General features: G+C 60.3%; 62 protein-coding genes and 1 tRNA gene (2 of these 63 only partly in view). 35 read left to right on the forward strand and 28 right to left on the reverse strand.

All coding sequences use genetic code 11. The features are described from left to right. A protein-coding gene (locus O9K64_RS02605; protein WP_275096519.1) for a ParA family protein crosses the window boundary here: on the forward strand, positions 1-4 show its final stretch. The gene continues 797 nt to the left of window position 1, outside the view; only the last 4 of its 801 coding nucleotides appear in the window; its start codon lies off the left edge, out of view; the stop codon is at positions 2-4. Further along, complete coding sequence (locus tag O9K64_RS02610) at positions 1-738, forward strand: chemotaxis protein CheW (RefSeq protein ID WP_275096520.1); 738 nt, start codon at positions 1-3, stop codon at positions 736-738. Before O9K64_RS02605 ends, O9K64_RS02610 begins: the two co-directional genes overlap by 4 nt. A 74-nt stretch (positions 739-812) precedes the next feature. Further along, positions 813-1,295 carry a chemotaxis protein CheW gene (locus tag O9K64_RS02615; protein WP_275096521.1) on the forward strand — a complete coding sequence of 161 codons (483 nt, stop codon included), beginning with the start codon at positions 813-815 and terminating at the stop codon, positions 1,293-1,295. A gap of 26 nt (positions 1,296-1,321) precedes the next feature. Continuing rightward, on the forward strand, positions 1,322-1,495 hold the full coding sequence (locus tag O9K64_RS02620; protein ID WP_275096522.1) for a hypothetical protein: 174 nt from the start codon (positions 1,322-1,324) through the stop codon (positions 1,493-1,495). Positions 1,496-1,505: 10 nt separating this feature from the next. Then, positions 1,506-1,880: a DUF2802 domain-containing protein gene (locus O9K64_RS02625; RefSeq protein WP_275096523.1), complete on the forward strand. Its 375-nt coding sequence runs from the start codon at positions 1,506-1,508 to the stop codon at positions 1,878-1,880. 523 nt (positions 1,881-2,403) lie between these two features. Next, positions 2,404-2,715 (forward strand): hypothetical protein, encoded by a 312-nt coding sequence (locus tag O9K64_RS02630; RefSeq protein WP_275096524.1) that lies wholly within the window; start codon positions 2,404-2,406, stop codon positions 2,713-2,715. 394 nt (positions 2,716-3,109) lie between these two features. Continuing rightward, positions 3,110-3,856, forward strand: coding sequence for a DUF4197 domain-containing protein (locus O9K64_RS02635; protein WP_275096526.1), 747 nt, complete (start codon positions 3,110-3,112; stop codon positions 3,854-3,856). Positions 3,857-3,858: 2 nt separating this feature from the next. After that, positions 3,859-4,380 (forward strand): molybdopterin-guanine dinucleotide biosynthesis protein MobB, encoded by a 522-nt coding sequence (gene mobB, locus O9K64_RS02640; RefSeq protein ID WP_275096527.1) that lies wholly within the window; start codon positions 3,859-3,861, stop codon positions 4,378-4,380. Here the strand turns inward: mobB and modC are convergent. Both modC and modB read right to left on the reverse strand, forming a co-directional pair. Then, the gene (modC, locus tag O9K64_RS02645) at positions 4,375-5,454 is read right to left on the reverse strand and encodes a molybdenum ABC transporter ATP-binding protein (protein ID WP_275096528.1); all 1,080 of its coding nucleotides are present in this window, start codon (positions 5,452-5,454) and stop codon (positions 4,375-4,377) included. The genes mobB and modC overlap by 6 nt on opposite strands. Then, entirely contained in the window at positions 5,451-6,134 is a 684-nt protein-coding gene (modB, locus tag O9K64_RS02650; RefSeq protein WP_275096529.1) for a molybdate ABC transporter permease subunit, read from the reverse strand. The genes modC and modB overlap by 4 nt, the downstream gene beginning before the upstream one ends. Positions 6,135-6,325: 191 nt before the next feature. On the opposite strand from modB, the gene O9K64_RS02655 reads away from it, so the two are divergent. From O9K64_RS02655 to O9K64_RS02670, 4 genes are all read left to right on the forward strand, one after another. After that, positions 6,326-6,883: a class II aldolase/adducin family protein gene (locus O9K64_RS02655; protein ID WP_275096530.1), complete on the forward strand. Its 558-nt coding sequence runs from the start codon at positions 6,326-6,328 to the stop codon at positions 6,881-6,883. A 25-nt stretch (positions 6,884-6,908) separates the two neighbouring features. Further along, the gene (locus O9K64_RS02660) at positions 6,909-7,685 is read left to right on the forward strand and encodes a class II glutamine amidotransferase (protein WP_275096531.1); all 777 of its coding nucleotides are present in this window, start codon (positions 6,909-6,911) and stop codon (positions 7,683-7,685) included. A 22-nt stretch (positions 7,686-7,707) separates the two neighbouring features. Then, on the forward strand, positions 7,708-8,247 hold the full coding sequence (locus tag O9K64_RS02665) for a DUF2058 domain-containing protein (protein WP_275096532.1): 540 nt from the start codon (positions 7,708-7,710) through the stop codon (positions 8,245-8,247). Between the two features lie 469 nt (positions 8,248-8,716). After that, a complete protein-coding gene (locus O9K64_RS02670; RefSeq protein WP_275096533.1) occupies positions 8,717-9,385 on the forward strand; it encodes an OmpA family protein in 669 nt (222 codons plus the stop codon). A gap of 58 nt (positions 9,386-9,443) precedes the next feature. On the opposite strand, the gene phaC is transcribed toward O9K64_RS02670, so the two are convergent. Beyond that, a complete protein-coding gene (gene phaC, locus O9K64_RS02675) occupies positions 9,444-11,528 on the reverse strand; it encodes a class I poly(R)-hydroxyalkanoic acid synthase (RefSeq protein WP_275096534.1) in 2,085 nt (694 codons plus the stop codon). A gap of 65 nt (positions 11,529-11,593) precedes the next feature. Next, positions 11,594-12,058: a phasin family protein gene (locus O9K64_RS02680; protein WP_275096535.1), complete on the reverse strand. Its 465-nt coding sequence runs from the start codon at positions 12,056-12,058 to the stop codon at positions 11,594-11,596. Positions 12,059-12,554: 496 nt separating this feature from the next. On the opposite strand from O9K64_RS02680, the gene O9K64_RS02685 reads away from it, so the two are divergent. From O9K64_RS02685 to O9K64_RS02695, 3 genes are read left to right on the forward strand one after another with little or no spacing between them, the layout of a single operon-like run. Beyond that, positions 12,555-12,923, forward strand: coding sequence for a phasin family protein (locus tag O9K64_RS02685; protein WP_275096536.1), 369 nt, complete (start codon positions 12,555-12,557; stop codon positions 12,921-12,923). Between the two features lie 36 nt (positions 12,924-12,959). Then, a complete protein-coding gene (phbB, locus tag O9K64_RS02690; protein ID WP_275096537.1) occupies positions 12,960-13,709 on the forward strand; it encodes an acetoacetyl-CoA reductase in 750 nt (249 codons plus the stop codon). A 45-nt stretch (positions 13,710-13,754) separates the two neighbouring features. After that, on the forward strand, positions 13,755-14,012 hold the full coding sequence (locus tag O9K64_RS02695) for a hypothetical protein (protein WP_275096538.1): 258 nt from the start codon (positions 13,755-13,757) through the stop codon (positions 14,010-14,012). A gap of 334 nt (positions 14,013-14,346) precedes the next feature. Here the strand turns inward: O9K64_RS02695 and O9K64_RS02700 are convergent, their stop codons facing one another. From O9K64_RS02700 to O9K64_RS02720, 5 genes are all read right to left on the reverse strand, one after another. Continuing rightward, positions 14,347-16,407, reverse strand: coding sequence for a nitrite/sulfite reductase (locus O9K64_RS02700; RefSeq protein WP_275096539.1), 2,061 nt, complete (start codon positions 16,405-16,407; stop codon positions 14,347-14,349). A gap of 26 nt (positions 16,408-16,433) precedes the next feature. After that, the gene (locus O9K64_RS02705; RefSeq protein WP_275096540.1) at positions 16,434-17,210 is read right to left on the reverse strand and encodes a sulfite exporter TauE/SafE family protein; all 777 of its coding nucleotides are present in this window, start codon (positions 17,208-17,210) and stop codon (positions 16,434-16,436) included. A 24-nt stretch (positions 17,211-17,234) separates the two neighbouring features. After that, a complete protein-coding gene (locus tag O9K64_RS02710; protein ID WP_275096541.1) occupies positions 17,235-17,573 on the reverse strand; it encodes a hypothetical protein in 339 nt (112 codons plus the stop codon). Between the two features lie 42 nt (positions 17,574-17,615). Continuing rightward, the gene (locus O9K64_RS02715) at positions 17,616-18,359 is read right to left on the reverse strand and encodes a phosphoadenylyl-sulfate reductase (protein WP_275096542.1); all 744 of its coding nucleotides are present in this window, start codon (positions 18,357-18,359) and stop codon (positions 17,616-17,618) included. 147 nt (positions 18,360-18,506) lie between these two features. Then, positions 18,507-19,343, reverse strand: coding sequence for a class I SAM-dependent methyltransferase (locus O9K64_RS02720; RefSeq protein WP_275096543.1), 837 nt, complete (start codon positions 19,341-19,343; stop codon positions 18,507-18,509). Positions 19,344-19,580: 237 nt separating this feature from the next. On the opposite strand from O9K64_RS02720, the gene O9K64_RS02725 reads away from it, so the two are divergent. The 9 genes from O9K64_RS02725 to pgl all read left to right on the forward strand — a co-directional run bounded on the left by O9K64_RS02725 (position 19,581) and on the right by pgl (position 27,286). Further along, positions 19,581-20,051, forward strand: a complete 471-nt coding sequence (locus tag O9K64_RS02725; RefSeq protein ID WP_275096544.1) for an aminoacyl-tRNA deacylase — start codon at positions 19,581-19,583, stop codon at positions 20,049-20,051. A gap of 192 nt (positions 20,052-20,243) precedes the next feature. Beyond that, a tRNA-Ser gene (locus O9K64_RS02730) sits at positions 20,244-20,334 on the forward strand. A gap of 746 nt (positions 20,335-21,080) precedes the next feature. Then, positions 21,081-21,449, forward strand: coding sequence for a heavy-metal-associated domain-containing protein (locus tag O9K64_RS02735; protein ID WP_275096545.1), 369 nt, complete (start codon positions 21,081-21,083; stop codon positions 21,447-21,449). Positions 21,450-21,947: 498 nt separating this feature from the next. Next, positions 21,948-22,469 (forward strand): hypothetical protein, encoded by a 522-nt coding sequence (locus O9K64_RS02740; protein ID WP_275096546.1) that lies wholly within the window; start codon positions 21,948-21,950, stop codon positions 22,467-22,469. Positions 22,470-22,675: 206 nt separating this feature from the next. Next, a complete protein-coding gene (gnd, locus tag O9K64_RS02745; protein WP_275096547.1) occupies positions 22,676-23,695 on the forward strand; it encodes a phosphogluconate dehydrogenase (NAD(+)-dependent, decarboxylating) in 1,020 nt (339 codons plus the stop codon). Positions 23,696-23,792: 97 nt separating this feature from the next. Continuing rightward, positions 23,793-24,473, forward strand: a complete 681-nt coding sequence (locus tag O9K64_RS02750; RefSeq protein WP_335342223.1) for a cbb3-type cytochrome c oxidase subunit I — start codon at positions 23,793-23,795, stop codon at positions 24,471-24,473. Positions 24,474-24,999: 526 nt separating this feature from the next. Next, positions 25,000-25,752, forward strand: a complete 753-nt coding sequence (locus O9K64_RS02755) for a peroxiredoxin family protein (RefSeq protein ID WP_275096548.1) — start codon at positions 25,000-25,002, stop codon at positions 25,750-25,752. Further along, positions 25,749-26,573, forward strand: a complete 825-nt coding sequence (locus tag O9K64_RS02760; protein WP_275096549.1) for an alpha/beta fold hydrolase — start codon at positions 25,749-25,751, stop codon at positions 26,571-26,573. Before O9K64_RS02755 ends, O9K64_RS02760 begins: the two co-directional genes overlap by 4 nt. Beyond that, a complete protein-coding gene (pgl, locus tag O9K64_RS02765) occupies positions 26,573-27,286 on the forward strand; it encodes a 6-phosphogluconolactonase (RefSeq protein WP_275096550.1) in 714 nt (237 codons plus the stop codon). The genes O9K64_RS02760 and pgl overlap by 1 nt, the downstream gene beginning before the upstream one ends. On the opposite strand, the gene tkt is transcribed toward pgl, so the two are convergent. The 13 genes from tkt to O9K64_RS02825 form a co-directional block, all read right to left on the reverse strand. Next, positions 27,279-29,327 carry a transketolase gene (gene tkt / locus O9K64_RS02770; protein WP_275096551.1) on the reverse strand — a complete coding sequence of 683 codons (2,049 nt, stop codon included), beginning with the start codon at positions 29,325-29,327 and terminating at the stop codon, positions 27,279-27,281. The two genes, pgl and tkt, sit on opposite strands and share 8 nt — an antisense overlap. Further along, positions 29,324-29,614, reverse strand: coding sequence for a hypothetical protein (locus O9K64_RS02775; RefSeq protein ID WP_275096552.1), 291 nt, complete (start codon positions 29,612-29,614; stop codon positions 29,324-29,326). Before O9K64_RS02775 ends, tkt begins: the two co-directional genes overlap by 4 nt. A gap of 180 nt (positions 29,615-29,794) precedes the next feature. Next, complete coding sequence (locus O9K64_RS23600; protein WP_335342219.1) at positions 29,795-29,965, reverse strand: hypothetical protein; 171 nt, start codon at positions 29,963-29,965, stop codon at positions 29,795-29,797. Beyond that, on the reverse strand, positions 29,959-31,350 hold the full coding sequence (zwf, locus tag O9K64_RS02785; protein ID WP_275096553.1) for a glucose-6-phosphate dehydrogenase: 1,392 nt from the start codon (positions 31,348-31,350) through the stop codon (positions 29,959-29,961). Before zwf ends, O9K64_RS23600 begins: the two co-directional genes overlap by 7 nt. A gap of 242 nt (positions 31,351-31,592) precedes the next feature. Next, entirely contained in the window at positions 31,593-32,051 is a 459-nt protein-coding gene (locus O9K64_RS23750) for a DUF3734 domain-containing protein (protein WP_420493147.1), read from the reverse strand. 438 nt (positions 32,052-32,489) lie between these two features. Continuing rightward, positions 32,490-33,011 carry a nitrous oxide reductase accessory protein NosL gene (locus O9K64_RS02790; protein WP_275096554.1) on the reverse strand — a complete coding sequence of 174 codons (522 nt, stop codon included), beginning with the start codon at positions 33,009-33,011 and terminating at the stop codon, positions 32,490-32,492. Next, positions 33,011-33,838, reverse strand: coding sequence for an ABC transporter permease (locus O9K64_RS02795; RefSeq protein ID WP_275096555.1), 828 nt, complete (start codon positions 33,836-33,838; stop codon positions 33,011-33,013). Before O9K64_RS02795 ends, O9K64_RS02790 begins: the two co-directional genes overlap by 1 nt. Next, positions 33,839-34,759, reverse strand: coding sequence for an ABC transporter ATP-binding protein (locus O9K64_RS02800; RefSeq protein ID WP_275096556.1), 921 nt, complete (start codon positions 34,757-34,759; stop codon positions 33,839-33,841). It abuts the gene before it with no gap. Next, positions 34,756-36,105, reverse strand: coding sequence for a nitrous oxide reductase family maturation protein NosD (locus O9K64_RS02805; protein ID WP_275096557.1), 1,350 nt, complete (start codon positions 36,103-36,105; stop codon positions 34,756-34,758). Before O9K64_RS02805 ends, O9K64_RS02800 begins: the two co-directional genes overlap by 4 nt. Before the next feature lie 160 nt (positions 36,106-36,265). Continuing rightward, the gene (nosZ, locus tag O9K64_RS02810; RefSeq protein ID WP_275096558.1) at positions 36,266-38,173 is read right to left on the reverse strand and encodes a TAT-dependent nitrous-oxide reductase; all 1,908 of its coding nucleotides are present in this window, start codon (positions 38,171-38,173) and stop codon (positions 36,266-36,268) included. Between the two features lie 75 nt (positions 38,174-38,248). Continuing rightward, positions 38,249-40,423 (reverse strand): transcriptional regulator NosR, encoded by a 2,175-nt coding sequence (gene nosR, locus O9K64_RS02815; RefSeq protein ID WP_275096559.1) that lies wholly within the window; start codon positions 40,421-40,423, stop codon positions 38,249-38,251. A gap of 316 nt (positions 40,424-40,739) precedes the next feature. Continuing rightward, positions 40,740-41,519, reverse strand: coding sequence for a Mut7-C RNAse domain-containing protein (locus tag O9K64_RS02820; RefSeq protein ID WP_275096560.1), 780 nt, complete (start codon positions 41,517-41,519; stop codon positions 40,740-40,742). A 4-nt stretch (positions 41,520-41,523) separates the two neighbouring features. Continuing rightward, positions 41,524-42,213, reverse strand: a complete 690-nt coding sequence (locus tag O9K64_RS02825) for a protein-L-isoaspartate(D-aspartate) O-methyltransferase (protein ID WP_275096561.1) — start codon at positions 42,211-42,213, stop codon at positions 41,524-41,526. Positions 42,214-42,495: 282 nt separating this feature from the next. Here O9K64_RS02825 and O9K64_RS02830 point away from each other — a divergent pair, with 282 nt between their 5' ends. The 3 genes from O9K64_RS02830 (at position 42,496) to O9K64_RS02840 (ending at position 44,403) form a co-directional block, all read left to right on the forward strand. Beyond that, complete coding sequence (locus tag O9K64_RS02830) at positions 42,496-43,074, forward strand: HPF/RaiA family ribosome-associated protein (protein ID WP_275096562.1); 579 nt, start codon at positions 42,496-42,498, stop codon at positions 43,072-43,074. 274 nt (positions 43,075-43,348) lie between these two features. Beyond that, positions 43,349-43,969: a phosphoribosyltransferase gene (locus tag O9K64_RS02835; protein WP_275096563.1), complete on the forward strand. Its 621-nt coding sequence runs from the start codon at positions 43,349-43,351 to the stop codon at positions 43,967-43,969. A gap of 41 nt (positions 43,970-44,010) precedes the next feature. Beyond that, positions 44,011-44,403 carry a DUF3775 domain-containing protein gene (locus O9K64_RS02840; protein WP_275096564.1) on the forward strand — a complete coding sequence of 131 codons (393 nt, stop codon included), beginning with the start codon at positions 44,011-44,013 and terminating at the stop codon, positions 44,401-44,403. A gap of 21 nt (positions 44,404-44,424) precedes the next feature. On the opposite strand, the gene O9K64_RS02845 is transcribed toward O9K64_RS02840, so the two are convergent. Continuing rightward, entirely contained in the window at positions 44,425-44,895 is a 471-nt protein-coding gene (locus O9K64_RS02845) for a YbhB/YbcL family Raf kinase inhibitor-like protein (protein ID WP_275096565.1), read from the reverse strand. A gap of 274 nt (positions 44,896-45,169) precedes the next feature. Here O9K64_RS02845 and O9K64_RS02850 point away from each other — a divergent pair, with 274 nt between their 5' ends. From O9K64_RS02850 to O9K64_RS02860, 3 genes are all read left to right on the forward strand, one after another. After that, positions 45,170-45,610 carry a YbaN family protein gene (locus tag O9K64_RS02850; protein ID WP_275096566.1) on the forward strand — a complete coding sequence of 147 codons (441 nt, stop codon included), beginning with the start codon at positions 45,170-45,172 and terminating at the stop codon, positions 45,608-45,610. A 101-nt stretch (positions 45,611-45,711) separates the two neighbouring features. Then, positions 45,712-46,173 (forward strand): OsmC family protein, encoded by a 462-nt coding sequence (locus tag O9K64_RS02855; RefSeq protein WP_275096567.1) that lies wholly within the window; start codon positions 45,712-45,714, stop codon positions 46,171-46,173. Positions 46,174-46,370: 197 nt separating this feature from the next. Further along, complete coding sequence (locus O9K64_RS02860) at positions 46,371-46,562, forward strand: CPXCG motif-containing cysteine-rich protein (RefSeq protein ID WP_335342220.1); 192 nt, start codon at positions 46,371-46,373, stop codon at positions 46,560-46,562. A gap of 25 nt (positions 46,563-46,587) precedes the next feature. On the opposite strand, the gene O9K64_RS02865 is transcribed toward O9K64_RS02860, so the two are convergent. Genes O9K64_RS02865 through O9K64_RS02875 form a run of 3 tightly spaced genes read right to left on the reverse strand, consistent with a single transcriptional unit; the run spans position 46,588 to position 48,865 of the window. Continuing rightward, the gene (locus O9K64_RS02865; RefSeq protein WP_275096568.1) at positions 46,588-47,250 is read right to left on the reverse strand and encodes a thiopurine S-methyltransferase; all 663 of its coding nucleotides are present in this window, start codon (positions 47,248-47,250) and stop codon (positions 46,588-46,590) included. A gap of 46 nt (positions 47,251-47,296) precedes the next feature. Further along, complete coding sequence (hemF, locus tag O9K64_RS02870) at positions 47,297-48,223, reverse strand: oxygen-dependent coproporphyrinogen oxidase (RefSeq protein WP_260293060.1); 927 nt, start codon at positions 48,221-48,223, stop codon at positions 47,297-47,299. A 27-nt stretch (positions 48,224-48,250) separates the two neighbouring features. Continuing rightward, positions 48,251-48,865: an NADPH-dependent FMN reductase gene (locus tag O9K64_RS02875; RefSeq protein WP_275096569.1), complete on the reverse strand. Its 615-nt coding sequence runs from the start codon at positions 48,863-48,865 to the stop codon at positions 48,251-48,253. A gap of 72 nt (positions 48,866-48,937) precedes the next feature. Between O9K64_RS02875 and O9K64_RS02880 the strand changes: the two genes are divergently transcribed. Then, entirely contained in the window at positions 48,938-49,420 is a 483-nt protein-coding gene (locus O9K64_RS02880; RefSeq protein WP_275096570.1) for a protein adenylyltransferase SelO family protein, read from the forward strand. 113 nt (positions 49,421-49,533) lie between these two features. Here the strand turns inward: O9K64_RS02880 and O9K64_RS02885 are convergent, their stop codons facing one another. Both O9K64_RS02885 and O9K64_RS02890 read right to left on the reverse strand, forming a co-directional pair. Then, a complete protein-coding gene (locus O9K64_RS02885; protein WP_275096571.1) occupies positions 49,534-49,812 on the reverse strand; it encodes a hypothetical protein in 279 nt (92 codons plus the stop codon). Between the two features lie 258 nt (positions 49,813-50,070). Continuing rightward, on the reverse strand, positions 50,071-50,673 hold the full coding sequence (locus tag O9K64_RS02890; protein WP_275096572.1) for a transglutaminase-like cysteine peptidase: 603 nt from the start codon (positions 50,671-50,673) through the stop codon (positions 50,071-50,073). 403 nt (positions 50,674-51,076) lie between these two features. Between O9K64_RS02890 and O9K64_RS02895 the strand changes: the two genes are divergently transcribed. From O9K64_RS02895 to O9K64_RS02910, 4 genes are all read left to right on the forward strand, one after another. Beyond that, positions 51,077-51,271: a hypothetical protein gene (locus O9K64_RS02895; RefSeq protein WP_275096573.1), complete on the forward strand. Its 195-nt coding sequence runs from the start codon at positions 51,077-51,079 to the stop codon at positions 51,269-51,271. Between the two features lie 34 nt (positions 51,272-51,305). Continuing rightward, the gene (locus O9K64_RS02900; RefSeq protein WP_275096574.1) at positions 51,306-51,743 is read left to right on the forward strand and encodes a GFA family protein; all 438 of its coding nucleotides are present in this window, start codon (positions 51,306-51,308) and stop codon (positions 51,741-51,743) included. Positions 51,744-52,218: 475 nt separating this feature from the next. Next, entirely contained in the window at positions 52,219-52,803 is a 585-nt protein-coding gene (locus O9K64_RS02905) for an ANTAR domain-containing response regulator (RefSeq protein WP_275096575.1), read from the forward strand. A 511-nt stretch (positions 52,804-53,314) separates the two neighbouring features. Then, positions 53,315-54,648, forward strand: partial view of a CmpA/NrtA family ABC transporter substrate-binding protein gene (locus O9K64_RS02910; protein ID WP_335342221.1) — the 5' portion only. 100 nt of this gene lie beyond the right edge of the window; the window shows 1,334 of its 1,434 coding nt (coding positions 1-1,334); the start codon lies at positions 53,315-53,317; its stop codon lies off the right edge, out of view.

A 54,648-nucleotide genomic window follows, 5' to 3' on the forward strand; every position in this document is an offset into this window, starting at 1 on the left:
ATGAGTATGGACCCGAAAAAGCCCAAGGCGGTACTGCATGCCCCGGAACAGGCGATCGACAGCTATCTGGCCGCGCTGCTGAGTGAGGTGGAGGCATTCCAGGAGGCGCCGCCGCAGACCGTGGCCGCCCCCGTTCTGGAACAGCCGAAGCTGGCCCAGGTGGTGGAAATCCGCCAGGGTGTGCATAGCGGGACGGCGGTTGAGGCGGCCGGGGCTGTAGAATTCGTTCCTTCGGTCGATACAGAAAATGAAGCGGTGGTCGAGGCGCCGGCGCGCGAAGCAGCCGAGATCGTCCCGGAGTGGGGTCGTTCGCGGTTCCAGTGCCTGCCCTTCAGGGTGCGCGGCATGAATCTGGTGGTGCCGCTCACGGTGCTCTGCAGCATCACCGAATGGGACCGCGATCTGACACAGATTCCGGGACAGCCCGATTGGCATATGGGGGTGTTGGTCCATCGGGAGCGGAATGTAGTGGTGATCGATACCGCCCAGCTGATCATGCCGGATCGCCTGGAGAAGAGGTCGGAGCAGCGACCACGCGGCAGCCATGTGCTGATGATCGGCGATGGTCGCTGGGGGCTGGCCTGCGACAGCCTGCAGAGCCCGCTGACCCTGGAGCAGGCGGATGTCCGCTGGCGCCGCGGGGAGGGTTACCGATCCTGGATGGCCGGTACCGTCATCGAACAGCTGAGTGTGCTGCTCAATGTGGACGCGCTGCTGGAGATGGCGGGGCATAGATAATGCATCTGATTGGGCATCACCCCGAGGGGTGCCATTATAATGACATATAATTTAGGTGAAACAGAGGTACGGCCATGACTACTCGCGCTGCCGAGGGTTCAGCAAATGATCCTGTTTATCAGCTGGTCACATTCCGTCTGGAAGATGAGACCTACGGCATCAACGTGATGCATGTACAGGAGGTGTTACGGGTCACCGAGATTGCCCCGGTACCCGGTGCACCGCCCTATGTCCTCGGCATCATCAACCTGCGGGGAAATGTGGTGACCGTTATCGATACCCGCAGCCGTTTCGGACTACCCCCCGGGGAGATCGGTGAAGCGAGCCGGATTGTAATTATCGAGTCCGAGATGCAGGTGGTCGGCATTCTGGTGGATAGTGTGGCCGAGGTGGTCGAACTGCGTGGCTCGGAAATCGATGCCGCGCCGAACGTGGGTAACGAGGACAGTTCCAAGTTTATCCAGGGCGTCGCCACACGGGAAAATGATCTGTTGATTGTGGTGGATCTGAACAAACTGCTGAGCGAAGAGGAGTGGGATCAGGTCGGTATGTTCTGATTTTTACCCGCAACCGGAGGTGAGCCATGTCGGAAATCAGCCAGCCAACACCGATCAAGCCAGCCTGGCCTGTGCGGCGCGATGAATCCCGGCGCCGGCGCCCCGAGACCGAGTCGCAGGAGAAAAAGGAACAGAAGCACCCTGCCGAGCCGGTAACCGAGAGGGGTGGCAAATACCCACAGATCGACGATTACGCCTGAATACACGGTTATGCAAATCCTTACGCTCGTCTCTCTTTTTCTGGCCATTGCGGCCATCGCGGCGCTGATCCTCACCGGCCTGCGTCTGCGCGCCTTTGCCGGGCGGCTACGGGAGGCGGAGGCGCAAATCCACTCCCTGACGGAAAATCTCAACGCGCTCTGCTCCGGAGCGGTGGGCGTCGATCAACGGGTCAGCGACCTGGAACGCAGCGGCCGCGATCTGGCCCATCGCCAGGAGTCGATGGAGTCCAGCCAGTCGGACCGTCCCTACGGGGAGGCGATCCAGTTGGTGCAAAGGGGCGCCAGCGCCAGCGACCTGGTGAAGGAGCTCGGCCTGAGCCGCAGCGAAGCCGATCTGGTGGTGATGCTGCACGGCTCGAAATAACCCTGTGGACTGCAAACCCTTATTCACCGCGAAAGGTATCTGCCTGTCGCTATCCCCAATCCTCACCACAGAGACACAGAGGTCACAGAGAGGTTTCATTGTCGGGTCCGTGCCCGGTGCATCCTGGAATTGAGAGGGCCTGCATCGAGCGACGTATTGCCGAAACTCGGTTGATCAATTCCGACTGGCTTGACTCCTGGATACAATCGTACGCCAATGATCCGCTCCGCTCCGCTCCGCTTCGTTACGTTGTCGTGTTTTACCTCCGTCTCCTCTGTGTCTCCGTGGTGATTTAACGGGTGCTTCGGTTGCGATGGGGGGTCCACCAGTGTGACCCAGTCGACACTTTGAATGCCAAGCGGTTCCGCCGGGTTTGGGAGCCGGTCGTTAAGGGAAATGGGAGTCGCGTAGCGCTTTGAAAATAAACCGTTCTTTTGGTCGACCAGACCCTTGTATCTCTATATGACCTTGTCCAGACTTGCACTCGGGAGGGCGATTACCGGGCAGATTTTGAGGTGGCGTCATGGGCAGAATATACGGGTCAGAACACACGGGTTCTAAAACACTGGTCGGTCTTGTCATGCTGGTGTCGGCTTCGACAACCGCCATGGGTACGACACAGGAGTATCGATCACTTGCGGCCGGAAACGGATTGCCTGCCATCACTTCACACCTGCAGGAACAGGCGGTCGTCGAGAATAAGGTAATCTCGACACGTCTGCCAAGTTGTACGCCGGGCTTCATCTGTAATGCGCCGGTGAGCCAGGCGGTACGCGTCAGCCGCCGGGAGGCACTGCAGTTCGCGCTGCTGCTCGGCACCAGCCCGTCGCGCTGATCCGGCGGCGGTCGAACGAAAGCGAGCCGCCATGCCAGGGTTTTTCTGTTACCGGCAAAACCCTGGCAATCGGGCTTGTACTTGCTGCAATTCCTCTTCAATAACCTGATATAAACTGACATCCCTCCACGATTTGCGCCCTGTTGGGAACCCGCTCCCGCGGATTGGTAGCAGATGGGTAGGATGCAGTGAGTAATACGAACCGCATCAAGCCTTGCAGTGAATGATGCGGCTCGCAAGCTCACCGGCATCCTACCCTCGTTGCTAATCCGGAACAGGGAATAACTGCAAATCTTACTCTTCTGTTACACTAAAGCGCATGGGTCTGGCAGAGTATCCATCCCTGCCTGATGTTGATTCACCGCACGGAAATCTGTGGGTTTGGAGCGTAATTATGCAGCGGAAACCGGGGCTGTTCGCCCTCTTGTTGGGCGCCGTGTTCATCGCCGGGGTGGCCCAGGCGGACTGGAAGTCCTGGCTCGAATCGGCCAAGGAGGCGGCCGGGCAGCGCGACATGCCGGCCGTTTCCACGACCCTGAGCAATGAACAGATCATCCAGGGGCTCAAGGAAGCCTTGCGCGTCGGTACCGAGAAGGCCATCGCCCTGCTCGGCCGCCAGGGCGGTTATCTGAACGATGCCCAGGTGAGGATCCCGCTGCCCGATCAGCTGACGGGTGTTGCCAAGGGACTCAGGGCCATCGGCCAGGGAGAGCGGGTGGATGAGTTTGTGACCACCCTGAACCGGGCGGCGGAACAGGCGGTCCCGGAGTCCCTGGCAATCTTCGTCGATAGCATCCGGCAGATGAGCCTGGAGGACGCACGGGGCATTCTCAATGGCGGTGACAGCGCGGCCACCGAATATTTTAAGGCCAAGGGGAGTGAGCGGCTGAGCGGGGCCATGCTGCCGATCGTGCAACAGGCGACCCGGCAGGCCGGTGTGACGGCTGCCTACAAGGACCTGATCGGCCAGGTGGGCTTTCTCGGCGCTTATGTGGATATGGACGCGCTGGATCTGGATAAATATGTAACCGCCCGGGCGCTGGACGGCCTGTTCCTGAAACTGGCGGAGCAGGAACGGCTGATCCGCAAAGACCCGGTTGCCCGAACCACGGACATCCTGAAGACGGTGTTTGGTGGCTAAAAATGATTAACGCCGAGATACCGGTCCTGGGATTCGCCGCCTATAGCGGCACCGGCAAGACCTCGCTGTTGAAGAAGCTGTTGCCCCTGTTGCGCGAGCGGGGGTTGCGTATCGGCATGGTGAAACACACCCATCACAATTTTGATATCGACCAACCGGGCAAGGACAGTTACGAGCTGCGCAAGGCGGGGGCGTCCCAGATGCTGGTTGCCTCGGGGCGGCGCTGGGCGCTGATGGTGGAGACGGATGGTACGGGGGATCCGCAGCTGCAGGAGATGATCGGGCAGCTGGATCAGGCAAGCCTGGACCTGATCCTGGTGGAGGGCTTCAAACATGTGGCGTTCCCGAAAATCGAGCTGCACCGCAGCGCCCTGGGGAAACCGCTGCTCTATCCGAACGACCCCGCCATTGTCGCCTTCGCCTGTGACGGCCCGCCACCGGATGGGCTGCCATTGCCGCTGCTGGATCTCAACGAGACGCGGCAGATCGCCGACTTTATCATCGCCTGGATGCGCGGATTATAGCGAGAGCGCGACACTCTTGATCTGGGCATAGACCCGCATCCCGGGCCGGAGGTCGAGATTGGCCTGGGATTTCTGCGTGATGCGGGCCAGCAGCGGTTGCCCGCCCAGATCAAGTTTCACGATCATCCGGCCGCGGCCGTGCGCCGCCATCTCCAACACGGTCACCGGCAGCACATTCAGGATGCTGGTTGGACCTGGCGGGTCCAGTGCCAGGCTCACATCCTTGGCGTGGATGCGGATTCGCACCATCGCCCCGACCGGTCGGTCGATCCAGCCCACGGTCAATTCACAACCGTCAAGTGCCAGCCGGCTCAGGTGGTAGGTCTGGTCATGATGGACGATCCGGGTATCGAACAGGGCGCCGGCCTCCTCATCCCGGGCGATTGGCAGGTCCACCCGGCCCAGCATCTCGTACAAGGGACCGGCGGCCAGGATGGTTCCCTGCTCAATCAGCACCAGGTGATCGGCAATCCGGGCCAGTTCATCCAGGTCATGGGTGACATAGATGATGGGGATATCGGACTCCCCATGGAGCCGCTCAAGGTACGGGAGGATCTCTTTTTTGTGTCCCCGGTCCAACGCCGCCATCGGTTCGTCCATCAGCAGCAGGCGAGGGTGGTTGAGCAGCGCCCTGCCGATGGCCACCCGCTGTTTCTCTCCCCCGGAGAGTTGGGCCGGACTGCGATCGATTAACGGTCCCAGCCCCAGCAGTTGCACCACCCGGTCAAAATCCTCGCTGCGCTGACCGACCGGTGTCCGGCGGTGACCAAACCTCAGGTTCTCCCCGACCCGCAGATGCGGAAACAGCATCCCCTCCTGGAATACGTAACCGATGGCGCGCTTGTGTGGCGGCAGGTAGAAGCCCTTGTCGCTGTCATGCCAGCATTCGCCGGCGATAGAGAGGTAGGCGTCGCCGGCCTGCTCCAGTCCGGCAATGCAGCGCAGCAGCGAAGTCTTGCCGCAGCCGGAGCGGCCAAACAGGGCGGTCACCCCGCGGCTGGGAATTTCACCCGCCGCATCGAGGGTAAAGGTGCCCAGCGGTAACTTGAAACGAAAGTTGATGCCGGTGCTCACCGGTTCTCCCGGCGCAGCAGGCTGGTGCCGTTCGTGCGGTAGACCAGGAACAGAATCAGGAATGAGAAGATCAACAGTCCGGCGGAGAGCAGGTGGGCCTGGGCATACTGCAGCGACTCCACGTGATCATAAATGGCGATGGAGAGTACCTGGGTCTTGCCCGGTATGTTGCCGCCGATCATCAATACCACGCCAAACTCGCCCAGGGTGTGGGCAAATCCCAGGGTTGCTGCGGTGATCAGTCCGGGACGTGCCAGGGGTATCACCACGGAAAAGAAGCGGTCCAGGGGTGATGCCCGCAGGGTGCCGGCGGCTTCCAGGGTACGCCGATCGATGGCGGCGAAGGCATTCTGCAACGGCTGCACCACAAACGGCATGGAGTAAAGTACCGAGCCGATCACCAGACCGCTGAAGGTGAAGGCCAGCCCGTTCCCGCCCAGGGCCATCCAGCCTGCGCCGATAATACCGTTTGGGGAGAGGGCGATCAGCAAATAGAAGCCGAGTACCGTCGGCGGCAGCACCAGGGGCAAGGCGATGATGGTCTCCACCAGGGTGCGTGCCCGGGAGTGGGACCTGGCCAGCCACCAGGCGACCGGTGTCCCCAGTAGCAGCAGCAGCAGGGTGGAGGTCAGGGCCAGCCGCAGGGTGACCCAGAGCGCCGCCAGATCGTTGGGTCCCATCACCTCGCAGCCTCGGCACGGCCGCTTGCCACGGGGCAGAGACCGTCAAAAGGCCGAACTGCCGGCAGGCCGTGGCCGCCTCTATTCTTGGTACAACGCATAGCGGATCCAGTATGGGGATTTCCGTTATTGTACTGATAAAGGGATAATTCGCCTATCATAGTCCAACAGGTGAACGCGAAGGAGCCGGGATGGAGATACGTGAACAGCTGGTACGGTACTACCGGTGGCTGCGGCAATACGGGAACAACGATTCGCACAGCGGCAACGCCTCGGTGCGGGATGGCGACCGCTTCTGGATAACGCCCACGGGTGCCTGTGCCGATACCCTGACCGTCAATGACCTGGTGGCCTGCTCGGTGGCCCGGGGCTGCGGCGGCGGGGCCTCGCTGGACGGCCCGCTGCATCAACAGGTTTACCAGCGGAATCCCGCCGTCACCGCGGTGCTGCACAGCCATGGCCCTTACACCGTGGCAGCGACCCTGAACGGGGAGACTTTCAGTCCGGTGGATTTTGAGGGGCAGCTCTATTTTCCCCAGGTGCCGGTGATCACCATTCCCTATGCCGACTATGTGGCGCAGGCCCCGGCGGCGGTGTCCGCTATGCTGCAATCGCACCGTATCACCGTGGTACGGGGGCACGGGGTCTATGCCGCGGGTGAGACGTTGAATCTGGCCTATAAGTGGACCTGCTCGCTGGAGCTGTCCACGAAAACCGCCTTTATCGCCCGGCAGATGGGCCGTATTTAACAGTAGCGGAAAGCGGATTTGAAATATGTGTCAACTACTGGGAATGAACTGCAACGTACCCACCGATATCTGCTTCTCCTTCGAGGGCTTTGCCCGGCGCGGTGGTGAAACCGATGAGCACAGGGACGGCTGGGGTATTGCGTTTTTTGAAGGCAAGGGGTGCCGTACCTTCATGGACGTGCAGCCCTCGGCGGATTCCGTGGTGTCGGACCTGGTCAAGCACTACCCGATCCGTTCGATGAATGTGATTGCCCATATCCGCAAGGCGAGCGTCGGCGCGGTGCGCCTGGAGAACACCCATCCGTTCATCCGCGAGCTGTGGGGTGAGTACTGGGTGTTTGCCCATAATGGCGATCTGCTGGAGTATGCGCCGGAACTCACGGGCTGTTATCAACCGGTGGGCACCACCGACAGTGAACGGGCCTTTTGCGTCATCCTCGAACACCTGCGGCAAAGCTTTGCCAAGCGCCCCCCGATCGCGGGGCTGTGCAAGGCGATCCGCGAGAAGGCGCGGCAGATTGCCCGGCTCGGTACCTTTAACTTTCTGCTCTCCAATGGCGAGATCCTGATCGCCCACTGCAGTACCGATCTGCACTACCTGATTCGCCGGTACCCCTTCGATAAGGCGGAGTTGAAGGATCTGGATGTGACGGTGGATTTCACCCAGGTCACCACCCCGAAGGACCGGGTGGCGGTGATTGCCACCGAACCGCTGACTGCCAACGAGGAGTGGACCCGGATAGCACCGGGGCAGTGCATGATTTTTCACAATGGCGGCGTGGTCGAATGTTACAAAGACTAACCAAACCGATGAGGATTTATTGATGGGTATCTCATTACAGGATCAGCTGCTCAAGGCGGGTCTGGTGGACAAGAAGAAGGCCAGTGAAGTGCGCAAGGAAAAACAGAAACAGGCCAAGCAGCAACGGAAGGGGCATGCCCAATCGACGGATGAGGTGAAACAGGCGGCCAGGGAGGCGCAGCGGGCCCAGGCGGAAAGGGACCGGCAACTCAATCTCCAGCGCAAGGCCGAAGCGGACAGACGCGCTGTGCAGGCACAGATCAGGCAGCTGATCGAGATGAACCGGGTGGCGCTGGATGAGGGCCAGCTGGCCTATAGCTTCACCGATGGCAGCAAGGTCAAGAAACTCTATGTCAGCGAGCAGATCCAGTCGCGCCTCAGTCGCGGGCAGTTGGCCATCGCCCGCTTTGACGACCACTATGCCGTGGTGCCCATCGGCGTGGCGGAGAAAATCGCCCAGCGCGATGGATCGACGATTGTGCTGCGAAATGATCCCGCCGGCGATGTGGACGAGGACGATCCCTACGCCGACTTCCAGGTGCCGGATGATCTGATGTGGTAACCGGTGGGTTTGCGGCCTCGTGTGGTTCAGGTTCATTGACGCTACCCATCCCGGCCCGCCCCGGTTCACGGAAGTGTGATTCGCTAGCTGTAACAAGGCATCGCGATATGCAAGCATAGGCCAATCGCCAGCCAGCTCCGGGGGTACCGGTGCCTAATGCTACTTTGTCAGATTGACGGACCGGCTTCCTCAGGGCTTTCGGGTGGGAGGATTCCAAGACCTTCGGCGGCAGGAGGAGTGGTACAGGGATGTACCGTTTACGGAGCCGAGGATGCCATGCCGCCGCCGAGCCCCCAGGAATGGGTTTAAGGCGTGTCGTGGAATCCTTTCACGCGGAAGCTATCCGCCCAATATCGGAAAAAGTGCCAAAATCTGACAAAGTAGAACCAAGGCTGGTGAATCGTATGTTTTTTGCATGGATGCCAATCGGTTTGGCTTCCTCTGATTGTTATATAGTTAGGAGTGTAATATGAATAAGAAAATCATCCTTTGTTGTCTGGTCGTTTCGGGCCTCCTGTTGCAGGCCTGTAGCACGGTGGACCCCTATACCCGCGAGGAGAAAACCTCCAGCGCCACCAAAGGGGCGGCAATCGGCGCGGCGGTCGGTGCGGTGCTGGGGATTGCCACTTCCGGGGACAAGAAGAAGCGCACGGAGCGGGCATTGAAAGGTGCCGGTATCGGCGCGATTGCCGGTGGCGGCGTCGGCTACTACATGGACGTCCAGGAGGCCAAACTGCGCCAGCAGCTGGAGCATACCGGGGTGAGCGTGACCCGCAGCGGGGACAATATCATCCTCAATATGCCGGCCAATATCACCTTTGCCGTCGATCGCGCCGAGGTGAATCCCAACTTTGTCGATACCCTGGGCTCCGTGGCGCTGGTGTTGAAGGAGTACAAGTCCACCATGATCGAGGTGGCGGGGCATACCGACAGCACCGGTTCGGACACCTATAATCAGCGCCTGTCGCAGCAGCGCGCCCAGTCGGTCAGCAGTGTCCTGATCGCCAACGGCGTTGAATCCATACGCATCGATAGCGTGGGCTATGGGGAGAGCCGCCCGATCGCCAGTAACGGCACCGCCTCGGGACGCCAGCAGAACCGCCGCGCGGAACTTACCTTGTTGCCTTATGTAGAGTAGGGGATAAAAAAGGCCAAGCCGGAACCGGCTTGGCCTTTTTAACTGCTCCACAATGGGGTTACGGCATCAGCATTCTGGCCTGTTCCGGCCAGTTGGTGGTGTCATAACGCGCATAGCGTTCATCCACACTCACCAGATGCTGTTTGATGCTGTCGCTGCCCATTTCCGCCAACTGGGCATAGCTGACGATGCCGGAGTTGGTCAAGACATTGGCAAGTTTGGGGCCGATGCCCTTGATGGCCGTCAGATCATCCGCTGGTGCCGGCTGTGAGCTGGCGGCGACCACCGGTTCGGGAGCGGGCGCGGCCGCTGCGTTCCGCTCATCCGCGGTCGGCGCCACGGTCTGGCTGATGTCATTCAGGGTCCGTTTCACGTAACTGCCGGGGGCCTCCTCGATGATGGGCATACCGTTGTCACCCGGCTGGCGGGCCGCCACCTGATCATCGGCCAGGGCCTTCACCCAGCGATCCCACTCCGGCCACCAGGAGCCTTCGACCACTTCCGCCTCGGCCGCCCAGGTTTCAACATCTGCCGGCAACCGGTCGGTCACCCGGTAGTTGTATTTCCCCGCCGCCGGCGGGTTGATGATACCGGCGATATGGCCGGATCCGCCGAGCATGAAGCGCACATCGCCGGAGAACAGCCGGGCGCCGGAACAGGTCGACTTCCAGGGGGCGATGTGATCCTCCACCGTGGAGACGAAGCAGACCGGAATATCCACCTTGGATATATCGATGGGGACGCCATTAATGGTTACGCCGCCCGGTTTACAGAGGTTGTTCTCCAGGTAGAGATTGCGCAGATACCAGGCGTGCATCCTGGCCGGCATCCGCGTGGAGTCCGAGTTCCAGTAGAGCAGGTCGAACGGACGTGGATCGTTGCCCAGCAGATAGTTGTTGATATAGAACGACCAGATCAGGTCATTGGCGCGCATCAGATTGAATGTGCCCGCCATCTGGGTACCATCCAGATAGCCGCTCTCGTTCATCTTTTTTTCCAGACCGCAGATCTGCTCTTCGTCGATGAACACCCCGAGTTCCCCCGGGCTGGCGAAGTCGAGCATGGTGGTCAGGAAGGTGGCGCTCTTCACCCGCTGGTCACCCTTGGCCTGCATGTAGGCAAGTGTGGTGGCCAGCAGCGTGCCGCCGATGCAGTAGCCGATCATGTTGATCTCCGACTCACCGGTCGCCTGTTCAACGGCGTCAACGGCGGCAATCACCCCCTCTGTAACATAGTCGGCAAAGCTGGTCTCGGCATAGGAGCTGTCCGGATTGACCCAGGAGACCACGAACACCGTGTGGCCCTGGTCCACCAGCCATTTCAGCAGTGAATTTTTCGGCTGCAGATCCATGACGTAATACTTGTTGATCCAGGGCGGAATCACCAGCAGGGGCCGTTTCAGCGCCGAGTCGGTGGCCGGGGTGTACTGGATCAGCTGGAACATGCGGTTCTGGAACACCACCTTGCCGGGGGTGGTGGCGACATTCCCGCCCAGCTCGAAGGCGGAGGTGTCGGTCATGCGAATGCGCAGTTCGCCCTTGCCGGCTTCCAGGTCCTCCAGCATGTTTTTCAGACCATGTACCAGATTGGCGCCCTTGGTCTCGATGACCTTCTCAATGACGGCCGGGTTGGTGGCGGCGAAGTTGGTGGGTGACATGGCATCGAGATAACGTTCCGTGAAGAACTCCACTTTCTCAGCGGTATGCTCATCCAGTCCCTCAACGCCCTGCACCTGGTCACGCAGCCACTTGGAGACCAGCAGATAGGACTGCTTGATGGCGTTGAATGCCGGCTGCTCTTCCCATCCTTCATGCTTGAAGCGACGATCACCCTTATCCTCGATGATCACCGGTTCGGCCGCGACGCCGCCGCCCAGCAGACTGGTCAGGGAGTGCTGATACAGCTCCATGGATTTCTGCAGAAAGGAGAGGTTGGCATTGATCGCATTCTGCGGATCTTTTGCCACAGCGGCGTACCATTCGGCAGAGGATTTCATCAGGTTGAATGGGTCCAGATCCATATGCTCATAGGATTTTGCAAAGTTCGCCATGATCTCTTCGACCTGTTTGAAATTCTTCTCCAGCTCCCTGGTTGTCGATGCAAAGCCCAATGAGTTGATCTCGGACTGCTGGGATTTCGACATTTTTCTCTCCTGTTCCTTAACTTATGCAGATTTATATTTAGTATAGGGAAGGCCGTTGGCCTGAACTACTTTACTTTAGAAATGGTTTCTTTCAGCTCCTGCAGGCTTTCGGAAATTCGGTTGTTAACCTGACCGGCAACCGACTCCTGGGTCTCGCGGATCATATTGCTGATCTCGTTGGAGTTAGCAAGTGCCTTCTGGAATCCACTCTGCAGCAGTTCAAGCTGGCGGGCCGAGACATCCTGCGGATTGCCGGACTCGGCCAGTTTCGTGGCGGCGGCGGTAACCTCGGCAATGCTCTCCTGCAGCATGCTGGCCTGACGCTGGATCAGGGCCTGGGAGCCGGCCAGCATCGCCTGATTGGTGGACATTAACAGCTCCATGTTCTTGCGCTGGGCCTGAATCAGGCTGTTGCTGTCGATACCGGGTATGGAGACCCCGCTGAGGCCTTCCTGGAATTGCTTGGCAATGGCTTGGGGATCGAAGCCGGCGAACAGGGCGGAGAAATCAAAAGGGTTCTGTGTGGCCATGGAATCTACCTCGAATAGGGTCAAAAAAGTTTGGCTTTAAGAGCTGGCTAAGATTCAGAAGCCTGCAGGGTGTGTTGGTGATGATCTGGCTGTTCCCTGCTCAACATGGTTCCAGCGTCTGGTGGTTTCGCTCTATGGAGGGCAATGTAGCATGTATTTGTGCAGTGCACAAATAATTGCTGTTTCTATACCCATCCGCAGCCGGAATCACTGCCAGGCCTGGCACCCTGGGGTATTGGAAATTGCCCCCGCGGTGTGCTGTGGTTTCCCGCCGCAAGCATACGCTTATCTCGCTAACCGTTTGTTACGGAAATATTAATTTAATAAAGTGGTGTTTTTGTTCCGGTCCGTTCTTGAGCTGTCGTGGTAGTGTTCCCTTGACGGATGGCGAATCTGAAATGCCGATTGTGCAGCGCACAAAAAAGGCTTGACATCCGGGCGGAATGGGCGATATGCTGCAACGCAACATATGGCAATTCACAAAAGGAACGATCACATGAAAACGTCTACTGTAAATCTGGAAATCCTGAAAGAGTTTGGAGTGGCCGGTTTTGAAGCGGCTCGCAACCTGGGTGAACTGAATCTCCGCACCTGGGAGAAACTGGTGGAAAAGCAGACCGAGACCTTTGGCCTCTTTATCGACGCCGGCATCGAAATGGTCAAGGCAACCACCGAGCTGAAAGATGTCAAAGAACTGGTCAATGTCGAAATGGAAGTGGCCAAGCAGTTTGGCGAGATTCTGGTGACAAAGGGTCGTGAGACCCTGCAGGTGACCACCGATGCGCGTGACGATTACCGCTCCTGGGTTGAGCAGGGCGTTGAGGTATTCACCCAGCAGGTCGAGAAGTCCGCAAAAGCCGCCTGAATAACACTTAAATTAATAAAAACAGAGAGTTATGTTATGAGTGAAAGCAAACGTCTGGCCATCGTGACCGGTGGTGTGGGTGGTATCGGAACCGCAATCTGTGAGCGTCTGGCAAAACAGGGCGTCCGGGTTGTCGCGACCTACCATCCTGCCGAAGGGGAAAAGCTGGTCGAGTGGAGCAAGGCGCGGGCGGATGCCGGTGTCGATGTGGCACTCGCGGTCTGCGATGTCGCTTCCGCCGAGGACAGTGCCCGCATGGTGGCGGAGGTCGAGCAGGAGTTCGGTCCGGTGGATATCATCGTCAACTGCGCCGGCATCACCCGCGACAAGACCATGAAACGGATGGATGCCGAGAGCTGGGATGCGGTGATCAACACCAACCTGAACAGCGCCTTCTACGTCACCAAGCCGGCCTGGGAAGGGATGCTGAACCGGGGTTTTGGCCGCATCATCAACATCTCCTCGGTGAATGGTCAACGGGGTCAGTTCGGTCAGACCAACTATTCGGCCGCCAAGGCGGGTATCCACGGTTTCACCATGGCGCTGGCCCACGAGGGCGCCGCCAAGGGTGTGACCGCCAATACGGTATCACCGGGCTATATCGAGACCGCCATGACCGCCGCCATGCGTGACGACGTGCGTCAGTCCATCATCTCCGGCATCCCCATGGGGCGCATGGGCACCCCGGAAGAGATCGCCTCGGCCGTTGCTTTCCTGGCGGACGATGATCAGGCCTACCTCACCGGGGCCAACATTCCGGTCAACGGCGCGCTCTTCGTGCATTGATTTTGTAGACAAATCCTCCTCCTCTCTTGTTGTTTATAGAGAGTTTTGCCCGGCACCCCCGCCGGGCATTTTTTTGTCCAGGAATGGACTTATGCCGCGGAGGCCAGGGATGGCCGGGAGCGGCTTTGGGTGCTGTGTTCAGCTTATTTCACGGCCCATCGTCAACGTTGGATGCAGCGGTTCGCGGCCATTTCGCCGAAGCAGACCCTGCTCTATCAACTCGGCACCTGGCTGCTGGATGAACCGGTTGAATCGGGATGTCCTGTTGGATCCCTGCTGGTTATATCCGGATTGTCCTGGTAAGCGGTCATGCATGGTTAAGGCAGGTTTTGCGGATTGTAAATACTCACCCGGTCTGTAAGTGATTGCCCTGCCTTGCCGGCCTCACATGATGGCTTGTTTCCTCGAATCCGGCCCCTTTTTCAGCGCCTGCCCAAACTCGCTTCGCTCAGACAAGGGCAGGCTTGAATCTGAAAAAGGGGCCGGATTCGAGGCGCCATCAAGATCGACCAACAAGGCAGGCCAATCACCCCGTGAGCAGTTACTGCGATTTATATCCAGGGTATGGGTTCAGGAGCCCCGCACGCATAAAAAAGCCCCCGCTGTCGGGGGCTTTGTCGGTCTCGCCACGGGGCGGTTAACCGTCCGTGCCCGAACGTGGCTGTTCGGCGGTATGCGGACGCTTGTTGTGCTCCTCGACCCGTGTCCCGGCCCAGGCGGTGAACTCCTTGGCCGCGGTGATCAGGCTCGCCAGCTGCAGCTCGTCCAGGGTCGACTGGAAGGAGCGCAGCTCGACGTAGAACTGCTCCAGCTTGTCCAGTTCGTCCTTATATACCCCGTAGGCCGAGCGCAGGGCCGGCAGCAACTGATCCTCGCCTTTCAGTGAGCGATCGAGTCCGGCAATCTCCAGCAGCGCCTGCCCGGAGTAGGTGATCTGGTTCTCCAGACTCTCGCCGGCGTCGGCCTGCTTGTTCTTGGCCGCGAAGGCGACGCTGAGATCCGACTCGTAGCGGGCATCCAGCAACAGCTTGTCGGCCGGGGCCGCCTGGGAACCGGCACATTCGCCGACCCCCATGGACTCCACCTTGAACACGCTGCTGTCGCCGTGGTCGCGGGTGAGGAAGGGCAGTTCCATCGCTCCCACGTTGCTCAGGTGGCCCAGCAGCTCGTCGAAGTATTCACGTCCTTCGCGGTGAGCCCAATCGCGGAAGCTCTCGTTTACCTGGCGGTCGGCATGATAACTGTCATGCAGCAGGCTCACGGCCGAGGGCACGCGTACGGCGGGAATGTCCGGGCCGGTGAGGCCGATACTACCGCCCTCGCTGCCGTTGCCCCCCAGTTGCAGGGTGTAGCTGGGCACCAGTCGGCCGTGATGGCGCCGGCCCTTGCCGTAGAGGCCGATATCCGAGATGGTGGCGTTGGCGCAGCCGTTCTGGCAGCCGTTGACCCGCACGCTCAGGTCGCCCACACCGCCGCTCAGGCGCGGAGCCATCTGCCGCGAGGCGGTGATACCGAGCGGGCAGGTGGCGGTGCCGGGGCAGGAGACCACCAGATCGCCGCAGCGCGGCAGTTTCAGCCCCAGCGCCTTGAGCGCCACGGTGAGGCTGCCGAGCCTGTCGGTGGGCACATTGAAGATGCTCAGGTTCTGGTCCGCCGTGGTGCGGATGTCGTGCAGACCCTCCTTGACCAACAGGTCGGCGAGACCGCGCAGGGTCTCGATCTCCAGTCGGCCGTCCGGTACGCTGACCGGCAGGATGTTCAGGTCTTCCTGGTGCTGGGCGGTGGGTGCCCGCAGGTCGGTCTTGACCTGGCTGCCGTCGACGCTGCGTTCGCGCCACACGCCGACGGGTACTGCCGCCGGGCTGTAGGCGTTGGAAGTACGGGCGTATTCGGCACGGTATTTCTCGATAAAGCCTTCGGCTCCAAAGCGGTCCAGCAGGAACTTGATACGCGAGCGCATCTTGCGCTTGCGATCGGAGTACTTGTCATGCACCGACAGCACCGCCTCGATGGCCGGGATCAGCTGATTCTCCTCGATGAAGGACTCCAGCACGATCGCCTCCTTGGGCTTGCCGCCCAGGCCGCCGGCCGCCAACAGGCGGAAACCGGGACGTCCGTCCTTACGGGTGGCGATGACCCCCAGGTCATGCACCAGGCCGTTGGCGCAGTCGGATTCGCAGGCGGAGAAGCTCAGCTTGAACTTGCGCGGCATGGACGCCGTCAGGGGATGGCGAATGAAATAGTTCGCCACCTTGTCGATATAGGCGTTGATGTCCACGTGCTCCGCCGGGCAGGCGCCGGAGAGGGCGCAGCCGGTGATATTGCGCACCGTATTGCCGCCGGCCTCGCGGGTGGCGATGCCGTACTCCGCCAGGGTGCGCTGCAGCTGCGGCGTGCGCTCCAGCGGCACAAAATGGAACTGGATATCCTGCCGGGTGGTGATGTGCACGTTGGTGGTGCCGGAGTGCTTCTCCGCCGCCTCGGCAAAGCCGAGCAGTTGCCGGGGGTTCATCCGGCCGCCCGGCAGTTTCGCCCTGACCATACACATGCCATCCTGACGCTGGGCATAGATACCGAGATTGAGGCGAATGGCCACAAACCGGTGTGGGTCCAGGTTGCCCTGCAGATAGTTTTGCAGGTGCTGCTCGTAGTCATCGAAATCCTTCGAGTCGATCAGCGGGTTGGCTGCAGTGATCATGGTTGACTCCAGTGGTCAGCTAAATACTAAAAAGCAAATTTGACGCCGGTCAGAAACAGCAGTCCGGCCAGTCCCCGGCGCAACATCCGCACCGGGAGGTGTATCCCCAGCTGGCTGCCGAGCGCCGTACCGGGAATGGAGCCCAGCAGCAGGCTGCCGAGCAGGGTCAGATCCACGTTACCCAGCTGCAGGTGGCCGAGACCACCGAGAGCGGCCAGCGGCACCGCGTGGGCCAGGTCGGTCCCCACGACGGCGATCGCCGGCATGCGGGGATAGAGCAGAAACAGGATGGCCGCCGTCAGTGCCCCGGCGCCCACCGAGGAGAGGGTGACCAGCACCCCCAGCAGCGCCCCGAGCAGGATCAGCGGCCGGGTTCTGTGCAGCCGGATCCAGGCGGCGGTGCGCGAGTTGCCATTCTCCAATCTCCTGGCAATGCGTTCCTTCAGCAGCAGCACCAGCGAGGTGAAAATCAGCGTCACACTCAGGGCTGCCGTAATCAGTCGTTCGTGATCGCCGCTCGGCTGCAGATAGTCGAGCAGCAGCACGGTAATGATCGTCGCCGGCAGGCTGCCGAGTGCCAGGTAACCCACCAGCCGCCAGCGGATACTGCCCTTTCGCCCATGGAACCAGACCCCGCTTGCCTTGGTGATGGCGGCGTAGATCAGGTCGGTGCCCACGGCCAGTGCCGTGGGTATGCCGAAGCCCATCACCAGGATCGGGGTCATCAGGGCGCCACCGCCGACACCGGTCAGTCCGACGCATATCCCCACCACAAAACCTGCCAGCGTGAACAGGGGATCCATGGTTGATCCTTTTCGTCCGGTGCGTTAGATAAAGTCGGCCGCCGGTGTCGGGTTGAGCAGTTCGGCCAGCGCGGGCCGCTTCTCCCTGGCCGGCTTCAGCACGTCACGTAACAGCTTGAAATAGACGGTATAGATGCGTACATCCCCGCTGTCGTCGGCCACCAGAAAAAACGGCGCCCGATCGACTTGATAGATCTCCGCCAGACGCATGCCTTCACTACTCAGGTCACCTTCCTGGGCGATCACCACCCGGTCGATCTGGTCGAACAGACCTTCACGCTGCATACGGGCTTCCACATCCCGGCACTTGGCGCAGGGTTGTCCGTCGCGGGTCAGTTTCTTTACCATGGTAATAAAGGCCATGACGCTCTCCTGGTTTGGCGGGCCTGATTTAGTCGGTCTGAATTAGCGGGCAGCCGCCTTGGCTGCGATATTGCCGGCGTGCAGACCGCACTCCTTGTCGGCCGCGTCTTCCCACCACCAGCGACCCTCACGCTCATGCTGGTTGGGCAGCACGGCGCGGGTGCAGGGCTCACAGCCGATGCTGACGAACCCCTGGGCGTGCAAGGGGTTGTAGGGCACCTCGTTGCTGCGGATGTACTCCCAGACCTGGGCGGAGGTCCAGTTGGCCAGCGGGTTGAACTTGAGCAGCTTGTTTTCCTCGGTGGAGAAGGAGGGGTCCTCCTGAATCACCGGGATCTCGGTGCGGGTGCCGACGCTCTGGTCCTTGCGCTGGCCGGTGATCCAGCCGCTCAGGGTGGCCAGCTTGCGGCGCAGCGGCGCCACCTTGCGTACCGTGCAGCACTCCTTGTGGCCATCCTGGTAGAAGCTGTAGAGCCCCTTTTCCCGCACCAGTTTCTCCACGTCGGCGCCGACCGGGGAGACCACGTCGAGCTCGATGCCGTAGTGATTGCGGACCTCTTCCAGATAGCGGTAGGTTTCCGGGTGCAGACGCCCGGTATCGAGGGAGAACACCTTGACATTGGGGTTGATCTGGACCGCCATGTCGATCAGCACCACATCTTCCGCGCCACTGAAGGAGATGGCGATGTTGTCGACTGTCTCCAGTGCCAGGCTGATGATCTCCTCGGGGGAGCGATCATCGTGGGTGGTCGCCAGACGTTGGACATCCAGAATGGAAATGCTCATGGGTTGCTCCTCGGTAAATAATGGGCGCGCCGCTGGATAGGCGGGCGGTAAGTTACTGAGGGCAACCTTAGCCTTACTGATACATCAATAAAAATATCAAATAGGCATATAAAAAGAATTGTGAGTTATATGGTTCTGCTGGACGGGCTATTTTTCCGCGGAAATATAGCAGATCCAGCCGGCATCGGCCTCCCCGGTGGTGGCGGGCACGAAAATGCCGTCGGGCTCGCCGTCCTCATCCCAGCCCTGCCAGTAGATGGTGACCTTGCTGAAACCCGCCTCCTCCAGCAGGTCCCTGATCTCCGGCAGAGTCCAGAGCCGCCAGTCGTAACTGAAGGCGCGCTCCAGTCTGGACCCGTCCGGGAAGGCGAAATGGATGTGGCAGATCAAGCCGCCGGTCACCGGATCGTAGCGCTCCTGCTCCCAGATATAGGTGAATTCACCGTCATTGATCTCCCGCTCCTCCTCCAGTTCCCTGAACGAGTCATAACCCCCGTAGGCGTCAAGAAAGAAAATACCCTGCTCGTCCAGCGTCTCCCTGACCCGACCGAAATAGCGCTTCAGCTCCTTGCGCTCCTTGAACAGCCAATAGCTGAAATTCATCGCGGAGACGATATCCGGGGCCTCGGTTTCGACCTGAAGGACATCCTCTTCGATCAGGGCGATCCGCTTGCGTTGGCCCTGGCTCAGCTCGGAGACCTTGTGCTCCTGGCCCCAGGCCAGCACCTCACGATCAAGATCGACGCCGATGGCGCGATTCCCCTTGCGATGGCGAACCCACTCGCAACAGACATTGGCGGTACCGCAGAAATCCTCCCGAAGCAGTTGCGCCTTGTTGCCGCGTATCGATTTGTACGTCTCATCAACGAACTCAATCTCCGATGCGGCGTACTGGACAGAGAGTTCATAGAGCCGGTGGCGGTCCGCCTGATCGGCTAAATACGGCCTTTTATGCTTTTTCTTCACTTTCTTCTTATTGGTCATCGAAAAAAATCCCGATATCAGCTACCCCAAGTGCCAGGGACTATACTTTAATCAGGCACAGGGGAAGGAGGAAATGTGTTGTGTGAGGTCTGTTAGCCTGCCACGTGATTCGAGGTGTGATCTGCGGGCCGATTGTGACTGCGAAATTGATCATGTTGCGGTTGATAACCTGTTGATTGGTATAAAGAAGTTATGCCGAAATGCAGAAGGGACCATTATATCGGCAGAGGAGGCGTTATGGGAATCGCAATTACCTTGAAAGAGTATCTGACTGACCATGGTTCATCCTATCAGGTGATTGAACATGTGCGGACGAACTCGGCGCTGGAAACTTCGGAAGTGGCTCACGTGCCCGGTGACCGGCTGGCCAAGAGTGTGCTGTTGGGTGACGAAGACCGGTATCTGCTGGCCGTCATCCCGGCGACCCATCGGCTGGAGCTGAACAAACTCAGCGAACTGGTGAAACACAGACTGCAGCTGATCACGGAGAGCGAGATGGCGGGTGCATTTTCCGACTGCGAAGTCGGTGCCATGCCGCCCATCGGTGAAGCCTACGGGATTGACACCTGGGTCGACCCCTTGCTGCTCGCTCAACCGGAAATCTATTTTGAGGCCGGCGACCACCGGGCTCTGATCAGAATGACGGGGGATGAGTTCAGGAATCTGCTGAAAGATTCCAAACAGCTGCCAATGAGCCACCACATCTAACCCGATAATCTGCCCCGACGGCATTGCGCCCAAGGGCGTTCTGGTATACCCTTGCGCCTCCAAAAATCAGAGAGGCGCGGAGGGGTGTCCTTTGCTGCGCGCTGGTTTTGCCCAAAAGGGCGGGCGCAGGCCCGGGTGACGAGACTGCCGCCGCGGCGCTCGTATCGGCAAGGAGCTGAAAAATACAAATCTGGAGAGCTGTCCGAGTGGCTGAAGGAGCACGCCTGGAAAGTGTGTATACGTTAGTAGCGTATCGAGGGTTCGAATCCCTCGCTCTCCGCCAAATTTGTCAACAACCAATGAAGTTGGTAACCGTGGGCAATCGATCAGCCCACGATTCGAACCCTCGATGCAAAAGCAGGTTCGATCGCGGAGCGCGCAGCGCGCAGCTCCAGCGACCGCAGGGAGCTCATCCCTCGCTCTCCGCCAAATTTGTCAACAACCAATGAAGCTTTGGTAACCGTGGGCAATCGATCAGCCCACGATTCGAACCCTCGATTCAAAAGCAGGTTCGATCGCGGAGCGCGCAGCTCCAGCGACCGCAGGGAGCTCATCCCTCGCTCTCCGCCAAATTTGTCAACAACCAATGAAGTCAGTCACCGTGGGCGGTCGATCAGCCCACGATTCGAACCCTCGATTCAAAAGCAGGTTCGATCGCGGAGCGCGTAGCTACAGCGACCGCAGGGAGCTCATCCCTCGCTCTCCGCCAAATTTGTCAACAACCAATGAAGTTGGTAACCGTGGGCGGTCGATCAGCCCACGATTCGAACTCTCGATTCAAAAGCAGGTTCGATCGCGGAGCGCGCAGCTCCAGCGACCGCAGGGAGCTCATCCCTCGCTCTCCGACAAATAAATCAATGACTTAGATAGTCATCGTGTCTAACTTTTAGGGGTGTTTTGGGGTAGTTTGAGCTCCAGTTAGACACGATTTATTTGTCCGTGCAAAGCGTTCGGTGGTCCACTTCGCAAATGGAAGCGATGGCATCGCTGGTCGCGTTAGCCCTGCAGCGCCTCGCTTGAATCTCACCGATGTATGGCATCAGCTTGTGGTCGTCCTCGCACGCATGCATGCCTGCCGAGGGCCGCCCACACCTGCGGTCGGCCGCTGAAGACCAGGCGGTGTACACCTTGCAGCCCGACGGCCTTGCCTGCCCGTTTTGCGCCTACGGCATCGAGAAACAACTCACCCGTATCGCCGGTGTCGAATCCGTCGAGACCGACCTCAAAAGCAGCACCGTTGTTATCGCGATGAAACCGGGCGCATCTTCCGCATCGCGCCGTTTTTCGGTGTCGAACTGCCAACCGGCGACGACAACGTCAGCGACAGCCCTGGCAGGCTGCCCGCGCCTCTGCAGCTGGGCTCCGGCTCATGGAGCCCCTTTGGCGGCATTGTTCTGACCTGGCAGACGCTCGATTACCAGATCGACGCGCAGGCCAGCTACAAGCTCAATACAGGAACGGCAACAATGAACGAATGGGCGAAGCCGAATCGGGGCTGGGACCGAGGGTGTTCATCCGGTCGCTGCTGGCACTGACCGGGATGTTGCTGCCGGCAGCGTGTGCTGCCACCTTCCGTTCGAAAGTGTAGCGCTTTCACCGGCTCGGTGAAGTACCGCCCGACGCCAGCGATGTTGTGCTACCGGCGGAAACGCCCGACGCGGGTGGCATCGAGTTTGCGCAATATGCCGGGCTGGTGCGCGACAAGCTGGCAGGTCTGGGGTATCAGCCGGTCGTAGAGGACGAAGCCGCGGATCTCCAGGTCGAGATCGGGTCCGATGGCGATGAGATCGTATTGCGGCGCACGTTCCGCCTATGTACGACAACGCACAGAGCGTCAGGCCTGGATGGTGCTAGATTAGCCAATGGTTGAACGAACCCGTTTGAACAGGAGGCTTTATGGCACAGGTACTGAACACACCCTGGGATGAACTACACAGCGTCACCGACTGGAAGGCCGGTGCATGGGCCGGCGTGATCGGGGGACTGGCTTTCTTGATGCTCGAAATGGTCCTGGTGTGGATGGCCCAGGGTCAAAGCCCGTGGGGGCCGCCGCACATGATGGCGGCCATGGTGTTGGGCAAGGACGTGCTGCCGCCGCCTGGCGCCTGGGCACCGTTCGACCTGAAGATCATCATGACCGCGATGATGGTCCATTTCCCGGTGTCCATCGCTTACGGCCTGATCGGCGCCTGGCTGATACATCGCTTCGACTGGGCTGGCGGCCTGATGATCGGCGCAGCCCTTGGACTGGCCATCTACATCGTCAATTTCTACGCGATCGCCCCGATGGTGTTTCCATGGTTCGAGATGGGACGCAACTGGATCGGCGCCTTTAGCCACATCATGTTCGGTGCCGTCCTCGGGGCCGCCTACATCGGGCTGAGAAAGCCGAAAGCCTCGGGAGAGCACGGACTCTAGGCGGGTCGAACGTAAAGATTCTCGCCGCCGGATTGCCGCGCCGGCGACAACGCCAACGCATTCCTGGGTGGATTTCGCATGTGGGAGGATTCTTCGGGGCGACGAATAAGGTGGTCGCAGCCGTGAATCGGCTGAGAGACTCCATCAAACCAGGTAGTGCACGAAACCCAAGCGTCAGGCAATCGATTCAGAATAGGAGATAGCCGATGCAAATCGGAATGATTGGACTTGGAAGGATGGGCACCAGCATGGTGCGACGTCTGCTCCAGGGGAACCATCAGTGCGTGGTCTTTGACAGATCGCCCGAAGCGGTGGCGGAGCTGACGCAGAAGAGGGCCGTTGGGGCTTCCTCGCTCGCGGACCTCGTGAGGAAGCTGGAGAAGCCGCGGGCGATCTGGATGATGATTCCGGGGGCGTTTGTGGAACAACTCATCGTCGACATTCTGCCCCATGTCGAGCCCGGCGACATCCTCATCGACGGTGGCAACTCCTACTACGTGGACGACATTCGCAGGGCCAAGGAACTTGCGGCGAAACAGATTAGTTATCTAGATGTGGGCACGAGCGGCGGCGTGATGGGCCTGGAGCGCGGCTACTGCCTGATGATCGGTGGCCCGAATCAGGCGGTACAGCGCCTCGAGCCGGTGTTCAAGACGCTGGCGCCCGGGGTGGGCGACATCCCGAGCACGCCGGGGCGTGAGAAGGTCGCGGGCACCGCCGAACAGGGCTATCTGCACTGCGGACCGAGCGGCGCCGGGCACTTCGTCAAAATGGTGCACAACGGCATCGAGTACGGCCTGATGGCTGCTTATGCCGAGGGAATTAACATCCTCAGTCACGCCAATGTCGGCAAGAGCGAACAGTCCCACGACGCCGAGACCACCCCGCTGCGCAACCCTGAAGAGTTCCAATTCGATCTCAATCTGCGTGATATCGCGGAGCTCTGGCGGCGCGGCAGCGTGATCGCATCATGGCTACTGGACTTGACCGCGTCCGCCCTGACCAAGGATCCAACGCTTGCGAAGTTTGATGGCCGGGTATCGGATTCCGGCGAGGGGCGGTGGACGATCAAGGCTGCAATTGACGAGGCCGTTCCTGCGCCCGTACTCAGCACCGCGCTCTATTCGCGATTCAGTTCACGCGGCGAAGCAGAGTTTGCCGACAAGCTGTTGTCCGCGATGCGCTTTGAGTTCGGCGGGCACATAGAGAAGTCGGACGGCAAATAACGTCTCGATGGAGCAGGCCGCGATGAACTCGTTCTAGCATGAGGCCCTGACCCCGGATGGGGCCTCGGGCGATCCGGTCAATAAATTCTTTGTGACCGTGCTAGTGGCGGTGATTCTGTTCGGTCTCGGCGTCGTTTCGCGCATCACCGCCACCCGCGTGATTTATCTTGATGCGATTCTGTATTTTAGTGGTGGTCTGATCGGCACCGGGCATCATTGGTACTTCAACGGGCATTCAGAGCTTAATATGGCCCTGAGTGCAATATTTTCCGCCATGGAAGTGATTCCGCTGACCTTGCTTACGCTGGATGCGTGGGATTTCATCAAGGTCACGCGCACGCAACGTGATCTCAGTGGCGAACACATTCCTGTCCCACATGAGTGGACGTTCTACTTCATCATGGCAGTCGGCACCTGGAACTTTTTCGGTGCGGGTGTATTCGGTTTCCTGATCAATTTACCTATCGTCAGCTATTTCGAAGTCGGCACCATGCTCACGGTGAACCACGGCCACGCCGCAATGATGGGGGTTTTTGGCATGCTGGCAATCGCGTTGATGGTGTTCTCCGAGCGTCACGTTTCAACCGAGGCAAAATGGAATGGCCTGAAAAAATACTTCAAGATCTCCTTTTGGGGGTTGAATATCGGCCTGCTGATGATGGTCATATTCAGTCTGTTCCCTGGGGGCATAATGCAATTCAGGGACGTCCTGGAAAACGGCTATTGGCACGCCAGAAGTTTGCACTACACAGGGCAGGATACGGCGCGCCTGATCTAATGGCTGCGTCAGCCGGGGGACCTGGTATTTATTTTTGCCGGCGTGGTGCCCGCCTTGATCGCCATTACAAAATGCTACCTCAACATGAAGGCGGGTAGTTCGCTCTCAAAGCGGGCATAAAATCGCTATGCCGACACACTGCTTGCCGAGGGCGCCCTGCCGCGCATCGCTGGTCTGTTTTGCGACGCAGGCGCTTTCCGGCATACCTCGGGACTGGCGCGTGCGCGCAGTCTCATGGCTGCACACCCAGAGCTGGTCTACCGTTCGCCCATGTGCGTCAGCGTACAGAGCGTTGCGCCTGGATGGCGGTAATCTAAGTAACGATTTGAACCGAACGCGTTTGAACAGGGTCCTTACGGCACGAGTAATGACTGCACCCCAGGACGAGCAATACAGCGTCATCGAGTTATCAGCTGGAAGGCCGCCGCGCTCGCGTTACTGCGCGACCTGACTCCTATTCATGGGCCCCCACGCCACGGCACCGATCGTTCACCGTCCAGTCATAATAGCAAGAGGAGGAAAAGTAATGGCAGCAGAACTATACAACTACGACACCTTTCGCCAGGACATGATGAAAAAGGACATGCATTTTCACGGCGGCCCTGAACCGGGAAGCGTCGCGCCGGATTTCGATCTGCCGACGGTCGTCGGAGGCAGATTCCAGCTGGGCGAGTACAGAGGGCAGCGGCCCGTGCTGATCGAGTTCGGCTCGATTACTTGCCCGATGACCACCGGGGCCAAGCCTGGCCTCATCAACCTGTTCAATGATTTCAAAGATCGCATCGAGGTTGTCTCCGTTTACGTGCGCGAGGCGCACCCCGACGAGAATTACCCGCATCACCTGAGCGCCGAGCAAAAGATGCGGCAGGCGCGCGTCTGGGTCAAATTGGACAAGTTGCCTTGGACGGTGGCGGTGGACATGCTTGATGGCACAACACATGAAGCTTACGGGCCGCTGCCGAATTCTGCATACCTGGTTGACCGCACTGGACGCGTGGCTTTCCGCGCGCTGTGGGCGGGACAGGAAGGCTTGCTTCGGGGCAAGATCGAAGAACTCTTGAAGCGCGAGGTGGCAGGTGAAGACCCGATCAACCTTGGGCAACAGGAAAATCTCGTGATTCCCTTGATCCACGGCGTGGCTGAGATCGATCAAACGCTTGCGCTGGCAGGCGAAAAAGCGAAGGATGACTTTCGACGCGAGATGGGTAACGTGATGTACGGTATGCAGAAGTTGATGAGCAAGCTGCAGCCAGTTATCAATCCGGGTAACAGAAAATGAAACAATTCAGGGAACAATCCGTCCAGATCAATGGTCACAGAATCGCTTATGTCGTACAGGGCGAGGGTAGCCCAGTTGTCCTGATTCATGGCATCCCGACGTCGAATCTGTTGTGGCGAAAAGTAATACCAGAGCTGGCCAAAACACACCAGGTGTTTGCGCCTGACATGCTGAATTACGGTAAGTCGGATAAACCCGTGGACGCGAACGTCTCGATCGAGGCGCAGAGTCGCCTGATCGTGAAATTTATGGATAAGCTCGAACTGAAGTCCGCCGACATCGTGGCGCATGATATAGGCGGAGGGGTCGCACAGCTTATAGCAGTCAATTACGCTGATAGAGTCCGCAAGCTGGTTTTGATCGATACGGTTTGTTTCGATTCCTGGCCGATTCCGGAGTTCCTCCCCCTACAGAAAGCTGGCGCCGAGGAGGCTATGAGCCTAGAAGCGTTCTTAAAAATGATGCGCGGGTTCATGCCGCAAGGCGTTCACAACAAGGAGGTAATGGCGGACGAAATCATCGACCTCTATCTGTCGCCCTGGTCGACCGAGGACGGAAAGAAAGCTTTATTTCGCAATTTTCGGCGACTGAATCCGGAGTACACGCAGGCGATTGCCGGTGAGCTCAAGCATCTTGCCAATGACACACTCATTATTTGGGCGGAGAATGACGTATTTCAAAAACCGGCATACGCAAGCAAGCTTCAGGAGACGATTCCAAACGCCAAGCTCATTTGGATCAAGGACGCCGGACATTGGCTGATGGAGGACAAACCCGAAGAGATAAGCGGCCACTTGATCACTTTCCTCGACGGGAAGTGATGGACCTGACCGATTCCTGCAGCACGCGCTGGATCGGCGTCGCCGATGCGCAGGAGCTGCGGCAGACCACGTACCGGTGCATCCTCAACGCCGCCACGCGTGCGATAGACCAGCGCGGCCGGTTCCTGATCGTGCTCGCCGGTGGCAGCACACCGCGCGGTATCTATCAAATGCTGCGCGATGCGGCCACCGACTGGTCGCGCTGGCAGGTGTACTTCGGCGACGAGCGCTGCCTGCCGGCGGACGACGACGAGCGCAACAGCGTGATCGCATCCAGAGCCTGGCTCAATCACGTGCCGATTCCGCAAAACCAGGTGCACGTGATCCCGGCCGAACTCGGCGCGAGTGCAGCGGCGCTCGCTTGCGGGGAAGCGCTGCGCGGTGTCGGCGAATTCGATCTGGTCCTGCTCGGTCTGGGCGAGGACGGCCACACCGCGAGCCTCTTTCCCGGCCGCGGCTGGGGTGTCGCGCCGGGCGCACCAGACGCGCTGGCGGTGTTCGATGCGCCCAAGCCGCCCTCGCAGCGGGTGTCGCTCAGCGCCGCTCGCCTGAGCCGCGCGCGCGCCGTGCTGTTTTTGGTCGAAGGCGAATCGAAGCGCAATGCAGTGGCGCAATGGCGCATGGGTGCCGACATTCCCGCACGAGCCATCCATCCGGAGGCCGGGGTCGATGTGCTTTTGGGAGCAACACTCTTGCCTACCGAGATCAGCTGACCAGCAGCGCCCTGGCGCGCGCGCAGACGTTGTCGACGGTAAGTCCGTATTCGTGCCGCAACACTTCCGCTGGAGCGGACGAGCCGAACCGCTCCACGCTCAGCACGTCGCCGTGCGCGCCGACGTAGCGGTGCCAGCCCTGCGCGACGCCCGCTTCGACCGCCAGGCGCGCAGTGACCGACGGCAGCAGCACGGCGTCACGCTCACGTTGCGGCAGGGCGTCGAACAGCTCCCAGCTCGGCATCGACACGCAGCGCACCGCAATGTCTTGCCCTTGCAGGTGTTCGGCCGCGGCGATGATCAGGGCGACCTCAGAGCCGCTGGCGATCAGGATCAGCTCCGGCTTGGCGTCGGGCGCATCGAGCAGGACATAGGCGCCGCGACGCAGGCCGTCGGCCGGCGCGTAGCGGCTGCGATCGAGCGTGGGCAGGTTCTGCCGACTCAGCGCCAGTACCACCGGGTGATCGCGCGTCTCCAGCGCTACGCGCCATGCGACCGAAGTTTCGTTGGCGTCGCCAGGGCGGATTACGGTCAGGTTCGGCATCGCGCGCAGCGCGGCCAGTTGTTCGACCGGCTGGTGGGTCGGGCCGTCCTCGCCGAGCATGATGCTGTCGTGGGTGAACACATGCACGATGTGCAGGCCCATCAACGCCGCCAGCCGGATCGGCGGACGCATATAGTCGGAGAAGATCAGGAAGGTCGCGCCGTATGGAATAAAGCCGCCGTGTACGGCCAGCCCGTTGACGATGGCGCCCATCGCATGTTCGCGCACGCCGAAGTGCAGGTTGCGCCCCTTGTAGCTCCACCCACCGTCATCGAAGCCTTGTTCGTCCTCGTGCTTTGATGGCGGCGGGCTGAAGTCGCCCAGGCCTTTCAAGGCTGTTTTCGTCGATGGGTCGAGGTCGGCCGAGCCGCCGGTCAGCGCAGGCAGTCTGGGCGCAATGGCATTCAGCACCTTGCCGGATGCCTCGCGCGTGGCAAGACCCTTGGCATCGGCGGGAAATACCGGGATGTCCGTATCCCATCCCAACGGCAATTCGCCACGCAGACGGCACTGAAGCTCCTGGAACTGATCCGGAAATTTCCTGGCGTAGGCACGCATGCGTTCGTTCCATACCGCTTCGTGATGCGCACCGCGTTCCACTGACTTGCGGAAGTGCGCCAGCGCTTCGTTCGGTATCAGGAAATCCGGCTCGGTCGGCCAACCCAGTTTCTGCTTGGTCTTGCGCACGTCGTCCGTGCCGAGCGGGGCGCCGTGCGCCTTGAAGCTGTCCTGTTCCGGCGAACCATAGCCAATATGCGTTCGCACCAGGATCAGCGACGGGCGTGCGGTTTCCGCGCGCGCGGCGTCGATCGCGGCGTCGATCGTGGCGAGGTCGTTGCCGTCCGTGACAAACATCGTATGCCAGCCGTAGGATTCGAAGCGGTGCGCGACATTCTCGGAGAAGGTAATGTCGGTGCCGGCCGCGAGCGTGACGCGGTTGTCGTCGTAGAGGCAGGTCAACTTGCCGAGCTTGAGATGCCCGGCCAGAGAGGCCGCCTCGGCGGCGACGCCTTCCATCAGGTCGCCATCGCCCGCCAGCACGTAGGTCGCATGGTCGATCACGTCGTGACCTGCCCGGTTGTAACGCGCCGCCAGCTGCGCCTCGGCGACGGCCATGCCTACCGCGTTGGCAAAGCCCTGACCGAGCGGTCCGGTAGTGGTTTCCACGCCCGGCGTGTGGTGATGCTCGGGGTGGCCCGGTGTCCTGCTGCCCCATTGGCGGAACTGCTTGATGTCATCCAGGGAAAGGTCATAGCCGGTCATGTGCAGGAGCGCGTACAACAGCGCCGAACCGTGACCGGCCGAGAGCACGAAGCGGTCGCGATCGGCCCAGTGCGGGTTGCGCGGGTTGAACTTGAGACCGCGCGTCCACAGCACGTAGGCCATCGCCGCGGCGCCGAGCGGCAGTCCCGGATGCCCGCTGTTGGCCTTCTGCACCATGTCCACCGACAGGAAACGCAGGGTATTGATGCATTGCTGATCGAATTCAGCGGTCATAGTGGCTCCTGATGGAGGTGCAAAGTCGGCCGGTTGCCCGCGAAACCGCGGTGCGGCATCAGCGCCGCAGGTGTGCCCTCGGCTTTCACCTCGGACGCGTGCCCTTTCTCCTTGTCTCGATTGTGCGCAAGGATTGCTTTGAGTTCCAGGTCCTTGCATGCATCAGAACGTTGGCTGTACCAATCAACGGCTTCCATCTCTTCCATCAGGGAAACAAATGCTCTGTGTATGCCACGCGTTTGGTCAGATAGTTCCTCTATGGGTTCGTGAAAACCGACACTGGACATCTCTTTCACCTTTTGATTATGGGTTTCCTGGAGACCTTTTCGTCCCCGCCCGGACAATACGGGGGGCCATGGATACATCGACAAGCATTGACCTGATTGCAGTCATCTGACCGCAGGCCGGCAGTCACGCCGTCTTCTTGCCGACGCCGGCCAGCGCCGCACTCTTGTCGGCAATGCGCTTCAACAGCTGTTGCCACGATTTGACGAAGGCCTGTGCGCCCTCCTATTGCAGTTGGAGCGCCAAGGCGTCGATGTCGTACCGGCCTGCGCGAAGCGCGCCAGCAGCTGCGGCTTGTCGTCGACCATCACGTCGACGTTGAGCATGAACACCACCGGGTCTTTAGTCAGCACGGCGCCGTCTCCTCGGGTTTCGGATCGTGCCACCCCTCGTTGCTGACCACGATGCCCGCGGCAGCCGGCGGCCCCCAGCTACCGGGCTCGTATTCCTGCACCGGCGCGACATTGGTAAGCACGGGTTCGATCACGCGCCATGCCGCTTCGACGCTGTCGTCGCGCGTGAACAGCGAGGGATCGCCACGCAGCGCATCGCGCAGCAGGCGTTCGTACGGCAATGTTTCGCTGCGCGGTTCATGGCGGGCGATCAGCTCCACCGGTTCGCCGCGCATCTGCTCGCCGTGCTGCTTGACCCGCGCGCCCGCCGAGATCGTCACCGAGGGGCTGAGCCGGAAGCGGAAATAGTTCGCGGTGGCCGCGCTGATCTCGTCGAAGATCGCCAGTGGCGGGCACTTCATATTCACTCGGACTTCCGTAGCGGTAATCGGCAGGCACTTGCCGGCGCGGATGTAGAACGGCACCCCGCTCCAGCGCCAAGTGTCGATGTGCAGGCACAGTGCGGCAAAGGTTTCGACCTGGGAATCCGCCGCCACGCCTTTCTCGTCGCGATAACCCCGGAACTGGCCGCGCACCAAGCAGGCCGGATTCAGCGGTCGCATTGCACGGAACAGCCGCAGCTTCTCGGCGCGCACGTACTCCGTGTCCCGCCCGGCCGGCGCATCCATCGCCAGCAGCGCGATCACCTGCAGCATGTGGTTTTGCACCACGTCGCGAAGCGTGCCGACTTCTTCGTAGAACGCGCCGCGGCCTTGCACGCCGAAGTCCTCGGCCATGGTGATCTGCACGCTGTCGACGTAGTTGCGGTTCCAGATCGGTTCGAGGAAGGCGTTGGCGAAGCGGAAGTACAGCAGGTTCTGCGTCGCCTCCTTGCCGAGGTAGTGATCGATCCGGAACACCGCTGATTCGGGAAAGACCTCGTGCAACGTGCGGTTGAGGGCCTGCGCGGAGGCAAGGTCGCGACCGAACGGCTTCTCGACGATGATGCGGGCATCCCCGGCGCAGCCGGCTTGCGCAAGCCCCTGCACCACGGCGCCGAACATGCTCGGCGGGATCGCGAGGTAATGCAGCGGGCGGGTGGCGGCGCCCAGGGTCTGCTTCAGGCGCTGATAGGTCGCCGAATCCGCGTAATCGCCGTTAACGTACTGCAGTTGTACCGACAGTTTGGCGAACGCATCGACATCAAGCCCACCATTGTTATCCAGACTGTCGCGCGCACGTTCACGCAGCCTGTCCAGCGTCCAGTCGGCACGGGCCATACCGATGATTGGCAGGTCCAGCTCACCGGCGCAGATCAGGGCCTGCAGCGCCGGAAAGATCTTCTTGTACGCGAGATCGCCGGTCGCGCCAAAGAAAACAAAGGCATCGGAACTGGCTGTGGTCATCTCAACTTATCCTCTTCGTGCCCGCTACTGGTGACGCGCTGTAGTGACGGCTTATCGGCCGTAATATTCACGAGTCTCAAAACGCAACCAAGTGTTCGGCAAAAGCGCCGAATCAATCGGCTGTTTCGTTATCCATAGCTACGATCGCAAGATGCAACGCAGGATGGCTATTGCGAATCGTGAAAAATACTACGCTAGGCCGTTACTCTCTGTGCGTTACTGCACGCACGGCGGAGAAAAGCTTACATTGACGCACGAATCGTCCATTCATGAATGCGCGTCGTGCAGCCATATGAAATCAGTTCACGGATCGCCGGGTCATTTTGGTCGTGCTCGGACACATGTTGCACAAGCTCATTGATCTCGTGGTGCAACCGGTGGATTTGTTTTTTGGCGCGTGATAAAGGGGGAAAGCACGTAGAGGCGAATAACTCGTCACTGTTTAGATGTCCAGGCACAGCCGTTGTCGGGTCCAGGACCGCTAACCGGTAAATCTTGGCCCTCTCCCCCTTGGCGCAAGACGGTACAACGATGGGGCCAGCAGTTTGGCGTGGTGATAGCGGGCATGGATCAATCCCGTCATGCTTCGGTTGGCCGAATTGCTTATCTGCAGAGAATCTCCTTGAGTCCGCGTAAGAAGTCGCTGCAACGGTAAATGTTGTGCCGCCGAACTGGGAGAGTAAAGCGTTCGAATTAGACACGATCTGGACACGGCATATTTGTAAGATATTGAAATATAAAGAAACGCTGAATGTTCAAATCCCTCCCTCCGCCAAATTCGTGAACAGCCAGTGAAGTCAGTCACGGTGGGCAGTCGATCAGCCCACGATTCGAACCCTCGCATCAAAAGCGGGTTTGATCGCGGAGCGCGCAGCGCGTATTTGAATTTCTCTTTGGCCAGTTCAAGGGCAACGACACCGGTTTGCCACAGCGGCCGGCAGCGAACTCCACCTCTCCCTTCGTGATGTTTCAGGAAGGCTAGATGGCCAGGGTCCTTGGATTCGACAAGCCATCAACAGGCGATCGCAGGATGCCGGGGATGCCCCGAGGGGGCGAGTCGGCGGCGCAGCTGAATCCTTGCCGACGGCTTGATAGCACGGCCAACCGGCTGTTTTCTGCCGTACCCGGGTGCAAGGTCTCTACAACCCCATCCGGGACAGCAATGCCAGATCGATCTGCTCGAAGCGGTAGAGCCGGCCACCGTAACTGTCGATGAAGGCTTCGGCAGTTGCCTGATCGGCAAAACTGGCCAGGGTAGGTCCCATGGCGCCCGGGAGGCCGCTGCCCGCTACATACCAGGCCTGGCGGGCATCGATATAGGCGTCGTCCGCCGGCTGGTCCCAGGGGGTGAGCGCCATGTTGTGTACAAACACCTGCTGCACCCGGTGCCGGTGTTCGGGGTCCAGCAGGTAGGCGAACAGCTCCCGGGTGGAGCAGAACTTGCGGGTTTGCCTTTCGCCCTGTTCATAGAGCTGGCCCTTGGGACCGGGGAAGTTGCTGATGATCATGCCACACAGATGGCATTCGTCGGCACGTTCGATGGCCACCGCCCGCTGAAGCTGCTGTTGGCGTTCGGGCTCCTGCTCACAACCGCTGGTCAGCAGCAGCGTAAGCAGCATCAGCAGTGAAGTGCCAAGCTGGCGTAGCTTGACCGGCGGCATCACAGCTCTCTCCGGTTGAACAGCCACAGCGACAACAGTATCGGCAGCAGCAGCCAGCCGGTCAGGGTGATTAACAGCGCGCCGGTGCCCAGGCGCACGTGCTGGGCAATGGCCATCAGGCCGCTGAGCTGGTCCTGGGCGAAATAGCTGATATTGACCAGGCGAAAGATATCGGTTGGGTTGAGCAGCAGCAGGTAGGGGAACAGCTGGGCGTCGACCTTGCCCTTGGTCCCAACCAGCAGCCCCAGCAGTCCCAGGTCAAACACCAGCACAAACAGGAACCAGAGGAACAGGGAGAGGCCCGCGGCCCTGGATTTTTCCGTGACCACGGCGCTGATCACATAGGCAAAGGCGATAAAGATCCAGCCCAGCAGGATGGCCGAGAGAATAAACAGTGCGAAGGCGGGGATCAGCGCTGCCCAGCCGGTGGTGTCGGAGAACAGGCCCATCACCAGGGCGGCCGCGCCGAATCCCAACAGGGTGGAGAGGGCCAGGATCAGGCCGTGGCCGAGCATCTTGCCCAACACCAGCTGCCAGCGGGACAGGGGATAGCTGAGCAGCAACAGCAGGGTACCGTTTTCGTCTTCACCCACCAGGCTGTCGTAGGAGAGCATCAGGGCGATCAGCGGGATAATAAACACCGCCAGGCTGGCGAGGCTGATGATCGTGGTGGGCAGGGAGCTGAAGCCGACCCGGCCAGCGGCGGCCGAGCCGAAGTAGGCCAGCCCGATGGCCAGCAGGGCGAAGATCAGGCTGATGGCGACGATCCAGCGATTGCGCAGACCGTCCTTGAACTCCTTCTGGCAGATGGCGAGCAGGATGGTCATTCAGCACTCCTCCATGAGGTGGCGTCGATCGCTGGCGGCATGCTGGATAAAGTGGCTGTACAGGTCCTCCAGCGAGGGTAACTGCATGTCGATGTCGGTCACTCCCGGCAGATGGGTCAGCTGCCGCAGGCAGGCCATCTTCTGGCCGATGGGGATCCTTAGCCGCAGGCCGTCACCGCCCGCCTGGGCGTAGTCGACCCAGGGGGCTGGCAGTGAGACCGGGGCGCCCTGCAGAGTCAGGGTCATGGGCAGTGCCGCCTGCTGGCGTAACTGTTCCAGGCTGCCCTCGGCGAGCGCCTCTCCCTGGCCGAGGATCATCGCCCGGTCGATATATTTTTCCACCCCGGGCAGCACATGGGAACAGAGGATCACCGTGCAGCCCTGCTGCTTGAGCAGCGCCAGGTGCTGATAGAAGTCCCGGGTGGCGATGGGATCCAGGCCCACGGTGGGCTCATCGAGCAGCAGCAGTTTGGGCTCGCCCAGCAGCGCCTGGGCCAGCCCCAGCCGTTGCCGCATCCCCTTGGAGTAGGTCTTGATACGGCGCTGGCCGGCATGCCCCAGCCCCACCTGCTCCAGGATACGTAGGCTATGGTGGCGGGAAACCCCTTTGAGGCGGGCGAAATAGCCAAGTACTTCCTGGCCGGTCAGTTGATCGTAGAAGCTGACGTTTTCCGGCAGAAAACCGATCTGCCTGCGCAGCCCGCGGGCATTGGCCGTATCGGGGCGGCGGCCGAATACCCGCACCTCGCCGGCGCTGGCCTGGATCACCCCCAGCATCAGTTTGATGGCGGTGGTTTTTCCGGCACCGTTGTGGCCGAACAGGCCCAGTACCTCGCCCTGTCGCAGGTACAGGTCAACGCCTCGCAGGGCGTGGACCTCGCGATACCGTTTTTCAACCCGTTCCAGTTCGACGATATTCATCGGGCATGCTCATCGGTTGCCCGGGGTCTGTCGGCTTCGGGAACCGATGACAGGTAGGGCGAATGCATCAGTGGATGGCTGTCCGTGACCCCGGCTGGCCGGAACACCGGAAACTGCCGCTGCACCCAGCGCAGGGTTTCCACCGCCGGGCTGTTCATCAGCACCCTGGTGGTGGGGTATTTCCAGAGCAGCTTGTCGATCGCGTCGTTGGGTTGATAGCGGGTGTCGCCGATGCCGTCGTCGTTCATGTCCCAGCCCAGGTAGTCACTCCAGTAGTTGCCGCGGCCCTGGCTGGACCACTCCTGTTGGCGGTTGGCGACGTATTTGACCTGCTCCTTGTTGGCGATAAAGGCATTGCCGGAGAAGTGGTTGTCTTCCGATCCGGCGGTCAGGTGGATGCCCAGGTCGCTGTCGGCCATCAGGTTGTCGCTGATCTGGTTGAATAGTGAGTTGTAGATGAAGATCGCCTTGCCCTCGGCACCCGCGACGTCCGGGGAGCTCGTCGAGTAGGTGGAGCTGCGTCCGCTTCGCACCCCCTCCACCCGGTTGTTGGCGATGGTGGAATGGGTGATGAAGTTCATCAGTAAGCCGTAGTTGCGATCATCCTCGGAGCGATTGTCGGTCACGGTCAGGTATTTCGATTGCATCAGGGCATAGCCGGTACGGGTGTTCTGGGTATGGTTGTGGCTGACCTCGTTACTGTGGGCGTACATGTAGTGCACCCCATAGCGCAGGTCATGCAGGTAGTTGCCGACCAGCCGGTTGTTATTGCTGGATTCGATATACAGGCCATCGCGAGTATGCCACACCTCGTTGTCTTCGATCAGGGCGCCGCTGACGTTGGAGAGGTGGATGCCGTTGCCGCGATCGGTGGAGCGAAGCGCAGTGTTGCCTTCGATTCTGTTGCCGATGACGCGGGCATTGGCGGCGCCGTCGATCCAGATGCCGAAGCCGTCGCCGTGCAACCGGTTGGCGGTGATCCGCACCTGTTCGGCTGTTTTTTCGACGAAGATCCCGGCATCCAACGTGGTGAGATTGGCCCCCCAGTTGCGGATGCCGAGATTACGGATGGCGACACCTTTGGCCATGATCCGCAGGGCGTGGCCCCGGCCGGCGGCGTCGATCAGCGCCGCGGACTGGCCGTCAATCGTCACGCTGCGGGTGACGCGGAAATTGCCCCGGTAGATCCCCGGCGCCAGCAGCAGGCGGGTACCGGGCTGGACACTGTCCAGCGCCTGCTGAAGGTCGTCCGCCGGTGTCAGGCGAAGCTCGCCCGCCCAGGCAGCGTGAATCATCCCCAGCAGCAGGAGACAGCACAGGGCACGGCAGGCGATCAATCGCAGCATCGGCAGCATTCCTGGAAAGGCCGCTCCCGGTGCCATGCACCGGGTCGGCAACCATCAGCGGGGAGGTGACGCACACCTGCCAGTGGGGGCGTAACACCCGTTTTGGTCTAGGAGCCTGTCGGGTTTTCCGCAGCAGGTTAGTGTTAAATCCGACAGGCTCCTAGGCCTTCTCCACCAGCATGCGGCCGCGCATCTCCATGTGCAGGGCGTGGCAGAACCAGGTGCAGTAGTACCAGTAGACCCCCGGATCCCGGGCGATAAAGGTCGCCGAGGCGGTGGCTTGGGGACCTATCTCGAACTGTATCCCGTGATTGACCAGGGAGAAGCCGTGCGTGAGGTCCTCGATGGTGTCCAGGTTGGTGATAACGACCGTCACCTCGTCCCCCTGCTTCACCCGGAAGGTGTCCATGCCGTAGAGCGGCGCCGACGAGGTCATATAGACCCGCACCTTGTTGCCGTCGCGGATCACCTTGTTGTCCTGTTCCAGGGTGATGCCGTCCTGCTTCGCCATGGCCACGGTGTCGGCAAAGAAGGGGTCGTCGCGCTTCCACAGTTTGTCGGTCTTGACCATGCTGCGGTGGATAATGATGCAGTCGTGGGGCTCGGCAAAGGCGGGGCCATCGTGCAGCAGCTTCATCTCGTCGCCGGAGATGTCGATCAACTGGTCATTCTCCGGGTGCAGCGGGCCGACCGGCAGGAAGCGATCCTTGGAGAATTTGCACAGGGAAACGAGGTATTTGCCATTGGCATCCAGGGTCTCCCCCATGCTGGTATGGTTGTGGCCCGGCTGGTAGTGCACATCCAGTTTCTGCACGATGTAGTTCACCTTCTCGCCCTGGTAGGCGCGCACCGCCTGCTCCATATTCCACTTGCAGATCTGGCTGTCGATGAACAGTGTGGTGTAGGCATTGCCGCGGCCATCGAACGCGGTGTGCAGGGGCCCCAGCCCCAGCTCCACCTCCGCGGCAATCACGTCGCGCGGCTCGATCTTGCCCTCGAACAGGTCGTCGAACTTGTGTATGTCGAACAGGGTGATGGTGGGCGACAGCTTGCCGTTGGCCACGGCGTAACGGCCATCCGGGGCGGTGTTCATGCCGTGGGGACTCTTCGGCACCGGCACGTAGGCGGTCAGCTTGGAGCCCTTGCGACCGTTCAGTACCGGCACCTTGTCGGCACCGGGCAGGGTCTGGTAGTCGCCGGCCTGGATCGCCGCCTCGATGCGCTCGATATTGAAAATCACCACATGATCCCGCTCGTTGCGCAGCGAGCCGGCCAGGGTGACGGCATTCTCCGAATTGTAGCAGGTGGAGAAGGCATATTTGCCGGAGTAGTCGGCGTCGGTGTTGTCCAGGTTGCCGTCGACGATCACCTGGAAGGCCATCTCCATGGTCTCGGCGTCCACGGCGTTGAACATGGTGTAATAGGCCTCGATATCGTCCATGCCGCTGCCGTCATTGGGATGGGGGATACGGAATTCGGCGTTGCAGAAGACGTACTTGGTATAGGGGGCCTTCTGCACCCGCAGGCCGTGGATCGCCTGCACGTTGGGGATGGTGGTGATCCGGTCGGTCTTCATCACATCACAGCGGATTCGGGCCACCCGGGTATTCGCCTTGTCGTTGATGAAGATGTATTTGTTGTCATAGCGGCCTTTGGTCATGCTCATGTGCGGGTGGTGGGCATCGCCGGTCAGGAATGCCGTGTCACCCAGCACCCGCTTGCTCTCGTTGGTGATGCCCCAGCCGGTGGCGCTGTCGATATTGAACACCGGTATCCGTGACAGCTCGCGCATGGAAGGCACGCCGAGGATCCGCACCTCGCCGGATTGGCCGCCGCTCCAGAAACCGTAGTATTCATCCAGCTCGCCGGGTGCCACCTGGATATCATTGTGTTCGTCTTCGGCGGCGTTGGCGGGTGCCAGCAGACCGGCACCCAGCCCCGTCCCGGCGGCACCCATCAGGGCGGCGCTGGACCCCAGGAACTGTCGCCGGCTGAGTCGCACATGCTCACTGTCCGATGGATCGTTTAGGTCAATCTCCGTTGGTTGTGGTTTTCTTGATTCGGTCATCTCTCTCTCCTTTGATGTCCCTGAGGCGATTTATTATTTACTCCAGACCATGACAAGCATAGAACAGCTGAATCGTTATGAGGGTGCCTGGTTGATCCCGACAGTGGCTGCCGGGGTCTTGGTGACTGACACCGCCACCGTCTGCTCCCGCTTGCGGCGTTGCCTGTTCCTGGCCACCAGGGGTGGGCATTTGTCTTGATTATGATAGGTCATCTGGCAATCGAGGCAGTAGTGACATTCATTGGCGTTGATGGTGCCATCGGGTTCAATCGCCTGGATCTCGCATTCGTTGGCACACACCTGGCAGGGGTCTCCACACTCCTTGCGGCGCTTGAGCCAGTCGAAGATACGGAATCTGGAGGGAATCACCAGCGCCGCGCCCAGGGGACAGAGATAACGACAGTAGAACTTGCGGGTAAACAGGGAGATAAACAGCAGCCCGCCGGCATAGAGCACGTAGCCCCATTCGCGCTGGAACTTGAGCATGATGGCGGTCTTGAAAGGCTCCACCTCGGCGTAGCGCTCCGCCTCGCCCAGGGACTCCAGCGAGATGCCAAACAGCGCCAGCAGAATGATGTATTTCACCGCCCAGAGCCGCTCGTGGACCGCAAAGGAGGGTTCGAACTGGCGAATCCCGAGTTTGCGGGCGGCTTGATTGAGCAGTTCCTGCAGGGCGCCGAACGGGCATAGCCAGCCGCAGAAGATGCCCCGGCCCCAGAGCAGCAGGGTCACGGCCACATAGGCCCAGAGGATAAAGATCACCGGATCCAGCAGAAACAGTTGCCAACTGAAATCGGCCATTATCGCGTGGACGAAGGTGAGGACATTGACTATGGAGAGTTGTCCCAGGGTGTACCAGCCAATAAATACCACCGTATAGGCCAAAAACAGGTGGCGCAGGTTGTGCAGGAACTTTGGATAGCGTACCAGCCAGTCCTGCAGGAAGATGATCGCCGTTAACAGCACCAGACTGATCACCAGTACGGTGATCTGAAACTGTTTATTAAGCCATACCGAGACCCACAGGGGTTCGGGTTCCTGCTGTTCCACCGGCGGTGGCGCGGGACGCTCGATATAGCGCTCCGGGATCTGGTAGTCGCCGTAGAAGCTGGTGAACACGCTGTCCAGGGCACCCACCTGACGGCGCACCAGCAACTCCAGTTGCCAGGGTGCCCCGGGGTCGAATTCGTAGGCGGAACGGATGATGAAAATCACCATCTCGTCGAAACCGGGAAAGCCCTCGATATAGACGTCGCTGAGGCGCTGGTAGTCGGTATCGTGGAAGATGACGGTCTTGCCGGCCTGCTGCAACTGGAGGCGGTCGAAGATGCCGCCGCGCACATAGCCGTTGCCCTTGAACGAGTAACGCCCCTTGCCGAACACCGCGATCGCCTGATCACCGGGTTGAAGCTGTTTCATCAGCCACTGATATTCCGAATCCCCCAGCAGGTTGCGGCCGAGCGTGGGTACGTTCAGGGGGGCATAGAAGAGGTCGATGAAGGGATCATTCTTCTGTTCCGGCGCGGCCGTATCCACGTCGGCGGCGTCGGTATCCCTAAAGGCCTGATCGACCGCGCCACGGTCGAGCCGCAGACGGCGGATGGAGCCGTCTTTGGTGAGTGTCGCCCAGTCGGCGGGCTGGTAGAGCTCCTGCCTGATGGTGGCGGGCGGTACCACAGCGGTGGCGCTGAGTCCGGCAATCTCCAGCGCCTGGGCCACCTTGAGCGCCGAGCGCGTCAGGGTCTCATTGACCACCATCACCGTGACGGTGGCGCCGGTGACTGCATCCACGCCGATAATCTCCTCGCTGTTGCTGGTCCCGACACGCACCCGGTTGGTGACGTTGAGGTTGCGGTACTGGGCGGTGAAGTCGAACAGTTTCTGCTCGGGAATGCCCACCAGCAGGATCGGCTCGTGGTGTTCAAGCAGCTGGATATCGATGAAGTTACCCTGGGTATCCATGGCCACCATGATATTGATGGGCTGGCCCGAGTAGGCGGGGATGTCCAGGATATCCCGGGTTTCAAAGGCGTAACCGAGTACCGTGTCAGCCTGGTAGATGGTACGGATCAGGGGGCCGTCATCTCCCCCGGCGGGGGCTTTGTCACTGATCCGGGAGGCATCGGGAAAGGCGGCCTCGATCGCCGGCATGGCGGGTTTGGCGGCGCTGATGGTCAGCGCATGGGCGTTGCCAATGGGCAGAGACAGCAGCGCCCATAGGCAGAAAAGGCTGATTTTGAAGCTGTGCATATAGCGCTCGTCGGATTAGAAAACCCGAGAAATAAAGTGGACTCGCAGAAGACAATCTTAGCAGAGGTCAATCTTGACGCCTGTGGGAGGTTAATCAATCGTGGTCCATGGGGTGTTGATGGAGGTCAATTTCGACCAATTTTTCCGTGTATGCGGGATAGTTCGCTAACAGTGAGACTGAATCGAGTCGGTATGGTTCTCCTGAAGGGTGGCGTTTTTTCACTTCATCGGTTTCGAAATAGCGTGTAACTGTTGCCATTCGAGGCAGTTTCGATGTGTCTCAGGGGACACGTGGCGCGATTGAAGTGCCCTCAGGCTAGCCTGAATCTGGCGGATGTGGCACCGGCCCCGCCGTCAGCCAGCCGATCAGGCGCTGCATCTGCTGGTAATGGGTCCCTTTCCAGTAGATCTTGCGGCACCGGTCACACTGTCCGAATACCTCCTGGTGGGCGCGGGTGTGGGGTAACAGCTGATCCTGGATCAGCGCCTTGGCTACCGGCCGGATCATGCCGTTGCAGTGCATGCAGCGGCTGAACGGCCGCAGGTTGTTGCGCAGGTCGAGGCGGGTGACCACCTCCCGCAGTTGCTCGTGGGGATGGCGTGAGCGCACGAAGTAGCCGTGGGTGATCTGTTTGCGCATCAGCAGTTTACGGTCACAGGTCAGGAGGATGCGCCGCTGCTCCACCGAGATCCCGGCCAGCGTTGGATCATCGTAGTCGTTGCGGTACAGGGCGTCGAAACCGAGCATGCGCAGGTAGGCGGCCAGTCGGCCCAGGTGGGCGTCCAGCACAAAGCGGGGGTCGCGCAGGGGGCGGGGGCGCAATCGGGTGAGCGGGCTGATGTCCAGGGACTCGAACACCGGATAGACGCTGATCCGGTCGCCGTTCTGCACCTGATAGTGAAAATCCACCGACCGGCCATTGACCAGGATGAGGTCGATCTCGGTGTGCGGCACCCCCAGTGACTCGACCAGATCCTTGATTGAGCCGGTTTGCTTGTAGCGATGCACGAATTCCACCTTTTGCTTCTCCGCAGGCAGAAGGTCGTTCAGTTCTTCGTAGAAGCGCAGGCTGACCTGAAGCGGCTGTGTCGCCATCCGTCTACTGCTCGTCACCCGTTGCCGTCGGGCTGTCCACCAGCGGCACGAAGGCGACGCTCAGGATATCGCGGGTGTGGGTACGTCCCTGCTCATCCTTGTTCACCAGCAGCAGTTGCTGGGTGAAATGGGGCAGGCCCACCGGGATGACCAGGCGTCCGCCGGGGGCGAGCTGGTCGATCAACTCCTCCGGGACGTAGGGGGCGGCGGCGGTGACGATGATGCCGTGGTAGGGTGCGTGCTCCGGCCAGCCGTGGTAGCCATTGCCGCTGCGGATGCGGACATTGGCGTAGCCGAGCCGGGCCAGCCGGCTGGCGGCGGCGTCGGTGAGTTTCGGGATCAGGTCCATGCTGTACACCTGCCGGCACAGCAGTGACAGCACCGCGGTCTGGTAACCCGAGCCGGTGCCGATTTCGAGCACCTGCTGGTCGGCTTGCGGCAGCAGCAGGTCGGTCATCAGGGCGACGATATAGGGTTGGGAGATGGTCTGGCCATGGCCGATCGGCAACGGGCCGTTATCAAAGGCCAGCGCCTTCATCTCATCGGGTACGAACTCATCGCGCGGTACCCGTGCCATGGCGTCCATAACCCGCCGGTCGAGTGCCGCCTTGCCGATCAGCCGGCGCGTGTAGCCCACTTCGCTGTCGATGTCGGCGAGCATCTGTCGCATGCCCCTGTCACGTGAAAAGGGCATCAGGCGGTACCTTCCTGCCAGGCCCATTCGATGCGTTGCACCCCCCGTTCCGCGAGGGCAGGGTCTTTGATATCGCAACTGGCATTCGGCATGGGCTGGCTCGGGGACCGGTAATCTTCTCCTGATTAAAGGAGCTTATCCCGGGGGCGTCAAGCCGGGAGGGGGTAACTTTTGTCGCTTCAAAACAGGGGAGTGTGCTGTGGCTCTGTGCTATTTTTTAGTTAGAGGTACCAGGCGGACAGCCTGGTATCAGGAGAGCCAAGAGGGAGGGTATCGGACGCCATGAAAATTCCATTACAACTCACTTTCCGCAATATGGACCACTCGGATGCGGTGGAAGCCGATGTCCGCAGTCATGCGGCAAAACTGGAGCAGCTGTTCCCGAATATCATTACCAGCTGTCGTGTGATGGTGGAACGCCGCCACCGGCACCACCAACAGGGTAATCTGTTCCACGCGCGTGTCGATATCACGGTGAGAGGGCGGGAGCTGGTGGCGAGCCGGAAACCGGATCAGCATCAGGCCCATGAGGAGATGCATGTGGCGATTCGCGATGCCTTTGCGGCCACGAAACGGCAGCTGAGGCAGTTCACTCACAAGCTTAGGCATGAGGTAAAGTCCCATCAGTCCCCACCCCATGGGCGGGTGATCTCGCTCATGCCGATGGAGGATTTCGGACGCATCCGGACCGATGATGGCCGGGAGATCTATTTCCATCGCAACAGCGTGATCAATGGAGGTTTTGATCGGCTGGAGATCGGCGATCAGGTGCGCTTCAATGAAGGGCAGGGGGATGTAGGACCGCAAGCGACCACGGTCAAGGTGGCGGGCAAGCATCACATACTTCCGGACCGGCCCTAGGAGTCGATCGATTCTGGGAGTCTGTCGACGCGATTGCCGGGTAAATGGCTCATCCCTTGATGCAGTTTTGTTGGGTGGATAAGTCGGTAGGTGCATCCACCATTGCCGCGGTGAGGAGTGGTACTTCCTTGCACCACTCCTCACCCTACGAATTCAGCGATTCGGGTTTGTGAAATGAACTTCGAAACTTGAGTAAGGGAGTATGGGTCGCGCCCGGCTGTGCCGGAACAGAGAGACGGCCTACACTAGGGGGAGCAGCGTTCGAGGGGATTCAATGCCTGATACCATGCAGTGCAAGTTGATCAGCTGGCGGCAATTCCATGCACTCGCCCGCCAGCTGGCGCTACGGGTGCGTCAGGCCGGTTTTCAGCCCGACCTGATCGTGGCCATCGGCCGGGGCGGCTACCTGCCGGCGCGCGTCCTGGCGGACTACCTCGGCATCTTCGATCTCACCGGGTTCAGGATCGAACACTATCGCGGTGCCCACAAGGAGCGGCTGGCCAGGTTACGCGACCCCCTGACCGTCGATATTACCGGCAAACGGGTACTGCTGGTGGATGACGTCAGCGACTCCGGTGATACCTTTGTCGTGGCACTCAGCCATCTGCAGGGAGAGGGCGAACCCGCTGTGCTGAAAACGGCGGTGCTGCAGCACAAAACCGTCAGTGATTTCACCCCGGACTTCTACGCCGAAGTAGTGCGTGAATGGTGCTGGATCATATACCCCTGGGCGCTGATGGAGGATCTGCGCGGTTTCCTGCGCGACATGCCGGGTCCCGCACCGACCGTTCAGTCGTTTGCCGCCTATCTGCGGGAACGGTATGGCATCGAGGTGAACCGGCAAAGCCTGGAGGATGTCCTGGGAGTCTGTCGGTCAAGCCCGACAGACTCCTAGCCAGCCCACGGTTGGCCGGTTGAACAGAACAGGAGGTTGATATGGCGGAACTGGACATCAATCAAGACACGGTCTGCTTTCTCAGCGAAAAAGCACGGCTATTCCACTGCAAGGAGGAGGTGGTGATTCCCGAGGTACCCGACAGCCCGAGTGACGACTGGGCTCTGCAGGTACTCGCGGATCATAGCGGCGACACCACCTTCCAGGAATTCAAGGCGACGATCGAGGACCTGGAACCGGATCAGCAGCAGGCGGTCGTGGCCCTGATGTGGGTCGGACGCGGCGACTTCTCCGTCGAGGAGTGGCCGGCGGCGCTGGAGGAGGCGGCCGACAGCTGGAATGAGTACACGGCGGAGTACCTGATTGCTCATCCGTTGCTGGCCGATTACCTGGAGGAGGGCCTGGCCGCATTCGGCTACTCCTGTAATCCCTGAGGGCCCTGAGGACCCGCGCGGCTACTTCTGATAGGTCCCGATCAGCTCTGCCTGGGCGAGGATATGGCCCTGCATGGCCGCTTCCAGCTGCTTCTTGCCGGGCTGCCGCAGATCGGCGAGCATTCGGTCCAGGGCATAGAGCTTGAAGAAGTAACGGTGCCGGCCGATCGGCGGACAGGGGCCGCCGTAACCGGTACGCTGCCAGTCGTTGAGCCCCTCCAGGGTACCGGTCGGCAGCTGCGCCGTGGTGACCTGCTCGGGCAGAGCGGTGGCGCTTGGCGGCAGGTTGTAGAGCAGCCAGTGCACCCAGGTCATCTTCGGGGCGGCGGGATCGGGGGCGTCGGGGTCGTCAACGATCAACACCAGGCTCCGGGCATTGGCGGGCACGTTCTCCCAAGCGAGCGACGGCGAGCGGTCTTCGCCCGTGCAGGTGTACTGCCGGGGGATCTCGCCGCCATTCTCGAAGGCGTCGGATGTCAGAATAAGTGTCATGGCTCTCTCCTTTGTCGTGCGCCACACGCACTCCCGCCGTGGCGTCCCGGCTTGATCGGCTGAACGGGTGTTGAGTGGATCACGCTGTCGCTGCCGGCCAAGCCATACCTGATCAATACCATAGATCAAAATGGCGTGAATCGCCGACGGATTGGGGCGGGGCGTGCCGGCCAACCGCTGCCGGGGTCAACCGTTGCTGAATCCGGTGCTGCCGGGGCAGCGCCTTTGCTGTCGACAGCCACCTGTGCATTTGCTTGAATAGGGGTCTGTATCGATGCGAGCAGTGATCTTCTCTATGCCGGCACAACATCCACAACAGCGCAGCGGAGTCGCCCGGGTGGCCTACCTCGCCGTGGGCTGGCTGTGCTTCGCGCTGGGCATGCTGGGCGTGGTGCTGCCGGTTCTGCCGACAACGCCCTTTCTGCTGCTGGCACTCTGGGCGTTCTCGCGAAGTTCGCTCCGGTTACACCGCTGGCTCTACCGGCACCGGACTTTCGGTCCCGCGCTGCAGCGCTGGCACCAGCACCGGATCATCCCGCTACATGCCAAGCTGTTGATTGCCCTGACCATGTCGGCCAGTCTGGTCTATCTCACCGGGTTCAGCCGCCTGCCGACGCTCATTATCTGGGCGGTTGCGTTGATCATGCTGACGGTTGCGAGCTATCTGCTGACGCGGCCCTCCCGGCTCAAGGTAGAGAAGCAGCGGGCTGAGTAATCCGTTTTTGTCCCGTCACCCGGTATCCGCATTACTCCCTTGCCACCCCGCCGGTGCGCTACACTACTCCTTGGTGGAGATGCAGTGCGGGAGACAAGTCGATGTCGGAATACAGCGCCCGGGTAACCTGGCAACGGGGTGACGCCAATTTTCTGGATAACCGGTACAGCCGTGGCCATCGCTGGGAGTTCGATGGCGGGCTCAGCGTGCCTGCCTCCTCGTCGCCCCAGGTGGTGCCGGTGCCACTCTCGGTCGAGGCCAATGTGGACCCCGAGGAGGCGTTCATCGCCTCACTCTCCAGCTGCCACATGCTGTTCTTCCTCTCACTCGCCGCCCGGCAGGGATTTCGCGTGGATTCCTATGTTGACGATGCGGTCGGGGTGATGGGGAAGGATGCCGCGGGCAGGATGGCGATGTTGCGGGTGGTGTTGCGGCCGGCGATCGAGTTCGGCGGCGAACGCCAACCGACGGTCGCGCAACTGGAGGCGTTGCATCACCAGTCCCACGATCTCTGCTTTATTGCCAACTCAGTCAAAACGGAGGTGGCGGTGGAACCGGCGTAAGCCGTAAGGGCTCGCGCAAGAATAATTTCGTAGTACCGAGGGCGTAACTGGGCCACGCTGGCAAGGCACGCTTTGCAGGCAATGGCCGTTCCCTTGCCAAAAAGCGTAACGCCGCCAGCGGGGTCCAGTTGCGACCGAATACCGAAACTTATTTTTGCGCGAGCCCTAAGGTTCCCGTCACACCTGGGGGTATCGTTATGGAACTGATCCAGCAGCGCACCGTGAACTGCCCGTACTGTGGAGAACCCCAATTGTTGCTCCTCGACTGCTCGGTATCCGAGCAGGAGTACATTGAGGATTGTCAGGTCTGCTGCCGCCCGATCACCGTTACCATGAACTGTGACGATCCGGCGGATCTTTATCTCTCGGTCAGGCGCGAAGATGACTAAATAAGTGCCATTCGGATGGCTCCTGTCAACCGGCCACAGGCCGCAACAGATAGACCCGTTCGCGCATCGCCGTGACCCCGCGGTTCCTGAACCGGGGGCTCTCCTCCAGGATATCCCGGGTGAGGATATTTTCGATCGCGAAGCGGCCGGCATAGAGTCCATGGACCTCAACCTCCTGTACCGAGAAGGGCGGGCCATCCATTTGCTGCTGCGGATACTCCATGCTCACCAGCAGGATGGGGCGGGCCGCGGGGAACAGGGATTGCAGCTTCTCCGCATAGGCCGGGCGCATGGCCGGGGGCATGGCGATCAGGGAGGCGCGATCATAGACCGCGCCGCAGTGGGCGACATCCGCGGCCCGCAATGTGAAGAAGTCGCCACACAGGATCACCAGCTCATCACAGGACCAGCGCTCTATACCGTCCTGGGAAGTGACCTCGGGAGCGAGGCCGTTCTCGCGGAAAAAATCGGCTACGGCTATCGGACTGATCTCGATGCCCAACACCCGGTATCCCTGCTCCAGCAGCCAGAGCATGTCACGGCTTTTGCCGCACAATGGCACGAAGACCGTGGCGCCGGCGGGAAGCTGCAACCGCGACCAGAACTGCTGCAGATAGCTGTTGATCTCCTGCTGGTGAAAACCGATCTGGTTGTTCTCCCAGCGTTCATGCCAGAATTTTTTGTCCATACAACACCCCGCTTGTTTGTTGTTCGGTCGATCCGTTCCGAGATGGCTACTCGTCCAGCCATGCCCGCGGCTTCAGGTAGCGCGCGTAGAGCAGCGCCTCTTCAGAATCCGGATCAGGGTGCCAGTCGTAGCGCCATTTGACCAGTGGGGGAAGGGACATCAGGATCGACTCGGTCCGGCCGCCGCTCTGCAGGCCGAACAGGGTGCCGCGATCGTACACCAGATTGAACTCGACATAGCGGCCGCGCCGGTAGAGCTGGAACTCCCGCTGCCGGTCACCGTAGGCCTGATCCCGGCGGCGCTCGACAATGGGTAGATAGGCCGGCAGGTAGTGGTCCCCCACGCTCTGCATAAAGCGGAAGCAGGTGTCGAATCCCCCCTCGTTCAGGTCATCGAAAAACAGTCCGCCAATGCCGCGGGGTTCGTTTCGGTGACGCAGATAGAAGTAATCGTCACACCACTGCTTGAAGCGGTCATAGGTCTCTTCGCCGAACCCCTGGCAGGCGTCGAACGCGGTGCGGTGCCAGTGCCGGCAATCCTCGTCGTTGCCATAGTAGGGGGTGAGATCGAAGCCGCCGCCAAACCACCAGATCGGTGGCTCATCCTCCCGCTCGGCGATGAAGAAGCGCACATTGGCATGGGAGGTTGGGATATAGGGATTCCAGGGGTGGATCACCAGGGAGAGCCCCATCGCCTCGAATGCCCGGCCGGCCAGTTCCGGGCGATGCGCGGTGGCGGATGGCGGCAGGCTCTCGCCCACCACATGGGAGAAGTTGACCCCGCCCTGTTCGATGACAGTGCCGTTGTCGATGACCCGGGTGATGCCGCCACCGCCCAGACCCTGACGGCCGTCCCGCGTCCACTCGTCGGCGCGGAACTTCGCCTGGCCATCGGCCTTTTCCAGGGCCTGGCAGATGCGGCGCTGCAACTGCTGCAGATAGCCGCTGACCGCCGACTTGTCCGGACTGTTCATACTGTGCTCCCTAGGCATTTGCCTGGTTTACATGCCGTTGGCGAATTTTTTGTGCAGTGCGACGCCGCTGTCGCGCACCGCTTTCAGCGCCGAGGCGTACTGGCCGAGCAGGCTCAGGGCCCAGGCGATGCGCTCCTGGTAATAGGGATCGGAGCGGGGATCGTTCTTCTCGGGATCGGCATTGAGTACCGTTTCCACGTGGCGCACGATAATCTGCTCGGGAATGTAGCAGATGCGGTTGTTCTTGTAGCTGCTCATGCGCAGTTCGGCCACCGGATAGGCGCCGCCGTCGCCGGCGGAGACGGTCACGATCAGCGCCGGTTTGTGCCCCACCTCGTTTTTGCTACAGAGCAGAAACAGATTCTTTAATCCCGCCGGCACCTGGCCGTGCCATTCCGGCGAGACCACCACGAAGGCATCGCTGGCGCCGAACAGGGTACGCATCGGTTGCAATATCTCCCGCCACTCGGGATCGTCCTCCCAGATGCGCTGATCCCACAGTGGGAGTGGATTACCGGCGAGGCTGAAGATCTCTGCCTCGACGCAGTAATCGGCTTCCCGTAACACCCGTTGGATATGTTGCGCGACCTTCATGCTCTGGGAGGGATCGCGATGGCTGCCGCTGATTATGGTTATTTTCATGTGACTACCCGACTGAAAAACGCCCACGGTTTGTGGGCTGTTAAAAACCGACGATAATGGTAGGGTATTGGAATGTCAATCCTGCAGAGCGGTGGTATGTCGACAGTCGTCCGAACCCTGGAAAATCTCAATTTTGATACCAGCTATGTCCGGTTGCCGGGGCACTTCTACCAGCGGATCGATCCCAGCCCGCTGGAAGGGACGCACCTGATCAGCGTCAACCCTGAAGTGGCCCGGCTGCTTGATCTTGACCCGGAATTGTTAAATCCGGATGAACTGGCCCGCTATTTTGGCGGCCATGCCACCCTCCCGGGAACCGAGAGCATCGCCATGAAATACACCGGACATCAGTTCGGTGTCTACAATCCCGATCTGGGGGACCACCTTTGCCCGCTGGATCGAGCGCTATGCCGCGCGGATCGCTCGGGAGGCTACCACTCCGCCGCTAAGAGCGGCCCAAATGCGGGCCGTGAACCCGAAGTTTATCCTGCGCAATTACATGGCCGAGGAGGCGATTCGTGCGGCCGATTCCGGCGATTATCGGCTGGTGAATGAATTATCGGCGCTGCTGCGGCATCCCTTCAGCGAGCACCCGGATCATCAGCGCTACGCCGAAGCGGTCCCCGACTGGGCCGGCTGGATCAGCCTGAGCTGTTCGTCATAAGGGATCAGGTAATGGAGATTTCGAGATTGCGCCGACGCTTGCAAGCGGTCTGGCCGTCGGGGAGTTTTTTCTTTCCGCCCACCATCAGTGTGCGATCCGCCCATTTCCTTACCGAGAGCCGATAACCGTGAAGTTTTTTTCCATTGAGTGAGCGGATCACCTTCTCCGCCGTCCGTTCCGGGTAAACATCCACCAGGCCATGAATCTCGACCCCCCCGCTATCCACGTCGAGGATACGGATCAAGCTGCATTTGGCGACCGTGCCGCCCTTTTTGAGGGGCATGAACCATCTGGGTTTTACGGCGCGCTGAACAACCGAAAGGAGTTCCTGGCGCTTTATATTAGAGGGAATATGGGGTATCAGAATTTTCATCGCGCCCTTGGCCGGTCTGCTGCTACTACAAGTGTCATTATAAACGACAATGCCGGCAAGTTTGATGAATTAATCAACTAAATCAATGATTTTCGCCCAGTTTAGCATGAAGCTGGTTGAGGGTTCCCGGTTCCGCCGGGGTGTGGTTTCAGCCCGGGTGGGCTGGTACTAGTAGGCGATGTCCGGTTCCAGTTCAGCCAGCTTCAGGTCGAACATCCCGAACTCGGCCAGGATCAGCTCGAACTTCTCAAACCGGGGGTGGGAAACGAGCAACCGGTCATCCCGATAGACCTGTCCATTGGCATCCAGCTGGTAGGCCGGCCGGTAACCGGATTCGGCCAGGGTCCTGATGTCGTCAACCAGATTATCCAGCACCAGCGCCGCATCACCCTGGCCGACGATCAGCACCATGTGGGGAAGTCCAGCCGGGGTGTGGACGTAACCCAGCCGCAGCTGCGCGGCCGGGATGGCACGGTGTAGGGTAGGATCAAACATCTTGGCGATGGCGATATCCTCGCAATCACCGGTTTTGAGCGCCAGGGTTTCGGCCGGGGACTGCCAGTGATCCTCCAGGCTATCCTCTTTGTAGGTGACCAGCAGGTTCCATTGGCGGTTGATCTGGTCCAGTTCATCGCGGGTCAGGTTGCCGTACAGTTTTTTCTGGTGGACCTTCTGCTGCATCGCCTGCGACTTGATTTTATGGGACGCGCAACCGCCCAGCAGGGTGGGTACGGTCAGGGCGATGAAGAGCAAGCGAAACAGGATTTTCATCAGGCCGTCATCCTACATAAAGAGGTTCAAAGGAGTGTGCTTGAACAAAAACTTACTCGAGGCTAACAAAATATATCCAATTAATCTACAGCTAAATAACCCACTAACTTACTGTATTATTGGGAAAAAAAGAACTTCAATCCGAATTTCGGCCGGGGTGGCATTTGCGCCGGCGATCTCGCCGGGAGTCTGTCGCTCAGCCAGACAGACTCCCGGCTGCCACTTCCGTTACCATCGGAATACGCAGTAACATCGCGGTAAACCGGCTCCGTTTTCCCTGCTGTCCCTATCGTGATCTTAGGGCTCCGCGGGGCTGGACATCGGTAGCGTTGCCGGTCCGGACCACCCATTGACGGTCACTCGGTATTTGCCTATGGACACTTCTGAATTTGGATTCTGGGCTATGCTGCTCTTCTGGGGCAGCGCCATCGGCGGTATTGCCCTGGGTATCAGCTGGGCCAGGATGAAGGGGCGCAATCCGGTCAACCGGGAACTGCTGGAAAAGTCCCTGAAACGCCGCCTGGCGGCGGGTGAGATTACCCGGGAACTCTACAACCGGAAGCTGGCGGAACTGCAAAAGCCGGACAAGCCGCAATAGCCGCCGCCCTCCTCTTCGGAAACAGGAGCAGCAGATGAATGACAAAAGCGTATCGCCGCTGCGCGGCCAGTGTCTCTGCGGTGCGGTGAAATACGAGGTGGACGCCATCGGGCCGCGCATGGCCCACTGCCACTGTTCCATGTGCCGCAAGTTTCACGGCGCCGCCTTTGCCACCTTTGGCGAGGCGAGGGCGGAGGATTTTCGCTGGCTGGAGGGAGAACAACTGCTCAGCAGCTACCGGGCGACCAATGGCACGGTACGCCGCTTCTGTTCCCGCTGCGGCTCCAGCATGACCTTTGCTCCGGCCGATGACCCGGGGGAGTTCGTCGAGTTTACCCTGGGTACCCTGATCGATCCTCCCGCATTCCACCCGGACGCGCATATCTTTGTCGGTTCCAAGGCCGCCTGGGATCATATCTGCGACCAATTGCCCCAGTATGAAGCGGGGCGGGACAGCAAACGGCTCGACTGACTCCAGTTTCGGAATTCGCAGTCCATGGTGGATGCGCCTACCGGCTTATCCACCCTACAACTTCGTCCCGACAAGGGTTCCGACAGTGGATAAGCCAGAGGCACATCCACCAGCATCACTCCTCGCCTTATAAAAAATGCTCGAATGTAGGGTGGATAAGCGACAGCGCATCCACCATGAATCGGTTGACGGTGAGGAGTGGTACATGGATGTACCGTTTACGGACCGGAGGATGGCATGCGCAAGCTTATCCACCCACAAAAACCGCCCCCCGTCGTTCGTTGATCCACGGCCGGATAACCGGTACTCCCCGATCCCGCAATAATCCCTCCAGCGGGGTTGGCACAGTCACTGCATAACCCTGTAGGTGTTGTTGATTGCCCTGGAGTTAGCAAGTGACCTGTTATGTCCATTTCCATGAAGAAATCGTCCTGCGCGGGCAGCGCCCGGCGCTCGCCAGGGAGAGGGGGTAATCGTGCCGCGCGTATTGGTGATCAATGAGTGTGCGGAGCATGCCGGACGGCTGCAACAGGCGCTGCTGGAGAATGGTCACGAGGTGCTGGCGACGCGCCTGCTGTCCGAGCAGTGGATCGGGCAGATCGAGGCTGTGCAACCCGATCTGGTGGTGATGGATATCGCGCTTCCGGATACGCGGCTGCTGGATCAGATACGCACCATCAGCAGCCAATGGCCGCGTCCGGTGGTGATATTTGCCGATCAGGACGACAGTGAAATCATGGCCGCAGCGGTGGATGCCGGCGTGCATGCCTATGTGGTGGATGGTTTTGATGGCCGGCGCCTGGGATCCATCCTCGACGTAGCGGTGGCGCGTTTTCGCGTGTACCAGACCCTGCGCGACGAGCTGGACCGAACTCGCAGTTCGTTACGGGAACGCAAGCTCGTGGACCGTGCCAAGGGCATCCTGATGAACAAACGCCACTGGTCGGAGGAGCGGGCCTATCGGGCATTGCAGAAGATGGCCATGGACCAGAATCGGCGCCTGGCCGATGTGGCCGATGTGGCCGAGCGGCTGATCGAGATGTCGGAGCTGTTCGAATGAAGTGCACGCTCCCTGGGCGCCAGCGGTGCACAGGCACCGGAATTGTGCAATCTGGCGACGCGTTGGTTGTCAGGAGGTGGCGGAAAGCGGGGTCAGGGAGGAATGGCACTTACTTAAGCCAAGAACCACCGTCATCCCGGCGCAGGCCGGGATCCAGATTGCTTGATGGTGGCGGTATCCCTGGATTCCGGCCTGCGCCGGAGGAGTGGTGCAGGGATGCACCGGTTACAGACCTAAGGATGGAATGACGAAAATCCCGCAATTCGCCTTGAGTAAGTGCTATTCGGGTCGGTGAGATTGAAGGCGCAGTTTTTGGTGGATTTAAAAAGTTGGCCCGCACCTTGCAGTAACAGCGATTAACTGAATCGAAACGCCCGCTGGCGATTTCGAAGCTGATCAACGACAGGCCAACGGCGGTCTGTCAAAACGGACAAAGGCGTCCATTGCAACGGGTCTGGTACCCGTTGTGGTGGGCGCTTTTTTATTTTCTGGCCATTTAGGAGAGCAAGAGATGAAACAGTGCCAACAAGTGGGTGATACGACAGCAAGTCAGGCGCTGCCGGCGCGGCGGGGTCCCCTCCGCGCCATGCGTTCGCTGCTGCTGTGCGCGGGGATTGCCACCGCTGCGGCGCTGACCGCTAACAGCGCGGCCGCCGCAGTGGGGCCGGCCGAAAAGGAGGATCTCAAGTTCGGCTTCATCAAGCTGACGGACATGGCTCCGCTGGCCATTGCCTATGAGAAAGGCTACTTCGAGGATGAAGGGCTCTATGTCACGCTGGAAGCGCAGGCCAACTGGAAGGTGCTGCTCGACCGGGTGATCGACGGCGAGCTGGACGGGGCGCACATGCTCGCCGGTCAGCCGCTCGGTGCCACCATCGGTTTCGGTACCCAGGCGCATGTCATCACCGCCTTTTCCATGGACCTGAACGGTAACGCGATAACCGTCTCCAACGATATCTGGGAACAGATGAAGCCCCATGTGCCGCACGAGAACGGCCTGCCGGTGCATCCGATCAAGGCGGATGCCCTGAAGCCGGTGGTGGAGAAATTCAAGGACGCGGGCAAGCCGTTCAAGATGGGCATGGTGTTCCCGGTCTCCACCCACAACTACGAGCTGCGCTACTGGCTGGCGGCCGGCGGCCTCCACCCCGGCTATTATGCACCGGCCAAGGGCGATACCAGCGGTAACCTGCAGGCCGATGTACTACTTTCGGTCACGCCGCCGCCACAGATGCCATCCACCATGGAGGCCGGGACCATCAACGGCTACTGTGTCGGCGAACCCTGGAACCAGCAGGCGGTGTTCAAGGGTATCGGCGTGCCGGTGATTACCGATTACGAGATCTGGAAGGACAACCCGGAGAAGGTGTTCGGCGTTTCCAAGTCCTGGGCCGATGAAAATCCCAACACCCATATCCGGGTGGTCAAGGCGATGATCCGTGCCGCCAAGTGGCTGGACGACAACAACAATGCCAACCGCCCCGAGGCGGTGAAGATCCTCTCCCAGTCCAACTATGTGGGCGCCGACTACGAGGTGATCGCCAACTCCATGACCGGCACCTTCGAGTACGAGAAGGGCGACAAACGCGAGGTGCCGGACTTCAACGTTTTCTTCCGTTACAACGCCACCTATCCCTACTACTCAGATGCCATCTGGTACCTGACCCAGATGCGTCGCTGGGGGCAGATCGGCGAGCAGAAGGCGGACAGCTGGTACATGGACATCGCCAAAAAGGTGTATCGCCCGGATATCTATCAGACGGCGGCCAGGGAACTGATTGCCGAAGGCAAGATTGCCGCCGGCGAATTCCCCGACTTCGCTGCTGAAGATGGCTTCCGCGCGCC

The sequence above is a fragment of the Sedimenticola hydrogenitrophicus genome, assembly GCF_029017505.1.
GTDB lineage: Bacteria > Pseudomonadota > Gammaproteobacteria > Chromatiales > Chromatiaceae > Sedimenticola > Sedimenticola hydrogenitrophicus_A.

Bases quoted from the DNA above. Each gene is read 5' to 3' on its own strand.
- O9K64_RS02670 (WP_275096533.1), top strand. From the start codon at position 8,717: ATGAATAAGAAAATCATCCTTTGTTGTCTGGTCGTTTCGGGCCTCCTG.
- O9K64_RS02805 (WP_275096557.1), bottom strand. From the start codon at position 36,105: ATGCTGCGATTGATCGCCTGCCGTGCCCTGTGCTGTCTCCTGCTGCTG.
- O9K64_RS02625 (WP_275096523.1), top strand. From the start codon at position 1,506: ATGCAAATCCTTACGCTCGTCTCTCTTTTTCTGGCCATTGCGGCCATC.
- O9K64_RS02705 (WP_275096540.1), bottom strand. From the start codon at position 17,210: ATGGATCCCCTGTTCACGCTGGCAGGTTTTGTGGTGGGGATATGCGTC.
- O9K64_RS02740 (WP_275096546.1), top strand. From the start codon at position 21,948: ATGGCACAGGTACTGAACACACCCTGGGATGAACTACACAGCGTCACC.
- O9K64_RS02685 (WP_275096536.1), top strand. From the start codon at position 12,555: ATGAAAACGTCTACTGTAAATCTGGAAATCCTGAAAGAGTTTGGAGTG.
- O9K64_RS02820 (WP_275096560.1), bottom strand. From the start codon at position 41,519: ATGGCGACACAGCCGCTTCAGGTCAGCCTGCGCTTCTACGAAGAACTG.
- O9K64_RS02860 (WP_335342220.1), top strand. From the start codon at position 46,371: ATGGAACTGATCCAGCAGCGCACCGTGAACTGCCCGTACTGTGGAGAA.
- O9K64_RS02875 (WP_275096569.1), bottom strand. From the start codon at position 48,865: ATGAAAATAACCATAATCAGCGGCAGCCATCGCGATCCCTCCCAGAGC.
- O9K64_RS02830 (WP_275096562.1), top strand. From the start codon at position 42,496: ATGAAAATTCCATTACAACTCACTTTCCGCAATATGGACCACTCGGAT.
- O9K64_RS02845 (WP_275096565.1), bottom strand. From the start codon at position 44,895: ATGACACTTATTCTGACATCCGACGCCTTCGAGAATGGCGGCGAGATC.
- O9K64_RS02775 (WP_275096552.1), bottom strand. From the start codon at position 29,614: ATGTCCAGTGTCGGTTTTCACGAACCCATAGAGGAACTATCTGACCAA.
- O9K64_RS02635 (WP_275096526.1), top strand. From the start codon at position 3,110: ATGCAGCGGAAACCGGGGCTGTTCGCCCTCTTGTTGGGCGCCGTGTTC.
- O9K64_RS02835 (WP_275096563.1), top strand. From the start codon at position 43,349: ATGCCTGATACCATGCAGTGCAAGTTGATCAGCTGGCGGCAATTCCAT.
- O9K64_RS02700 (WP_275096539.1), bottom strand. From the start codon at position 16,407: ATGATCACTGCAGCCAACCCGCTGATCGACTCGAAGGATTTCGATGAC.
- O9K64_RS02725 (WP_275096544.1), top strand. From the start codon at position 19,581: ATGGGAATCGCAATTACCTTGAAAGAGTATCTGACTGACCATGGTTCA.
- O9K64_RS02800 (WP_275096556.1), bottom strand. From the start codon at position 34,759: ATGAATATCGTCGAACTGGAACGGGTTGAAAAACGGTATCGCGAGGTC.
- O9K64_RS02895 (WP_275096573.1), top strand. From the start codon at position 51,077: ATGCTGCTCTTCTGGGGCAGCGCCATCGGCGGTATTGCCCTGGGTATC.
- O9K64_RS02795 (WP_275096555.1), bottom strand. From the start codon at position 33,838: ATGACCATCCTGCTCGCCATCTGCCAGAAGGAGTTCAAGGACGGTCTG.
- O9K64_RS02760 (WP_275096549.1), top strand. From the start codon at position 25,749: ATGAAACAATTCAGGGAACAATCCGTCCAGATCAATGGTCACAGAATC.
- O9K64_RS02630 (WP_275096524.1), top strand. From the start codon at position 2,404: ATGGGCAGAATATACGGGTCAGAACACACGGGTTCTAAAACACTGGTC.
- O9K64_RS02885 (WP_275096571.1), bottom strand. From the start codon at position 49,812: ATGCCCCTCAAAAAGGGCGGCACGGTCGCCAAATGCAGCTTGATCCGT.
- phbB (WP_275096537.1), top strand. From the start codon at position 12,960: ATGAGTGAAAGCAAACGTCTGGCCATCGTGACCGGTGGTGTGGGTGGT.
- O9K64_RS02655 (WP_275096530.1), top strand. From the start codon at position 6,326: ATGGAGATACGTGAACAGCTGGTACGGTACTACCGGTGGCTGCGGCAA.
- O9K64_RS02620 (WP_275096522.1), top strand. From the start codon at position 1,322: ATGTCGGAAATCAGCCAGCCAACACCGATCAAGCCAGCCTGGCCTGTG.
- hemF (WP_260293060.1), bottom strand. From the start codon at position 48,223: ATGAACAGTCCGGACAAGTCGGCGGTCAGCGGCTATCTGCAGCAGTTG.
- O9K64_RS02855 (WP_275096567.1), top strand. From the start codon at position 45,712: ATGTCGGAATACAGCGCCCGGGTAACCTGGCAACGGGGTGACGCCAAT.
- O9K64_RS02720 (WP_275096543.1), bottom strand. From the start codon at position 19,343: ATGACCAATAAGAAGAAAGTGAAGAAAAAGCATAAAAGGCCGTATTTA.
- O9K64_RS02680 (WP_275096535.1), bottom strand. From the start codon at position 12,058: ATGGCCACACAGAACCCTTTTGATTTCTCCGCCCTGTTCGCCGGCTTC.
- modB (WP_275096529.1), bottom strand. From the start codon at position 6,134: ATGGGACCCAACGATCTGGCGGCGCTCTGGGTCACCCTGCGGCTGGCC.
- O9K64_RS02610 (WP_275096520.1), top strand. From the start codon at position 1: ATGAGTATGGACCCGAAAAAGCCCAAGGCGGTACTGCATGCCCCGGAA.
- O9K64_RS02880 (WP_275096570.1), top strand. From the start codon at position 48,938: ATGTCAATCCTGCAGAGCGGTGGTATGTCGACAGTCGTCCGAACCCTG.
- mobB (WP_275096527.1), top strand. From the start codon at position 3,859: ATGATTAACGCCGAGATACCGGTCCTGGGATTCGCCGCCTATAGCGGC.
- gnd (WP_275096547.1), top strand. From the start codon at position 22,676: ATGCAAATCGGAATGATTGGACTTGGAAGGATGGGCACCAGCATGGTG.
- tkt (WP_275096551.1), bottom strand. From the start codon at position 29,327: ATGACCGCTGAATTCGATCAGCAATGCATCAATACCCTGCGTTTCCTG.
- O9K64_RS02715 (WP_275096542.1), bottom strand. From the start codon at position 18,359: ATGAGCATTTCCATTCTGGATGTCCAACGTCTGGCGACCACCCACGAT.
- O9K64_RS02615 (WP_275096521.1), top strand. From the start codon at position 813: ATGACTACTCGCGCTGCCGAGGGTTCAGCAAATGATCCTGTTTATCAG.
- O9K64_RS02865 (WP_275096568.1), bottom strand. From the start codon at position 47,250: ATGGACAAAAAATTCTGGCATGAACGCTGGGAGAACAACCAGATCGGT.
- O9K64_RS02660 (WP_275096531.1), top strand. From the start codon at position 6,909: ATGTGTCAACTACTGGGAATGAACTGCAACGTACCCACCGATATCTGC.
- O9K64_RS02900 (WP_275096574.1), top strand. From the start codon at position 51,306: ATGAATGACAAAAGCGTATCGCCGCTGCGCGGCCAGTGTCTCTGCGGT.
- O9K64_RS02755 (WP_275096548.1), top strand. From the start codon at position 25,000: ATGGCAGCAGAACTATACAACTACGACACCTTTCGCCAGGACATGATG.
- nosR (WP_275096559.1), bottom strand. From the start codon at position 40,423: ATGCACAGCTTCAAAATCAGCCTTTTCTGCCTATGGGCGCTGCTGTCT.
- O9K64_RS02840 (WP_275096564.1), top strand. From the start codon at position 44,011: ATGGCGGAACTGGACATCAATCAAGACACGGTCTGCTTTCTCAGCGAA.
- O9K64_RS02850 (WP_275096566.1), top strand. From the start codon at position 45,170: ATGCGAGCAGTGATCTTCTCTATGCCGGCACAACATCCACAACAGCGC.
- O9K64_RS02735 (WP_275096545.1), top strand. From the start codon at position 21,081: ATGTATGGCATCAGCTTGTGGTCGTCCTCGCACGCATGCATGCCTGCC.
- O9K64_RS02825 (WP_275096561.1), bottom strand. From the start codon at position 42,213: ATGCCCTTTTCACGTGACAGGGGCATGCGACAGATGCTCGCCGACATC.
- O9K64_RS02890 (WP_275096572.1), bottom strand. From the start codon at position 50,673: ATGAAAATCCTGTTTCGCTTGCTCTTCATCGCCCTGACCGTACCCACC.
- O9K64_RS02790 (WP_275096554.1), bottom strand. From the start codon at position 33,011: ATGCCGCCGGTCAAGCTACGCCAGCTTGGCACTTCACTGCTGATGCTG.
- phaC (WP_275096534.1), bottom strand. From the start codon at position 11,528: ATGTCGAAATCCCAGCAGTCCGAGATCAACTCATTGGGCTTTGCATCG.
- O9K64_RS02710 (WP_275096541.1), bottom strand. From the start codon at position 17,573: ATGGCCTTTATTACCATGGTAAAGAAACTGACCCGCGACGGACAACCC.
- O9K64_RS02665 (WP_275096532.1), top strand. From the start codon at position 7,708: ATGGGTATCTCATTACAGGATCAGCTGCTCAAGGCGGGTCTGGTGGAC.
- pgl (WP_275096550.1), top strand. From the start codon at position 26,573: ATGGACCTGACCGATTCCTGCAGCACGCGCTGGATCGGCGTCGCCGAT.
- nosZ (WP_275096558.1), bottom strand. From the start codon at position 38,173: ATGACCGAATCAAGAAAACCACAACCAACGGAGATTGACCTAAACGAT.
- zwf (WP_275096553.1), bottom strand. From the start codon at position 31,350: ATGACCACAGCCAGTTCCGATGCCTTTGTTTTCTTTGGCGCGACCGGC.